Source organism: Sphingobacterium sp. PCS056, assembly GCF_023273895.1.
Taxonomy (GTDB): Bacteria; Bacteroidota; Bacteroidia; order Sphingobacteriales; family Sphingobacteriaceae; genus Sphingobacterium.
Window position 1 is genome coordinate 980,413 of sequence record NZ_CP096883.1, and the last position, 57,671, is coordinate 1,038,083.

The following is a 57,671-nucleotide window of genomic DNA, read 5'->3' on the forward strand; positions in this document are numbered from 1 at the left end:
GTTTTTGTCACCCCCTCTCTCTATTAAAGAAGCTATTTTCTCATTTGTATTTAGATTGTATGCTGAAATTAAAAGTGAATCACTAAGGTTAGATGCAATTAAAATACTGTCATAGAGCAGCAGTTCCAAAGGATCAGACAATTTAATTCCATGTTGCTCTAATTTTGTTGTATTAATAACATTGAATTCGTTATTCTTTAAAATCGTATAATGCTCTTTGACAGGGCGATCACATGATAAATTAAAGCTCAGGAAAATCGATAGTAAATATAATGTCTTATTTTTCATATTATAAAAGGTTGCCAAAATAGACTTGGCAACCTCGTTAATTTATCATTTTTTATGGTTGTGGTGTATCGCCAGGCTCATCCACATCAACAGATTTTAGTGCTCTTCCTACATAAATATTACCAGTAGCTGAGGAGTGACAGTCTTTGTTTGGTTCTTTTACACACATATCTACTGATTCTGCAAGAGCATTAACAGTAAGGTCATCAATTGATAACGAATTACTAAGGCCTGTCATCGCATACGCACCTGCAGATATGCCTAATATGGCAAATGCTAGTTGAAATTGCTTTTTCATAATTTAAAAAAGCTAGATTATATAATAAAATTAATAAGTAATTTACAAATTTCCGTCTGGCCATGGTTGTGGTTCATCTACATCTGAGGTTTTTTTACTGTGCCCTATGTAAATTGTACCATTTGTAGATGCACAATCCTTGTTCTGTTGCTTTTCACAATCCTTAACAGTTTCATTAGTGTTTGCAGAAACAGTTAATTCATCAATAGATAATGAATTAAAAGAAAAATAACTTAACATAAAGCTGGAAGCTCCCACAATTAGGCAAATTTTAGTTAATTTTTTCATATATTAAAATTATTCTGTTAAATTGGCTGGCATATTTATACCATATCTCTAAATTAGAAAATAAAATGACTTTATTCAATAAAAAATTTATATTTTTTTCATTTATCTTATTATTGATTAATTTACATGCAAAATCACAAGAAAATAACAAAATTTTAATCAATAATATTATAAATGCGATGCATAGTTACAAAACCGTGTCTTATGATTATTCAAGAGTGGTTAGACAGCCTTCAGTTGGAATATCGAATGATTTTCAGGGGAATATTTTCTTCTCATTTACCAAGAATTTATTAGGCAGTAAATTTATCTTTGAAAATGATCTTACAAAAGATATATATGACGGTAATACAGCCTGTTTTCTTGACAAAACTACTAAGGAACTAAGCATAAGGGAGAACGATATTAAAGCTCTAATGCAATACGCTTTCCTAAAAAACTCCTATTACACTTTGAGAAATTTTTTTCCAAGAATTATCGAGAGAAAAGATATTAAAATAGTTACTAGAGATACTTCTATTCTATCCAAGGACTGTTTTGTACTTGAATTTAACATACCCAATACTGTGATCAATAATCTTGGCGAACTACAGTCTGTACCTGAGGAAAACCATTTATATACGATTCTCATCGACAAAAAATTATTTCTGCCGATCGATGTGTTCAGAAAAAATCTAGTAAATGATGATTATGTACATTGCAAGTTCAATAATATAATCTTAAACCAAGTAAGAGATAATGCTGAGTTTCGTTATGAATCTTATCTGGGAGAATATCATGAAGTTAAAACTTTTCAGTTTTAGAATTATTCATTATGTCGAAATATACACTCCGTTTCCTAAGCGTTATAACTATTTTATTCTTATTGTTGACTAAAAGTGTATGGGCACAAGGCAGACATCATACATTTATCGCTATAGATTCGGTATCTCTTAAAAAGATAGATTCAGTAGAGATACGATATATAAAAAACAGCAACCTGATATCCTATTCGAAAGGGGCTTTTTCAATACGCCATGATGACAGGTTTTTAGGCAGTCTTTTATTTGACGCAAGCGGCTACTCATCGCTGCTTATGTCAGAAGAGAAAATAAATAACTTGTTGTCTCATAATCTCGACACCTTAGAAATTAAGCTATCTACTAATGGAAAAAGAATTGGAGAAGTTATTGTAAATGCTGTCCAAAATCCGATATCAATGGAATTCGGCAAAATTATTTATGACCTTTCAAAAGATAGATCAAAAAATCTCGCAGAAGCTATATCCAGAATGCCTTTTATTACAGTTGATATAAATAGGAAAGTACTCCTAAACGGTAGCTCAAATTTCTTGGTGCTTGTTGACGATAGACCTTCATTTATTAAAGGCACAAACATATCAGAAATTATCCGCTCCTATCCCAAAGAAAATCTCAAGAGTGTTGAAATCATTACGGATATACCGCCGAAATACAATGACCAAAACTATAGCGGAATTATTAATTTTATTACGAACAAAAATATTGTTGATGGGCATAACACTTCTTTTGAATTAACTTACGGCAGAATACTCTCTTCCTTTTCTGGGGCTTCCACATTAAAATCAGGAAATATTATATTAACTGCTACACTCAATGCTGATAACGACAAATCCCCAAGAGCAGAAGAAAAAAACATCTATGAAAGCAGTATAACAAGTTTTATACAAAAAAGCTTCGAAAACAGAAAAATAAATACTTTTGCTCCCGACATAGATCTTACATACAAGATAGATTCCGCTACTTTATTAACAGCACGTGCCGGCTTTTCACTTTCTAAAGGAAAAAGAGAATCCTTTATTGAAATTAACGAAAAAGAAGAATATTACAGCAAAAGAGAGGAAACAAATCATACACAAAATTATTCTCTTTCCTATTTTAAGAACAAAAGTAAAAATAAACCAACTTTTGACGCCTCTTACCAACATCGTTATTACAAGACAGAACTTGCATTAAATAATGATTTTGACACAAAGGGAATGTCCCGGAATAATTTAATTTTGAATGAAAATACATTTCAATTTGATATCATCCAACCCTTACGTAAAATTAAAATTGATTATGGTGTAAAAGCTAACTTTAGAAAGAATAGAGAAGAGATAATGGATATTCAATCAATGAACTTTGTCCAGAATATTTTCGGTATCTATAATTCTTATGTATATATCAAGGGGAAATTCGGAGCTAGAGCCGGCGGAAGATTAGAACAAACTGTTTCCAAATTTGAAAGGATGAACAATATGGGAAAACAGAATTATTTTAGTTTGCTCCCATTTATATCACTTCAACAGATTTTAAAAAACAAGCAATCACTGACAGCGACTTATTCCCAAAGAATTCAACGTCCTGCTATTTGGCAACTTACAGCCTTTAACGATAATTACAATCCAAACACTATTTATGTGGGGAACCAGAATTTGGCGCCTGTTAAAATGAATACAATTTCAACGAGATATACCAACCTTTTAAAGGGTAGTTTTATTTCGACGTTTGAGTATACCTTTGCGAATAATACAATCCAAAGGACCGTGACCTTTGTAAATGATACTGTCACTATGTATGGATTTGAAAACCTTGGAAAAACAAGTGAAATTAAAACTCTACTAAATATAAACAGGCCAATATATAAATCATTGTCGGTCAATTTTAACGGAACGATGGCTTATAAAACGCTTGATGGCTATGTTGATGAGTTTATAAAAAATAGTGGATTTCAAGGATTTGTCTCTTCCTATCTAATCTACAGAATCTCTGATAAAGCAAGCACATCAATGAATTTTGGTTATTATAGTCCCGAAATATATTTACAGGGAAAAAGTAACTCTATGAACTATTACGGTTTTGCATATAACAGATCATTATTTAATGATTTGGTCAATATAAATGCGTCTATCTTAAATCCTTTCAGAAAGTATTCAATCAGAAAATCGAATTATATAAATGGAAATTCTTCTCGGATAGTCGAAAGGCAGATAAACTTCCGATCCTTTCAGATAGGAGCTTCTTTAAATATAAACAGACTCAAAGAGAGGGTTAAAACGGCTTCCAATTCTATTAAGAATGATGACATAAATACCTCTGATAGTAAGCGTCAATAAAATGAGCAAGCAGAACTAGGGCTCTGCCCAACTTCTGCTTGCTCCATTCGCCTCAAATGGAATTTTGAGTATCCTCAGGAAATACTCTTTTAGCTTAAAGATAGTATTTTCGGTACACTGAAGAGTATACCTACATCCATTTTATACAGTAGGTCAGCACACCCGTAAGCTATATATCTAATAGTCTACAGTATAGATAAGTATATTGTTGGCAGTCTGAATAATATGCTGCCATTAAAATTTTTATGAGATGGGATTAAATTTAGCTATAACTGATATAGCTTTTTCCATTCATCTCCTCGAACATGAAAACTTTGAACTCAATTCTTGACAGTAATTCCATCACCTGCTTGGTTGAATTACCAAGTTCCAATCCCAAATACAACAAGATCTCTTTTGAGTTCCATTGGAATGGATTGTACTTATCCTACTGACAGGGGGTGTCGAGGTAGCTATTCAGGATTTTCACAGGCTCAGTCGTACTCTTTGCACGGTTGGCTTTGAAATTCTATTTTAAAATTGTGCTACCTATCTGTGTATACTTCTTTTGGTATCCTGTTCACACTCATCGTCATGTAGATTGGCTAGGAGTATACTGCAAAATTTTTTGGTTTCTTCAAATAGAAAATTAAGCAATAATTTGCAATCATGACATCTTCATTTAAGTAAAGTAAAAAGTAGTCCTACAACAAAGACGAATAAAATCACCCAATCCTTTAAAACCATGACTTTAAACCATTAAATATAAACAGGTGATTAAAAAAGAAGATAGAAAATGAAACTTAATTACCCCCTTTTATTGGAAATCATTATTTATTCTGTAAAATCCTAAAACAAATTGCATAAAAAAAGCGACTCTTTTGGAGTCGCTTTTTAGTAGCCCGTAGGGGAATCGAACCCATGTTTCTAGAATGAAAACCTAGCGTCCAAACACCTAAACTAACGTGCTTTTTTATGTTTCGGTGTACATATTTAAAAATGTTATTCTAAAGAGTCAAGAAACATATTATTCAATCAATCTGGTATGACTTATTGCCTTTCTTACCAATTCTGTATTAAACAACGAAGGTGTATTAACCATATCCCCATCAATTAATTTAGCTCCTAAAAACCATATTGGTTTGATGAAGTCTTCTTTTATGATAGGGGCATTCATATAGTCAAAAACGTGAGCCTTTACTTTGTCAAGATCAGTTATAGAAAGTAAATTATGGATAAGATTTGTGAATATTGCAACATATAGAGGTTTGGTCTTTTTTAATTTGGGTTGACCGCCAGCATGACTTTCGCATTAATCTTTCTCCGATTTCTTTCCCTAATCTTTCTCTTAGAATGAACTTAATAATTCCCAAGAGGAGTGTTTACGAGTTCCTTTGTTGATAATTTTATTAAATTTTCTAAGCTCCGTTAATAAGTTTTCTATTTTCTTCTTCCTCTGTATCTCTGTCATCCAATCCGGTAATTTATTCCATAGCAACTCATCAATATCTTTTCGGGACATAGTACTATGCTGTGATAAAGCTTTTAAAATAAGGTCAAGATAATACTGATTATCAAACGCTTTATTTTTTGTATAGCCTGCTTTGTCTCCCGCTTTCTGAGCGACATGCAATGAAATAAAATAATTAGGTTTTCGGCCTTCAATTAACTTCTTGCGCCTTAATTCCTTCTCATCTTGATTACTTAAGGGCTTTCTCTTCTGCACTTTATCCAACGCCATAATATCTTCTAGGGCGAGAGCTTTATTCTGTGCTAATAAGCGAGAATAGTCCAAATTCAATACTTTACCAGAGATAGTAACCTTAACTTTGCCATCTGATAGATCATAGCCTGGTATTGTAAAAAATCGAGCTTGCTGATAATTAAAGATCTTCTTAATCCCTCCTCCCGCAGTGTCAAGCATGCTGTATTGATTCATACTTAGTACTAAGGGATTACTCAATATGAATCAATGATCAAATTGGAACTTTTTTCTGATGAACGATTTGTAAAAATAGTGAGTTTATATCAACAGATTTAAGAAAAATCACGTTAATCAAATGAAGCATGGTCAATTTCGCGGTATGGCGGAAGGAATCTCTGGAGAAACTTGACCATTTCGCCATGTGACTAAATCATACAGACACCATTCAGTTGCATTTTCCCGAGCATCCATATTAATTCGTCACCTCGGTGAATCACTTAGTCCTTCCCCCTCCCTCTTTCATGAAGCCCAAAAACTCTTAGACATATTGCGAAGCCACACGGTCAATAGTGTTTCGCATTTCCCCTGGTGATCAAAACATTTCCCCTCCCCTCTAAATCACATCGACCTAGGTATAAACGCTTTTCGCCATCGTCGAAACCGCTACGCCATAGCACGAAAACATGCTCCTTTGAACACTAATAATAAAACTGGAGACTTCCCAGCTTTCCTAGAATGCGTCAATTCTTCATTATTTGACACTTAACCAAGACTCCTTATTATCGCAGTTTACTTACTGGAAATCTCGTTACCAAGTCATCATTAGTTTATTCTTCACCTGTGGCCTCCTTGATATAATAGCCCCGTTCGCTGGGCTCATCGATAGGCATAATCAAACGGATATTTGTCCAGCTAAGATTCTCTACGCGTTGCGTAGAGAATTGGTCAAATTCAGGGAACACTTGGTAGAACTCCCTCATGTGCCACAAATTGGCTTCTGATAAGATTTTTAAGAGTTATTCCAATGGCCGATAAATGCCCCATGAGAAAGATAAAACAAATATATGTTCACTATTTCACCCATGTTCATGGAACGTGAACATGCGTGAAATAGTGAACAAAAAATAATTAACATAAGGCTTCACTAAAGTATTACAGATATTACAATTATCGACTTTCCGCTTATTTCTATCTTAAAACCCAGTTAATATCGAGTATGAAATCAAGTTGCAACAAAAAAGAACAGCTAAAGGAATTGCCTTTAGCTGTTCTTTAATGAAAGATTAGAAATCTTATCGTTAGATCAATTTAAACAAAAAGTATAATCTACTTACTAACTTTTGCTATATAAAGTAATTTTGGCGCATCCTTAATAAATACATCCAAGACTCCGTCTGCAATTTTAACTGGCCCCTCAAAGCGAGTTGCGCCCGGAGTTGATGGAATAACAGCTGCCTTTTTAGCGAGCTCTTGAGCTTGTTCAAAATAACCGATACTATTGCTTTTACCCATCTCTAGCTCCTGCAAACCTGTGACAGCAGCTTCTAAAGCCTCTCCCCATATTGCCATCGCATCTAACCAAGGCCCAGCCTCACGGACAAAACCCTTATCAATGGTTCCTGAACGAATAATATTTGGAGCATTTCTAAATTCTTGAGCATGATTTATGAGACTTTTAATAGCCTGCGCACGGTCATCTTTATTACCATACGAAAGGGCATCTCTAAACTGATCTAGAATTAACTTTAATGATGGTGCTTGCACTTGCCAAGGGTGAGTTCCAAATGTTGGGGCTAAGTGCTGGGTATCGAAAAACAGCAATAATGCTTGAGTAGTTTTTGAATTATTTCCAGCTAATTGACGAGCAGCAAATGTCCAAGTACGAGAAGCATCGTAATCTTGATCATTCCAGGCAAAAGCAGCCACTCCCGTTATGGCCACTCTACTAGCAGCTTCCTGATTCATGGGATTGGACAAAATGCCGGCAAGCTGTTTTGATAATCCTGCTTCCCTTCTATCGTATGGCGCTAAAAGAAGTCTTCCTTTAGATTCTGCATAGTCATTTACAGGATAATTATCCCAGAGCAATGTTGGTTTTCCAAAAACCTTAGTAGCTGCTTTTGCATCATTTATAGAAATTGATGGCGGAACGACATCAGTACCTGTCCATTGAACAACGATATCTTGATTTAAATTTTTACGCAATGCGGCTTTATATGGGGTTTCTTTAGCATCATAATACTCGGTAGGAACCATAATTAAATTTGGCGCCTCAGGATCTACTCCCTTGATATAGTCCTGCAATTTATTTAATAAGGAAGATTGTGCTACAGCGGCAGCTTCGGGGCCCGATTTCCCAAAAGTGATCGAGTCTTGATTACAGTTCCATTTTTGATATTCAATATCATCTAATGCCAAATAAAAACTACGCACACCCACACTTCTTAAGGCATTTACCTTGTCTTTTAACAGATCAAAATCTGTTTTACATGAAAAACAAATCGTTGGACCAGGTGATATTGCATAAACAAAGTTGATATGATTATCGGTTGCAATCTTTGCTATACGACCAAGTTCTGATAAGGTGTCTGCTGGATAAGGCTCTCTCCATCTATCTCTAGCATAAGGATCATCTTTTGGCGTATATACGTAGGTATTGGCTTTAACAGAGGATAAAAAGAATAAATGTTGCTCGCGCTCTAGCATAGTCCAGGGTTTCCCGTAGAACCCTTCCACCGAACCGCGGATAGGCTGAGCTGGGTAATCTTGAATCAATAGTGATGGAAAGAAAGCGCTTGTGATTAACTGTGCGAAGCTTTGTGTGGCATGAAATAGACCATGCGCATCATGCCCCATTAGTGAAATTAAAAATCCTTGATCTTTTTTTCCACTAGAAATTACATAACCTTCTTTGTGATTATCTAAAATTCCTTTGTGGTTGCTAATAAGAGATTTTCCGTCTCCAATTTTACTCTCCCCTAAAATCACTACTGTACCTCGAATTGACTTTGGAATCTTTTGGGTTGTATTCACATTCTTCACTCCTGCCTTGTTCAGCATCTTCACTACTGTGGTTTTAGTATACTCACTAACCTCTGGTAATGCGACTAAAGTAACGGCCTGTCCAATAGGAAAGCTCTCGCCTTGAAGCTCCATAAACACAGGTGAGGGAAATATAGAGGGAAGGCTTGCTACGGTAGTGGTTTCAAAATTCTTTTGCTGAGCATACCCCAATTTTAAACTTCCGCTGAAAATAACTACCCCTAATAAACCATATATAATTCTTTTATTCATCATTAAATTAAGTTTAATTTGTATGCTAATTAATAGCATAAATTCCAAAAATAATATAATTCACCCATATAAATTCCATGTATGTGATTTATTACATAATCAAACTCACCGTAAGCACATGTTAAATTAAAATTGATTAGTATGACAACGATACCATAGATAGAGAATGAAAAGATAATTCATGCGCTTCTTTTGAGAAAGATTAATTGACGGAAAAAATGGAATTAAAAAGGGTTTTAATTTATATAAATCACACAAAAATACTTTAGCATAGAAAAGGACATATCCCAAACACAGCGCATAAAAAAAGCGACTCTTTTGGAGTCGCTTTTTAGTAGCCCGTAGGGGAATCGAACCCCTGTTTCTAGAATGAAAATCTAACGTCCTAACCCCTAGACGAACGGGCCTTTTTGTGTTTCGGTGTGCAAATATAGAAAGTATATTTAATTTACCAAAATAAATATGATAAAATTATTTATTTCTCTAAAAATTGTATCTTTAGATACACAACAAACCAAACAACTTATTCATTGATGAACATTCAACCATATAAAAAGTCCATTTGGCTGTCCACCACAATGGCTTTGCTGACTGCAAATCTATTTGCACAGTCACCATCAAATATTGAAAATAAAATTTCAGTGCGCTGGGAAGTTCCGACAGGAAAAAGCCTAAAAAAGAATCCAACCTCTAAATTGATCATACAAAATAATGACAGCCAGCAACTGGCGCTCAAAGATTGGTCGCTATGGTTTAATTTTATCCGTGGAATAGATGCCAAATCTGTTGACTCCCGATTTAAATTATCTCATCGTAATGGAGATCTTTTCCAGATCGAGTTTGCGAAAAGCAACCTCACCTTAAAACCGAAAGATACCATCGAAATCAATTTTGCGACACTAGGTGGCTTGATCAATTATACGGATGGTCCTATTGGTCTTTACATTAGCTATGACGACAAAGGGACTTATGCGGACATCAAAAAATATGATGCACAAAAAAACACATTTACACAGGAACAACAAAGAACTTACTTAGAACAGAAGTTTGCCAGTAATGCACTCCTTGCAAACGGTAAACAACAAGATATCTTACCCTTACCCGCAAAAATTACTGTTGACAGAACAAAATCTTTAAAACTGACCAATACGATTTCCATCAGTAATGATCCCGAATTTAATAATGAAACCGCATTATTCATTCAATTCCTGCAAGAACAAACGGCTGTAAAAGGTCAAAAGTCTCCAAACAGAGAAGCACAAATTAAAATCGTCAAGGAAACAGGATTTGCTGATGAAGCTTATGCTTTAAACATTGATAGCAAAGGAATCGAGATTAAAGCAAGTACTGCAACAGGAGTTTTCTATGGCTTGCAATCCTTAAAATCTTTGCTTCCTGCTGTAGATTGGAACAGCAAGAACAAAACATTAAATTTCCCGTATGCCCAGGTAAAAGATCAACCTCGTTTCCCATACCGTGGTTTTATGCTGGACGTCGCCCGTAATTTCCATAGCAAAGCGGAGGTACTCCGTATCCTGGATGCGATGGCCCAATACAAACTCAATAAATTTCACTTTCATTTTATCGATGATGAAGGCTGGCGTTTAGAAATACCGGGACTACCTGAATTGACTGAGATAGGGAGTGTACGATCTGCCAACTATAAAGACGGAAATGCGATACAACCTGCCTATGGATCGGGCGCTGCAACTAAAGAGAAACAATACCTCAGCACGCAAGACTATATGGATATTTTGAAATATGCGGCCGCTAGACATATTGATGTGATCCCTGAAATTGAAACTCCAGGGCATGCACGTGCTGCGATAAAATCAATGGAAGCGCGATACCATAAACTAAAGAAAGCTGGAGATTTAAAAGCTGCTGAAGAATATGTGTTACATGACCCAGAAGACAAGTCGATTTATAACTCAGCACAGAACTGGAATGACAATGTATTAAATCCGGCCTTACCTTCGTCATACCATTTTTTAAGTAAAGTCATCGATGAGATAAAAAAAATGCATGATCAAGCAGGTGTACCTTTAAAAGTGATCGATCTAGGTGGTGATGAAACTCCTGCTGGTGCATGGGAAAAGTCTCATAAAATCGAAGCTTTTATGAGAGAAAATAATATCTCTTCTGTACATGATGTGTGGCCATATTACATCAACCGTATTAATGAATTGTGCCACTCCAAGGGTTTGATTATGTCGGGTTGGGAAGAAATGGGGATGAAAAATTTCGGAAAAGGAATGGATGTAAATCCTGCACTTGCAGATCATAGTATCAACTTAAATGTTTGGAACAACCTGATTGGTGGTGGACAGGAAGATTTGGCTTATCGCTTGGCAAATGCGGGCTACAAAGTTGTCTTTACTTCTGCTTATAACAACTATATGGATATGACCTGGGATCATAACTTTGCTGAACCTGGACACAGCTGGGTAGGCTTGGTTGACATCAATAAAACATACTCTTTTGCTCCGGAAAATTACTACATCAACCTTGTTAAAGACAATTCAGGAAATGATTTACCGAAAGATTTTGCAAAAAACAAAGTGCATCTGACTGAAAAAGGTAAAGCAAATTTCTTAGGTGTCAAAGCTGCTCTTTGGTCTGAAAAAATCAATAATGATATCCGTCTTGAGGAAATGATCTTTCCACGTTTATTGGCTGTTGCCGATCGTGGATGGGCTCCTGAACAAAGCTGGGAGAATGGCGAAAATTTTGACAGTCAGACTTATCAAAAAGGTTATGCTGCCTTTATGCAGAAGTTAGGAAACGATGAATTGAAGAAATTGGACAAATTAAATAAGGGCTATCATTACCGAATTCCTGCTGTTGGAGTTAAACTGGAAAATGGAAAATTGGTAGCAAATACCGATTACCCCGGTTTCAAAATTTATTATACAGAAGATAATACTGAGCCGACTTTAAAATCAAAAGAATACAAAGGCGCGATTCCTCTTAACAATAAATCAACCTACAAGTTCAGAACAATCACACAAAACGGTGGTCTGGGTATTGTATCCACCTATTAAGAGTAGAGTTGATCTGATGCAAAAACAGGCATTAAGATGGTGGTCATTTACGTAGGATAATGCCAAACACAACTCTGAATTGCTAAATGTAAAACAAAGAGACCAGAAAGTTAAAAAATTCTGGTCTCTTTATTTTGAAAGGAATAACTTCAAAATGCCTATCCAATTTTATTCCGTTTTCATAATGCGGCATTTGTTATGTTCATCGCTATTAACAGCTTATAGAGCGATATTTTTATTTTTTATCGACAGAGTATTTACCTGGACCGATAAATAAGAGTCCTAAAAACACACAGCATAATTCAATCGCATGGGATGCCCCTTTAATTCCATCTCCTTTACCAAGATGAAAAAGCGCGGCAACAATCATGGTAAATGCGAGAAAAAGTAAAGTCGGTCTCGTCCAAAGTCCTATCAATAGAAATAGTCCACCGACTCCTTCAGTGATGGCCGCCATAAATCCCCAGAAAACAGGTAAAAAATGGATGCCTAAAACTCCCATAGAACCGCCCAACTTCGTCCATGTCTCCACTCCCCCCATCATCTTTGGAAATCCATGAACAATCATCATCACGCCCAGTCCAACACGCATGATCAATAAACCGAAATCTTTGTATTTTCCTAAAGTTTGAAATATGGCCATAGTATTTAATCGATATATGTTAATGAAACCTTGTTTTTTGTTGTCTTTAATTTGACCTTCTTCCCAAAAACTAATGCATGATTGTCATCAATATGACCTGCAGGATAAGCAAATGCAATAGGAAAATCTGCTTCCCTTACTTTATCCATCACAATTTCAGATACAGATTGTCCAAATGAAGGATCAGCATCTTTCATCCCGGAAAAACCACCTACGATCAAACCCTTCAATTTTTTAAATTTACCAGCACGCTTCAGCGCCCATAACATCCGATCTACACTATAGAAAGTCTCACCTACATCTTCAATGAATAAGATCTTATCATCGTAATTGACATCTGACTCAGATGCTAACACAGATAGAAGAATAGCTAAATTTCCTCCAATAAGGATACCTTCAGCCTCTCCTGCTCGATTAGGGAATTCTTCTTGCTGATATGAATAGTCGACCGCATCTCCAAAAAGTGCAGCTTTCAGTGTTTCCAAAGAAGCGGCAGTACCAGCTTCAAAGGATTTGGGCATCTGTCCATGAATGGTCGGAATAGAAAATTGACCTTGGATATGACTGTGAAGTACCGTGATATCACTAAACCCAACAATCCATTTGGGCTGTTTTTTAAACCTCGAAAAGTCAAGCCGATCGATAATGCGCACACTGCCATATCCACCGCGTGCTGCAAAAACAGCTTTGATCGATTGATCATCTAAAGCCCATTGCAGATCTTCAGCCCTTTGACGGTCATCTCCAGCAAATTGATGGTACGCCGCGGTGACAGTCTTGCCCACAAGCACCTCCAGACCCCAAGATTCTAATATTTTAACAGCTACATCTATATTTCCTCGAATAAAACTTGCAGGACAGACAATTGCGACTTTATCGCCTGCTTTAAGAAATTCAGGTATTTTCGTCATAATCTTTATTTTAATACCGCAAATTGAATTATCTTTGTCAAAGAAACAAACATTTGCTTTGTTTTTTTATTTCGCTAACAATTAATTTACTGTATAGCATTGAGTAATATATCCAAAAAACGTTACACCATTACATCTGCATTGCCTTATGCTAATGGTCCTTTGCATATTGGCCATTTGGCCGGCGCATATATCCCTGGCGACATTTTCGTGCGTTATTTGCGCCTAAACGATAAAGACGTCGTCTATGTCTGTGGTTCTGATGAACATGGAGCTGCCATTACCATACGTGCAAAAAAAGAAGGTATCACACCACAAGAAATCATTGATAAATACAATACTCAGATCAAAGAAAGCTTTGAAGAATTTGGTATTTCGTTCGATATCTATCACCGCACTTCCGAGCCTATCCACCATGCGTTGTCTCAAGAGTTCTTTTTGAATTTATATGAAAAAGGGGAATTCATCGAGAAGTTCTCAGAGCAATATTATGATGAAGATTTTAATCAATTTTTAGCAGATCGCTATATCGTAGGGACATGTCCAAACTGTAAGTCCGAAGGAGCATATGGGGATCAGTGCGAGAAGTGTGGTACTTCATTAAGTCCGACAGATTTGATAAACCCAATATCGACTTTGAGTGGAAAAACTCCAGTATTAAGAAAAACGAAGCACTGGTACTTACCATTGGATAAATACCAACCTTGGTTAGAGAAATGGTTGATCGAAGGTAAAAAAGATGTTTTAAAATCAAATGTTTTTGGACAGTGTCAATCTTGGTTGAAATCAGGATTACAACCCCGTTCTATGACACGTGACTTGGACTGGGGAGTAGATGTTCCACTGAAAGAAGCGGCGGGCAAAAAACTATATGTATGGTTAGATGCTCCTATTGGCTACATCTCAGCGACAAAACAATGGGCTATAGACAACGGTAAAAACTGGGAAAACTATTGGAAAAAACAAGAAAATCCAGAAGATGACTCTTGCTTGATCCATTTTATTGGAAAAGACAATATCGTATTCCACTGTATTATCTTTCCTGCGATCTTACATGCTCATGGGGAGTATATTCTCCCAGACAATGTACCAGCAAACGAATTCTTAAATCTGGAAGGTGATAAATTATCGACTTCTCGTAATCACGCGGTATGGCTGCACGAGTATTTAGAAGAATTTCCTGGAAAACAAGATGAATTACGCTATGTATTGACTTCTATTCTTCCAGAGACATCTGATAGTGAATTTACATGGAAAGATTTCCAAGCGCGGGTGAACAATGAACTGGTTGCCATCTTTGGTAACTTTGTCAACCGTGTCATGGTGCTATCGCATAAATATTTTGACGGAAAAGTATTAAGTGGATCTCCTTTAAATGAAGTAGATCAAAATGTTTTTGCTGAATTGGCAAAGTTCCCAGATGCGATCACAGGTTCAATCCAACAATATCGTTTCCGTGAAGCATTAGCACAATTTATGAATGTGGCTCGACTAGGAAATAAATATCTGGCAGATGAGGAACCGTGGAAAGTCATCAAAACTGATGAAGAGCGTGTAAAAACAGTTTTAAATGTAGCGACTCAGATCGTTGCCAATTTAGCTGTTTTAGCGCAACCGTTTCTTCCTAAAACAGCGACTAAGCTGTTCGAGATGCTTGATTTTTCTCAGGTGAATTGGGCTGATGCAGGTAGGGCTGATTTGATTGCAGATGGGCATCAACTGAGTGAAGTACAATTATTGTTTGAAAAAATAACTGACGAGCAAGTCGAGTTTCAATTAAACAAATTGGCTGAAGCGAAAATCGCAAATGCAGCTGCAAATGTCAAAACAGAACCCGCTAAAGCAAATATTGCTTTTGAGGACTTTACAAAACTTGATATCCGTGTGGGTACGATCTTGGAAGCAGAGAAAGTAGCCAAAACGAAAAAGTTATTGAAAATAAAAATAGATACAGGTATAGATCAACGTACAGTAGTCTCTGGAATTGCAGAATTCTTCGCTCCAGAAGATATCATCGGTAAACAGGTATCGATACTGGTTAATCTTGAACCTCGAGACATCAAAGGAATCACTTCACAAGGGATGATCTTAATGGCAGAGGATGCGGATGGACGTTTGGATTTTGTCAATCCAACAACAGCCATTAAACCAGGCAGTACCATTAGATAATACTTTTTAAACAAGAAAAGGGAACTTAGCGTTCCCTTTTCTTGTTTAAAATAAAATGGCATTCAGCTTTTTATTAAACTCTTTTTCACCAAGCCAATCGTAAACGGAAGTTTTTAATTTGGCAATCACTGCTGCTTTCGGCTCTGCTACCACTTTCTTTTTCTTGGTCAGCACCTTGGATACTGGAGTATTGTTGAGCTCTACCTTGGTGGCAAACATATTGATATTCATACTAGGTATAGAAACTCCTAATATCATACCTGGTAGACCATGGATAAGTTCTGGTCCTGTAGGAACAGGGATCTGATTAGCGAAGAATGCAACGACATAGATGGAATCTTGAATAATTCCGTTTGCCCGGCGACAATCATATCCTGCAATATTACGATACTCATCCGTATATTTCCACTTCACTGTGGGCAATGAATCTTTCATTAATAACTCTTCATCACCGAAAGGCAACAACTTGAGGAAACTGTTTTCCTTAACGTTGATGTAGGTTTTCGAGTCACTAATAAATGGACTATACCAAGACACATTGCGATAATTGGCAGGATACTCTTCTTGTATCGTTTCAAAAAGAGTTTCTTCATCGAAGAACTTCAAGCTATGGTGCGTAATCATCTCTACAGGTCCCGATTTGACCGCCTGCTCTATACTGATCTTATCCCAGGTACCCAAATCTGGCTTATTTAAAAAATTGCGCTTCAGGTAGTTTTGTAAGTGAAATTTCCGCTCATATGTAATCGTTCCACTGCTCGGGAAAAAGGCATACTGTGCAGAGGCACTTGCCATAAAACAGACTAATAACAGCAATACTACAATATATTTTCTCATCTTATTTTCCTCCTTTCATAGTTGTAAAATTATAAATCACTTTCAACATGCCATAGCGATGCAACACTTCATTGCTGGACTGAATAAAGGATGTCCCACTTTGATACCGATTGATACCACTATTCTTATTTAAGATATCGTTGACAAAAAGTTGTGCTTCTAATGATTTATCTTTAAAGAACTTTTTAGATATATAACCATTCATATTGACAATATTGATCGATTCCAAGGTTTGGGTTGCGCTCTTATAATTTTGACGCCCCTCCAATGATATTTTAAAATCCTTTGGTAGATAATATGTTGCTCTACCAAACGTATTCATTTTGAAAGATGTTCTACTTAATTCCGGCTGTAAAGAAGAGCTTAGATTTTCAACCCCTGGACTAATTGATATATAAAAATCCATTTTATTAGCTTTAGAACGATTAAGCCCTATGCTAGGAGAGAGATTCAAACTTTCATTTTGATTTAGCTGAGGCTCTGTTCTACCGATTGATAAATAGCTGTACTGACTATAATAATCAATGTTAGCCCCAAGATTCAAATTTAATCCCCATTTTTTATGCAGGACAAATCGATATCCTGTACCCCCGTATATATTCCAGCTCGCCTTATCAACATTAACATATTTGATATCCTGCCTACCATCTGCATAATAGGTCACCCGACTCGATATATTGTCGATCCCTTGTGAACCATTTAAATACACATAGATACTTTGATCTTTAAGCTGCTTATAAGAATTAAATTCTAAAGAGTAATTATTATTAAAGCCGGCTTTTAAATCAAAATTATCTAAATACTGTACCAATTGCTGTGAGTTTTGTTTTAATGGCTCAATCTGCGTAAGTGAGGGTTGTACCGTTCTACCCGAATACCTAAAATAAATGCTTTTGCTTTTGGTTATTTTATAATTTCCAGAAAAACTTGGTCGAATAGACGTTTGATTACGTTGAAGTGTGGTCCCCAAATTATTATATGCTCGCTTCACATCCTCATAATCCAATTGATTACTCAAATTAACGGTCAGCTTACTATCCTTATAATTAAGAGAAGTATTCAATCCATTTTTTATACTCGTAAAATCAAAATCATTAAGGATGCGATCATCTAATACCGTATATTCACCAGTGACGGGGTCTTGATCAAAAGATTGATTTAAGGTTTCTGATGTATTGTTAAGGAATGAATATCCGAGAGAAGCAGTTAACCTTTTAGACAAAGGTTCGGTAAACGTCATCGATGCCCCAAAGTTGGTATTTTTATTTTTATCACGCTTAAATTGATCAATTGTAGCCGTACTATCTTTCACCTTAAAATAGGTTCCTGAAAAATAATTTGTTTTACCATCGCTTTGATTAGTATTTGTATTTAGAGCTACAGTCAACGATCTTCTTTCTTTTTTAAAACGACGGGTGAGCAAAAGATCTATATTGAATCTCTCTTGATCGCTTTTTACTCTATTTCGAGCGTTCGTTTGAGTGATTGTATCCCCCTCTATCGTCTGCTGTCCACCAAATGTCTCAGAAAAATTATCGCGTTGTGATTTATTAAACCCCATCTTCACAGTCATGTCGGTCAAGGAATCTAATTTATAATCATAGCGCAGATTAGCAGCATTTACCCGGCTCTCATTATCAGAATTTGTTTTGGAATTGTCAATACGTGCTTGATCAGGAAGATTATTCTGTGCAAGGTAAGTACTCGTATTCGTGACATTAAGTTGATTGCGTTTGTAGTTAACATTGATCTTATGCTTATCATTGGCTGTTTTATCGGAATAACTAGCTCCAAAATTAAGTGCTTTTGGTACTCCACCTCCGTAATAATTACCATCAAATCCACCATCTGAACCATCGCCTCCCGATATCATAATACCTCCGCCATCCATCATCTCGACATTACCAGATCCACCTACACCATATTTCTGACCATCTTCAAAGCCCAACCCCACCATACCGTCATTGGCTGAAATACCAAATACAGCAATCTTTTGATTACCACTAAATCTATTGGCCATCACTTTTCCACCATAATAATTATCGGTACCACCCCCTGCGGTAGCCTGTCCAAACATTCCCTTTTTGCTATCAGCCTTTAGTTTGATATCAATAGTCTGTGTCCGTTCACCATCATCGACACCTGTACGGTCTGCTAAATCTGATTTCTTTTCGTATACCTGCACTTTACTGACCATATCCGACCGGATATTTTTGGTGATGAGTGTTGGATCATCACCAAAAAACTCTTCGCCATCCAATAAAACTTTTTTCACTTCTTTTCCATTGGCCGTGATTTTTCCATTCGCGTCAATGGTCATACCTGGCAGAACCTTTAAAAGATCTTCCACTTTTGCATCCTTCTCTACTTTGAAGCTACCGGCATCATATTCTACTGTATCTCCTTTAATAACAACAGGAATTCGACCAGTTACTTGTGCTTCTTCTAACAGTAAAGCTGCTTTTGACAATTTAATAGGTCCAAAATCAATAGTCTCTTGACCTACCTTAATGTCCTTTACAAAATCAACATATTGAGGAAAAGATACAATAAATCGATACGATCCAGTATCTATTTTTGGAAAGCTAAAATCTCCGTTTTCTTTTGTTCTCACAAACTTTACTAGTACAGAGTCCTTAGCATTTAATAACACAACAGCAGCTTTTCCGAGTTTTCCCCCATCCTTCGAATCAACAATCTCTCCCGATATTTTTGTTTGTGCTTGCGCTGAATTGGTCATCATAAATGAGCACAGCAGTACTATGCTCCAATAGAGTTTGGCCATTAGGTTTGGTTTATAATTATTAAAAACTAAAGATATAGTTTAAATACGATTTAATCGTATGATTTTTGTTAAATTTTCGTTAAAAATAAAAAAGGTCGAATTAGTTGACTAATTCGACCTTTTTTATCATATGTTTAATTTAACTAGTGCTCTTCTGTTATGTCTAAGTTTAATTGTTTTTCTTTATTAATTAAACTCGCAACACTCGTATCGTTTAGTATTTGTAGCATCGCATTACGGACTTCGACAAAAGTATCCCGTATACCACAAGCATGTTCTGTAGTACATTCATCACACGAACGGTAAAAATTAAGACTCACACAAGGTAATAAAGCAATAGGGCCATCAATCAACCGCATCACCTGTGATAGATAAACATCTTCAGGTGCTTTATTCAGACTGTATCCACCGCCTGCGCCTTTCTTGCTATATAAAATTCCTGCATTACGCATTTCTAACAATATCTGTTCTAAAAATTTCTTCGGAATATTTTCTTCCTCCGCAATTTTTACGATCTGCATCGGATCTTTTCCGTAGTTCCTACCTAAAACCATTAAGGCTTTAATTGCATATTTTGTCTTTTTAGAAAGCATACTCTTAAATCAAATTTATCTACAAACTTAGATAAATTTGTTCTATTTGCAATTTTAATTGCAAATAGAACAAATTTATTCGTTTGAGTGTTTTTTATCGGTGTCTGATGATTGTTTTTCAATTATCAGACACGGTTTGCTATTAATAAATATCGTGTAGCAGAACTTTAATAAATGCTATTTACCATATAGCACTAGAAGCAGTACTACTGCCCTAGCACTTCTACAATAGGTGTACCAATACTACCATTAGGCTCCATGACATGCAATAATGCCGCGAGTGTAGGTGCAATATCAGTTACGTTAACTGCTTTATTAGACACCCCATGCTTGATCCCCCATCCCATAAATACCAGTGGTATATGAGAATCAAAACTCGACCAAGTACCATGTGTTGTACCTGTAGAACGAGGTGTACCGTCATACCATTGCGGTTCTACCACAATCTGAATAACACCACTACGTTTTATATTGTATCCATTTATAGCTTTTTCACGAATAGCCATTGGTGCCTGCAACGCATCTCCTTTTGACATATCAAATACAAATGCAACACCATCTTGTTTTTTCAAATACTTGATGATATCCGTTTTGATCGCTTCTTCATCAAGTTTTAAAGTTTCAATTTTTTCATTGTCCAAATGAACTTGGTAATTCATTAAACTTTTAACCAATTTTTCTTGACCAAATTTAGCTTTCAGATTTTCATTCAATGCCGTAATAATCTGTCTGCTTGGGAAATATCCACCATTTCCCTTCATATCCATAAAATAACGCGAATTATAAGATGCAGCATGATCCGCCGTTAGAAAGAATGTATAATTGCCGGCACCCACTGTCTTATCCAAATAATTGAAAAGATCAGCCAACTCATCATCCAGTTTTAAATAAATATCCTCAATCTCGACAGAAGAAAGCGAATAGCGGTGTCCCACGTAATCAGTTGCAGATAAACTGACACACAAAAAATCTGTGTTCTTGGTAGGATTATTACCCAGTTTTTCATGTTCAATCGCTGCTTTGGCTAAATCTAAAGTCAATGTATTGCCCATAGGTGTTGTTTTGATCAATTCATAACCTTCAGTCTCCATCAACTTGGATGTCGCCCGTGGTAATGTTGGACTCGCTTCACCAGCAAATTTTCCTTCATAAATATTATCATCGGAAATACTTGACGTATAGGTTGATAACGGATAAGAAGGTTTCCAATCCTGTTTTAAATATTTTTCAGCCAATTTTTTCTTATTAAAATCTGCTACCCAATTTGGCAATTTGTCCATGTAAAAATTACTGGTAATCCAATTACCAGATTTGGACTCAAACCAATAAGCAGCGTCAGCAAAATGACCTGCGGGCAAGATACCTCCACGATCTTTGATCGCAATACCAATCACTTTAGATTGAAAATTGGTTGCTAATTTCAGTTGATCTGTGATGGTAGAAGCAAGAAGATTACGAGGCGATTGTTTTCCTTCGGATTCCGTAGTCCCCACACCGATGACATTGTCATCTTGCGTACAATACATTGGTTTGCCCGTCTGCTCCATAATCCAATCATTACCAGCAATACCGTGAATCGCGGGTACCGATCCCGTGTAGACCGAGCTATGCCCAATTGCGGTATAAGTAGGGATATAGTTAATCAATGTGTTCTCACAAGAAAATCCTTCATTCAACAGTCTTTTGAAACCACCTTCACCATAACGTTCAGCAAATCGGTACAAATAATCCCAACGCATTTGGTCAACCATAAGACCAACGACTAATTTTGGACGTTCTGGCGACTGTGCAAAGGTTGTCAAACTACTCAACCCTACGCACATCATTATTAACATTTTTTTAATCATGTCTTTTATTTTGTTTAGGCTATAAATGTAAAATTAATTCGTTAAATGCGTTTGCAAATATTGCCCTGTATAAGAATCTTTACATTTGACCAAGTCTTCTGGTAGTCCTGCAAAAACTAATTTTCCTCCTTTATCACCACCTTCTGGACCGATATCAATAACCCAATCTGCGGATTTAATCATATCCATATTATGTTCGATAACCAAAATACTATTCCCCAAATTAATCAATGCCTCAAACGATTTCAATAGTTTTTTGATATCATGAAAATGAAGACCTGTTGTCGGTTCATCAAATATGAAGAGTGTTTTCTTGCTGTTGTTTCCTTTAATCAAAAACGACGCTAATTTGATCCGCTGTGCCTCACCTCCAGATAACGTACTGGAAGATTGTCCCAATTTTACATAGCCAAGACCAACATCTTGTAGAGGTTGTAGTTTGGATAAGATCTTAGGTTGATCGGAGAAGAATACAATAGCCTCATCGACACTTAATGCTAAAATGTCCGAGACAGATTTACTTTTATATTGAACATCAAGTACATGCTGTTTAAAACGTTTTCCATCACAAGCCTCACATGGCAATACAATGTCTGCCATAAACTGCATCTCGATCTTCACCTCGCCTTCACCTTGACATACATCACAACGACCACCTTCTACGTTAAATGAAAATGCAGCAGGTTTCAGACCTTCGGCTTTGGCAGCTGGTAAATTTGAATATAGGGCTCTGACCTCATCCCATGCCTTCACGTACGTAACCGGGTTGGATCTAGAGGAACGACCGATCGGATTTTGATCGACCATTTCTATTTGTTCTACCTGCTCGATATCACCTTCAATACCATCATAGACACCTGTTTGCTCACCAGAATAGTTTCCGATCGCTTTCTGTAAAGCCGGATATAAGATTCTTTTTACTAAAGATGTTTTTCCAGAACCTGAAACACCAGTAACAACAGTAAAATTGTTCAAAGGAAAAGTAACATCGATGCCTTGTAGATTATTTTCATGTGCACCTTTAACGGTAATGGAATTATTCCAAGACCGTCTTTTGGTAGGAATAGTGATGTTTTCCTGACCACTGAGATACTTTCCGGTTAAACTTCTTTTATCTTTAAGGATCTCATTATAGTGCCCCGCAAAAACCAATTCTCCACCATTCACTCCCGCTTCCGGACCGATATCAATCAAATAATCGGCTGCTTCCATCATTTCTTGCTCATGCTCCACTACAATAACGGTATTTCCAATATCACGTAGTGATTTCAATACCCCGATAAGCCTTTGTGTGTCGCGTGGATGTAAACCAATACTTGGCTCATCCAATACGTAGATCGAGCCGACTAATGAACTCCCTAATGAAGTGGCTAAGTTGATCCGTTGAGATTCACCTCCGGAAAGCGAATTAGAAAGACGGTTGAGCGTCAGATAACTTAAACCAACATCACATAAAAACTGCAACCTACTTTCAATTTCTGACAACAAGCGTTTCGCAATCAAAAGGTCATTTCCTTTAAGTTCTAATTTTTGAAAGAATTCCAAAGCTTTATCCAAAGGCATCAAAACGATATCCGTGATGGACTGATCGCCAACTTTAACATAAGTAGCATCATGACGGAGACGTGAACCATGGCACTCGGGACAATCTGTTTTACCACGATACCGTGATAACATGACGCGATATTGAATCTTATAAGTCTGCTCTTCGAGTTCCTTGAAAAATTGATTTAAACCCGCAAAATATTTATTTCCTGTCCAAAGAATTTTCTTTTGTGCTGCTGTTAGATCGGAATAGGAACGATGTATTGGGAAGTCAAATTTTAAAGAAACTTTGATCAATGCTTGCAGCCATTCTCCCATCTTCTCACCTCTCCAAGGTGCGATTGCACCATCGTATACGGATCGGCTTTTATCAGGGATAACGAGATCTGGATCAATACCAATAACCTTACCGTAACCTTCACAACGACGACAGGCCCCATATGGGTTATTGAAACTAAAGAAATTGGCGGTTGGTTCTTCAAATAAAATACCATCCAATTCAAAGCGATCGGAGAAATGATGCAATTCACCTTCGACATCAATTGAACAATTTCCTTTTCCTTCAAATAAAGCCGTCTGAATGGAATCTGAAAGGCGGTTTAACGTATCATCATCCGATTCGATGCGAACACGGTCTGTAACAATCTCGATCTCTCCTTCTTTAATACTTTTATTTTCGACCTTCTTATTGTCGATAATACTCTCTATTTTCTGCAATTCACCTTGATACTTGATCCTCACAAAACCCTTTTGCAATAATAAAGAGAGCTCTTCTTTCAATTTCCGATCATTGGTCGGTATTAAAGGTGCATAAATCGTAATGGAAGTTCCTTCTTCTAAAGAAGTAGCAAAATCAACAATACTCGAAACCGTATCTTTTGTCACGAGTTGTCCGGATACGGGAGAATAGGTCTTCCCGATACGTGCATATAATAGTTTCAGATAATCGTAGATTTCTGTCGAGGTACCGACGGTAGAACGTGGATTGCTGGTAATCACCCGTTGTTCGATTGCAATCGCTGGAGCAATACCTTTGATGTAGTCTACTTCAGGTTTGTTCATCCTTCCCATAAACTGGCGGGCATAAGACGATAGACTCTCGACATAACGACGCTGTCCCTCTGCATACAAAGTATCAAAAGCTAAAGAAGATTTTCCCGAGCCTGACATACCTGTTATAACAACCAGCTTATTTTTGGGGATATCGACATCAATATTCTTTAAATTATTGACTTTTGCCCCTTTTATTTGAATATAATTTTTCGGACTATTATCCTGTGTCTTCGCCATTTATAAATTCCAATCTAATTTGTTTCAATCTGACATACAGATAAAAACAAAAATAAGGATTTAAAAATCCTTATTAATAATATGGACTAAGAAAAGCCCAATATTTTACAAATTCTTAATAAAAAAGTTATTTGATAATTCCTTTTTTCATTTGTTCAACCGCATAATTGACTGCTCTTGCAGTTAATGCCATGTAAGTCAATGATGGATTTTGGGTACCTGTCGACACCATAGAGGCTCCGTCGGTCACAAAAACATTAGGACATTGATGCATTTGGTTCCATTTATTTAAAATGGAGGTTTTAGGATTCAAACCCATCCTCGCTCCTCCCATTTCATGGATATCCAGCCCAGGGTTCTGGCCACTGTCATGAGTCAAGATATCTTTTGCTCCGCAAGCCTCTAACATTTCTGCTCCCTGTTGAAAGAAATCATCCCGGGATTTAAAATCATTTTCAGCATATGCTATTGCCGTAATAACCTGTGGGATGCCATATTTATCTTTTTTATCAAGACTTAATCGGATATGGTTTTTTTCTTGTGGAATAGTCTCGCCCTGCATCATCATACCAATTTTCCATCCTCCCAAAGTGCATAACTCATCTTTAAAAGCTCCTCCCACTTGATCTTCTAATTCAACGGCAGAGGATCGACCTCGATGCGCACCGAAAAATGAAGCATATCCTCGTAAAAAATCCATCTCCTGTCTTGCAACATTTCTAAAATTAGGTATGATCGGTTGTGTTGGTCTTCTTCCATAATAATAGCTGTCCTCAAAACCTTCAAAAGTAGCACTAAGTGATCCTAAATAGTTGTGGAAAGCAATATATTTACCCAAAATACCACTATCATTACCAATTCCCTGAGGAAATCTTTTCGAAGTAGAGTTCAACAAAATTTGGTTTGTTGCTATCGTAGAAGCATTTACAAAGATTACTTTAGCATAAAATTCTAGACTTTTATTGGTTTCGGAATCGATGACGCGAACTCCCACTGCTTTCCCTAACTGATCATCATAAATTACAGAATCAACAACAGAATGGGGTCTTAGAGTAAGATTACCTGTTTTCTGAGCCCAAGGTAAGGTTGATGCATTAGAACTAAAATATCCACCAAAAGGACAACCTCGCTGACAGAGATTTCGAGCTTGACATGATGTTCGACCTTGATCGATATGTATCTGTTTTGGTTTGGTGAGATGGGCACATCTTCCGGCAATGACGTAACGGTCAGAATATTTATTTTGGATGTTTCGCTGAATCTCTAATTCCACTTGATTCATCTCCCATGCTGGCAAAAAATCACCGTCTGGCATCGCATCAATTCCATCTAAATTACCTGAAATTCCGACAAATTTCTCCACATAACTATACCAAGGTGCTATATCGGCATAGCGAATAGGCCAATCGACAGCAAAACCATCCCTCGCTGGACCTTCAAAATCATATGCCGACCATCTTTGTGTTTGCTTGGCCCAAGTTAACGATTTACCACCTACTTGATAACCTCTTATCCAATCAAAAGGCTTCTCCTGAATGTAAGGCTGTTCATCATCAGAAGTGAAAAAATGCTTCGCATCTTCTTTGTAAGCATAACATTTTGAAGCGATTGGATTTTTTTCTCTTTCTTTTAACGGCAATTGATTGGTATGCTCTAATTGCCAAGGATCCATATAAGCGGTAGGGTAATCTTTAATATGTTTGACGTCTCTCCCCCGTTCCAACACTAATGTTTTTAACCCTTTTTCACAGAATTCCTTTGCAGCCCATCCTCCAGAAATTCCAGAGCCAATTACAATAGCATCAAAATAATTATTTTTTTTCATTTATAAATTTAGGTTGTGGTTGATTTTAAAGGTATATAATCTCTACACTATATCCTAAACAAATCCAAATCTAATGAATAAATATAAATCTGTAAATCAGTATAATCTATAAAAAATTCTGTCGCAATAAAAACTTGTAAGTAATGCGCCGTTTATATTTCAAGAGAAGATCGTATGATCATGCTCTGTAATGTAATATTATAAAAACTTTAAATCAGAGGTTTTAATTTTTTTTTATTTAATATGGTCCAAATATTTCGCATTACCTAATACCCAACTCCAGTTCTCCTTGGTTGCCTAATAGGCGGCCATACACCCGGTTTGCCGTCACGTCCTACAGGAAGCACACGTTGTTCACGATTGACTAATTGAGGCTCTTCTGAAGCTTTATAAGTCATCACAGCAGTCAGAATAACATTATACTTCAGATCATCAAATACTAATTTATCATAGGTATCCAAATTGGTATGCCAAGTATTACTGAAATAACCCCAAGATAAAGAGCTCAACATAAATGCAGGAACTCCTGCAGCGACAAATGAAGAGTGATCAGATCCGCCTCCGCCTGGAGATCCAGGAAATTCAGTTTTAATATCTTTGGTAACCGCGTTTGGTACAGCTGCCATCCAACGCGACATAAAGTCATAGGCGTGCACAAAACCAGAGCCGTTGATTCGCTCTACACGACCGGTACCATTATCCAGATTGAAAACTGCCTGCGTATTTTCTACGATTTCAGGATTGTCCAATACAAATGAACGAGAACCATTCAATCCTTGTTCTTCACTTCCCCATAAACCAATTAAAATAGTTCGCTTGGGATTAGGTAAGATTTTTTTTAAAATACGCGCCACTTCCATCATAGCAATAGTTCCAGTTCCATTATCTGTAGCACCAGAGCCACCCTCCCAAGAATCAAGATGCGCAGAAAGGATTACATATTCATTTGGAAACTCAGTTCCTTTAATTTCAGCAATGGTATTAAAGGAGGGCACATTGCCCAAATCTTTTGAAGCTGTTTCAACACTGATCTTGGGTTTAATTCCCTTTTCAGCAAGACGGTATAACATGCCATAATCTTCTAATGAGATATCCAAAGAAGGAACTTTATAGGATCTGGCACCAAATATTTTGTTAGCACCAAATTCTTTTGACCAATTGCTGGTCAGTATTCCTGCTGCCCCTGCCTCTTCTAATAGGGAAGGAATAGTATTAGATGATACACCAGAAGCTTGAATACGATTGTTCCACACTACAGTTAAAGAATCTCGAGATCTGTTCATCTTTTCAATAGATTCCTTTGTGCCAAACTCAGCCCAATTATGATCTGGACGACCAGTAGGTTGGGGCATTGAAATCATCACAAACTTTCCCTTAACAGCAGGCAACCAATTTCGAAATGAGATAGAATCCTTGACATCTGGTATAGCAATTACTTCCCCTTGTACCGTTTTACCCTTTGTACTAGGGCTCCACGCTAACTGTGTCCCTGCTAGTGACTTCACTCTTGGAGTTACCATATCAATGTGCGAAATACCTCGTTCCCATCCCCTCCATTCTCCAAACTTTTGATTCTTAGCGGAGATACCCCAGCTTTCAAATTTTGCCAATGCCCATTCATTAGCACGGGTCATACCAGGTGTACCCACTAATCGCGGCCCCACCACATCCAACAGTTCAAAAGCAAGTGATTCTAATTGCGAATGATCATTGGCTTCGGTAACAATTTTTTGTACAATAGGCTCTAACACCTGCTTATCTTGTTGAAAACGGCCTTGGGAAAATCCATTTTCCACCAGTACAAAGCTTAAAACTAAGGCACAACCTAAGACTCTTTTTGATAAAATATATGTGAAATTACTTCTTTTCATAAAAATTTATTGTGTAGGTTTTATTTAATACGGTTTAATAAAAATCGAAATTTATATTGACAATAGCTAGTTTGCATTCATATTATTACAAAAGCATTAACCATACCCAATACATCAATTTTCCAAGATGTTGAAACAACGATGAAACGGATTTAGCATGATCTCCATATTTTATGGATAAAAAAAGATGATCATAAAAGATCATCTTTGCACTATAATTGGTGAAAATAGGCTAATTAATTTATTGCTAAAAAACTACCATTATACTTGCCCCCATCATGATAAATGCATAAGCAGACTGAGGAATTGCAAAAAAAATGCACAAAAAAAGCCTCCGATAAATCGGAGGCTTCCTAATATTTAGATTCTAATATGTTATTAGAATTTTTTGTTCACTTTACGTTCACCTTCAGTTAAGTAAATCTTACGTAAACGGATAGATTGAGGAGTAACCTCGATATACTCGTCACCTTGGATATACTCCATTGATTCTTCTAAAGAGAATTTGATCGCTGGTGCAATACGAGTGTTATCATCTGTACCAGATGCACGCATGTTAGTCAATTGTTTCGCTTTAACGATATTGATTGTTAAATCGTTATCACGGATATGCTCTCCTAAGATTTGTCCTTCATAGATATCCACTCCTGGATCAACGAAGAATTTACCACGATCTTGCAATTTATCGATCGAGTAAGCAGTTGTAGTACCTTTATCTAAAGAGATCAATACACCATGTTGACGTCCAGGGATTGTGCCTTTCCAAGGCTCGTAACCTTTCAAACGGTGCGCCATAACAGCTTCACCAGCAGTAGCAGTCAATACGTTGTTACGTAAACCGATGATACCACGAGAAGGGATCTCGAACTCTAAGTGTTGCATTTCACCTTTAGTCTCCATAATCAATAACTCACCTTTACGTTGTGTTACCAATTCAATTACTTTACCAGAAACTTCAGCAGGAACATCAACGACCAATACTTCAATTGGCTCACATTTCTTACCGTCAATTTCTTTCAAGATAACTTGAGGTTGACCTACTTGCAATTCATAACCTTCGCGACGCATTGTTTCGATCAATACAGATAAATGGAGAATACCACGTCCATATACTAACCAAGCATCAGGAGAATCAGTAGGAACTACGCGTAACGCTAAGTTTTTCTCTAATTCTTTTTGTAAACGATCATGGATGTGACGAGAAGTAACTAATTTACCTTCTTTACCAAAGAAAGGAGAGTTATTAATCGTGAACAACATGTTCATCGTAGGCTCATCGATATGGATAACCTCTAATTGCTCTGGGTTTTCAAAATCAGCAATTGTATCACCGATATCAAAACCTTCGATACCAACTACAGCACAGATATCACCACAAGCAACTTCAGTAACACGACGACGACCTAATCCTTCAAATGTATGTAACTCTTTCACACGAGATTTTACGATTTTACCATCGCGTTTCATCAGTGAAATAGGTTGATTTTCTTTGATTGTTCCACGTGCAACACGACCAATAGCAATACGACCTACGAAAGTAGAGTAATCTAACGATGTGATTTGCATTTGTAACGTTCCTTCATAAAAAGGAGATGGTGGGAAGTGAGAGATGATTGCATCTAATAATTCAGATACATCTTCTTTTGGCTCTTTCCAATCTGTTGACATCCAACCATTTTTAGAAGAACCGTATAATACTGGAAATGCCAATTGCTCTTCAGTAGCATCTAAGCTAAAGAATAAATCAAATACATTCTCATATACTTCTTCAGGACGACAGTTTTCTTTATCAACTTTATTGACAACAACTAAAGGCTTCAAACCCAATGCTAAAGCTTTTTGTGTAACGAAACGTGTTTGAGGCATAGGACCTTCAAAAGCATCTACTAATAACACAACACCATCAGCCATTTTCAAGACACGCTCAACCTCACCACCGAAATCGGCGTGACCAGGAGTGTCAATAACGTTGATTTTTACACCTTTGTATTGAACAGAAACGTTTTTAGCAACGATTGTAATACCGCGTTCACGCTCTAGATCATTGTTATCTAGAATTAAATCACCTGTACCATCATTATCTCTAAAAAGATTTGTGAAGTGTAAGATTTTGTCTACCAACGTAGTTTTACCGTGATCGACGTGAGCGATAATCGCTATATTTCTAATATTTTGCATCCAGCAAGTAAATTTGTTTTAAATTCAGGGTGCAAAGATAAGTATTTTGCACCATAAATTCATATAACTATGTGTATTTTATTTGATTACACCTAAATCTTTTCCAACTTTCGTGAATGCAGCTATTGCTTTATCCAAATGACTAAGCTCATGACCTGCTGAAATTTGGACACGAATGCGCGCTTTTCCTTGTGGAACCACTGGATAATAGAAACCAATTACATAAATTCCTTCAGCCAGCATTCTTGTTGCAAATTCTTGAGCCAATTTCGCATCATACAACATTACAGGGACAATAGGATGGAATCCAGGCTTAATATCAAAACCTGCTGCTGTCATTTTTTCACGGAAATATACCGTATTTGATTCTAATTTATCACGTAAGTCTGTCGTCTCGCTCAACATATCCAATACCGCTACAGAAGCTCCCGCGATCGCTGGTGCTAATGTATTAGAAAATAAATAGGGACGAGAACGCTGACGCAACATATCAATGATTTCTTTACGACCAGAAGTAAAACCACCAGATGCTCCACCCAATGCTTTACCCAATGTTCCAGTAATGATATCAACGCGATCAATTACATGGTATAATTCATGAGTTCCACGGCCTGTTTTGCCAACAAAACCAGTACAATGTGATTCATCGATCATCACCAATGCTTCGTACTTATCTGCGAGATCACAGATTTGATCTAAGGGCGCTACTGATCCATCCATAGAAAAGGCACCATCAGTCACAATAATACGATGACGTGCTCCAGAAGCAGCTTGTAATTGCGCTTCCAAATCTGCCATATCTGCATTTTTATAACGGAAACGCTGTGCTTTACATAAACGAACACCATCAATGATTGAAGCATGATTCAATTCATCAGAAATAATCGCATCTTCAGCTCCAAATAATGGCTCAAAAACACCGCCATTAGCATCAAATGCCGCTGCATATAAAATGGTATCTTCTGTTCCTAAAAATTGAGAAATTTTTGCCTCCAACTCTTTGTGAATATCCTGTGTTCCACAAATGAAACGTACTGAAGACATACCATAGCCATGTGAATCAATTGCTCTTTTTGCAGCTTCTGTCACTTTGGGATGTGATGATAATCCTAAATAGTTATTTGCACAAAAATTGATGACATCTTCACCAGTGCTCACTTTAATATCAGCACCTTGGGGCGTAGTAATTACGCGTTCTTCTTTATACAAACCAGCTTCTTTGATAGCTGCTAATTCTTTCTGCAACGCAGGTTGAAGAGTTTTATACATAATAATTCAAAATTTTATACAATAATAAGATTTTAAAAGAGTATTTACTCCACGTATAAATGAAGTTTATGTTATTAATGCCTCAATAGCATGTGAAACCGTTTGCACAAATTTCACTATTCATAACGCAAAGCTTCCACAGGATCTAATTTTGATGCTTTAGAAGCGGGATAATAACCTGAGAGCATTCCAACAAGGATACAGACAGTAAAACCTAATATAATCCAGTTCCATGGAACAATAAAAGAAGCCCCTAATTGTAATGCCAAGACATTCCCTATGACGATACCCAACAGAATCCCTGCTGCTCCACCGATCAGGCAGATGACGACCGCTTCGATTAAAAATTGTTTTCGTATCACAGAGGGTGTAGCTCCAATTGCTTTACGGATACCGATCTCACGTGTGCGCTCAGTAACAGATACCAACATAATATTCATCAAACCAATGGAGGCACCTATTAATGTAATCAATGCAATAACTACCGCTCCCATCGTTACAATCACCATATTTTGCAATAAAATCTGGGCAACTGCGTCTGATTTCGTGATCTCAAAATCGGATGCCTGTTTGGCTGTCAATCCTCTAATATTTCGAAAAGCAATGGTCGCCTCTCCGACAGCAGCTTCCAACCGAATAGGATCATTGGCCGATACCGTAATGGTATAAGAAGGGTTCTGCCCACCCATTACTGTCCTTGCTTTTAGCAAAGGAATAAGACAGGCTTTATCGGCACCCATGCCTGCACTAGACCCCTTACTTTTCAATACCCCGATCACCTGGTAGCGAACGCCACCGATCGTCATAAATTCTCCGATGGGGTTGATTGTTCCTTTAAATAATTTTTGATAGATCTCGTCACCAATCATGACGACGGAGCTACCATTATAAACCTCACGATTAGTGAAATTACGACCTAATGCGACACTATATCCAGATGTTTTTAGGTAGGATTCATCTGAACCGATCACACCAATATTAGGATTTGTTTTTTCTGATTTATATTTTGCTGTTGCAGCCCAAGAAACATTGACACTAATCGAAGTAACCGCATCAAATTTAAATGCCTCTTTAAAACTGGCAGCTTCACGATAGGTAATGGAAGAGTATACCTTTGACTGCTCCCCACTATTACCGATCCGTACATTTAAACCACGGTTTCGGATATTGAAGGAGTTAGAGCCCATTGAAGAAAAAGAATCTGTCAACGAGGACTTAATGGCGTCTATGGATGTAAGCACGCCAATCAGAGCAGTGATACCGATCGCAATAATGAGTGCTGTTAAAAATGTCCGCAGCTTATTGCTCACAATAGATTGCAAAGCAAGCTTTATATTCTCTGAATAGGACATCTTAACAGCCATAGCAATTGTATTGTTAGTATTTAGATTGCTGAAATTACTGCTATTAAATTAATTATACAATGTTTTTAAAAAATTAAGACCTCAAAAAAGAAAAGCGCCCTTAAAAAGTGACGCTTTTCTTTTTTACCTAAAGTATTAATTAATCTTTTTCCAAGTTTCTGTCCGCCCAAATAAGCTCACCCCAACATAACCACGTATATCGAGCTTATCTGCTCCTTGTAGTGTCATCTTACAGCTATATGTTTTTCCAGATTTTGGATCATAGATTTTACCATCCACAAAAGAATTTCCGTCTTTCGAAAAATTAGTTAAGATTTCCAATCCTTGAATCTGTCTACTTTGTAAGCTTTTTTCAGGATTTTTCACATCCTTTTTGAGATTTCCATGAGCATCATTAGGTTCCTTCAACCAATATAGTTTACCATAATACTTATCACCTTTTTTATAGATTTCGATTCTTCCTTCCCCACTAGGGTTTTGCCATTTACCAATAATAGGATCAGATTGGGCAAAAATTGCTACTGATGTAAAGACCATCATGAGCATCATAATTATTTTTTTCATACTGTCTATATTATAATTGTTTATGTGAATTTACGAAAAATATATTATGCCTGCATAACATAATGAAATTAAATATGATCAGCCTAATATTAGGAAAACATTTTTATAAACTACAATCAATAATCATGATATCCTATTATTTCTTATTTGGCACCGCATTTGTTATAAATTTGTCAGGAATTAACTAAAATTATAACTATCATGAAATTCATTATTAGCCTACTTATTACAGGTGTAGTGATTGCAATAGCAGCCTACGTTTCACCGGGAGTACATGTTGCTAGCTTTCTTTGGGCTATCATTACAGGTCTTGTTATTGGATTTGTTAATGCAACAGTTGGTTCTATTTTAAGATTGTTCACCTTTCCATTAAATTGGTTGACTTTGGGTCTGGTTTCTTTTATCATTACTGTTCTTATGATTTTATTAACCGATTCCCTATTAGGTTCCAAATTTGATGTGTCAGGTTTTTGGACAGCAGCACTCTTTGCTATTGTTGTAGCTGTACTTGAAATGATCATTGGAAATATTTTCCCAAGTAAAGCTGATTAGAAATTAAATGTTTTCAACATACAAAAAGCCAATCGTAATCGATTGGCTTTTTGTATTCATATAGGAAGTATTTCATTTTTTATTTAATCTCCCCCATCTGGAAGGTAACATCACCCGATCACAATCTCTCCGGCTATTCATTAGGAAAGTATTTTTTAATCAGAAATACTTAATTCGCGTCCCACCATACCCTATTGGTCAAAACTCCATTGTCTCCCTGGCTCACTACATTTTGGTTATTCGTATTGATCTCTGTTTCAGGATACATAAAACGCAATGGATACCCATTAGGTACTGGAGAAGACACGGAGTTAGGAAAGTTAGGATATCCCAGTCTTCTAAAATCATTCCATGATTGAATGTTATTAATATTATTTAAGGATAACCATTTCTGTGTGATAATACGCTCGATCTTGTTCGTCGCAGACGCATAATTCACATTAGTCTGATTGATATAAGATTGTATATTATAATGAGTAACATTGAATAAATAATTAAACGATGCTTGTATACCACTTTGATACAACTGACTTGCTATACCTGTTATCCAATCTCTTTCAACCGCTTCTGCACGTAAGAAATTAGATTCTGCCAAAGAGATTAAAACAATAGACTGATTGAAAGATTTAATGATTCCAGCGGGTTGATTTCCATTTTCATTTAGTCCTTTTAAAGCTGAAGTATTAACTGCTGCATATTCATCTTTTATCATATTTTCACCGAAAATAACCCCTTTAAAATCTCCATTTATGCTCACATAATTTTGCCCCAATCGCGGATCATTGAACTCTTTATATTTTCCAATAAGATATTGACTAGGACGTATATTCGCATAATTAGCTACAGCCACTCCAGAATTATTACGATAGTAGGTTTCGTAAAATGGATTTATCTTCGAAGCTGTATTCAAGAAACCTGGATTTACACTAGCATCTTCTTCTAAAAAACCAGAACCTTCCTGTACAATTTTAGCGATTTCCTCAGTAATATAGGATGCTTGACTAGCAACTTCAGACTGTCTTAACAACGCTCTTAATTTCAGCGTATTTCCAAATTTTGCCCATTTCGTTTTATTCCCTTTGAATAATACATCATCATTTGCCGGAAGCAAAGACGCAACTTTAATGGATTCTATACCTTGAGTAATCAGATCTATAGATTTTTTGTACACATCTTTTCCAGATTCATAGCTTGGGTGCAAAATCGCAGATCCTTTTAAGGCATCCTCATAAGGCACATTATTATAGAAATCAACAAGGATAAAGAAGTGATAGCCCATCATAATCTTGGCTATTCCTGAATAAAATTGAGCATCTTCTATTTCCGCCTGTTCTAATATTTCTTTATAATAAAACAGATTATTATATGTCGATTCCCAAACGGCTAATCCATCACGAGTATCTCTAATGGCTGGACCATTATACATTTTAAGAGATCCGAAAGAACTAATTCCTTCATTTGAAGTACCCCAATATCCTCCCCAAAGACCACCGATCAGGTTTAATTGAGTAGCTTCATAGGCAGCTGATGTCACCAATGCCGCAGGAAGTTTGGCATTCAAACTTAAGTTTTCCTTAATTGGTGAATTCGGATTAACATTTACATCTAAAAAATCTTTGCAAGAGGTCGATGCGAATAATAAAAAACTCATCAACCCTATCTTTATCATGTTGTATTTCATTATCGTATTTTTAAAAAGTCATATTAATATTGAATCCCATTGATCGCGAAGTTGGGATTTGTCTAAAACTAGAATAACCGTCCGTTTGATTATACAGTGCTTCGGGATCACCAATTTTATTGGAAGAATGTCTAATGATGAACAAGTTGTTACCAACAAAACCTATACTTGCTTTTTTAAACAATTTTTGTCCTGCTAAAAACTTTGCTGGCAAATCATATCCAACATAAAGCTCTCTTAATTTCAAATAGTCAGCTTTCGCAGCAGTAGTTGTCTGGATATTGCCATAAGCAGTCCACCAAGCTTTGTCACCTTTTGAATATACATCGGTATTGTCCACAACACTTCCATCAGCAAGGCGAATCATCGAATTAGGCATGATAAACGGTTGTCTATCATATTTCACCGTCTCTATATGTGTTCCAGCCGCATACATTCTTGGAAATACTTCTGAGTACATCCAACTTCCTAATCTTGAATCTATTTGAAAACCTAGAGTAAATGACTGATAAGACAGTTTTGTGGAAAAACCAAAAAGATATGGAGGAACCATCGTACCCAATACAACCTCTTCATCTGAAGGAATAACGTTTCCATCCTTATCTAGCACTATTTTACCATCTTCTTTCAAAAAGTCGGTCATGCGAAGTGTTGGATACTGATGATCCTTTAGAGCATATGCTTGTCTAAAGATGTTAAATTCATCCCCTGCAAATAGATTTTTGGCTTTAGTATCTGTGTAACTAAAATTAAAGCCTAAATCTAACTTCAATTTATCATTTTTAATTACAGTTCCATTGATCATAACTTCGAGAGTTTTATTGATCATTTGTCCTGCATTGACTATGGTAGAATTAAAACCTGTTGCACTTGATATGCCCGCATTAAAAATCTGTCCATCAGAATCGGAATGTGCATAAGCAATATCAGTACTTAATCTATTATTAAAGAATCCAAGTTGAAGTCCGACTTCATAAGACTTTACAAACTCGGGTTTAATTAACAAATTAGGTTCTGAAAGAGAAGGCGTAAATCCAACCAAACTTCCATAGGGAAATCCTGCAGTCTGACTATAGGTTAGATTTAATCTATAAGGATCCAATGTAACGTTGCCTGTCTTATTGTAAGATGAATAAACTCGTCCATAATTTAATACCCTGTTATTCTTCAGACTTTCGATTGCATCTGTAAACACAAAAGAAGAACTTATCCCTGGTGAGAAGTAACTATTATTATTGGGATCGAGAACAGAAACTTTATCATTTCTTCCTGTCAAAGTCAAAAACAAATAATTTTTATAACCCGCGGTAAACTCTCCATATGTTGCCAATGAACGGTATTTTGTTATTGTAGAACCTCCAGTTAACTCTCCAGTTCTAGACCCCTGATTATAGATATCTTCAAACAATAAGTTGGATGCACTTACATTTATCTGTTTTCTGTCGTCCATTCTGACATTTTGACCAACCAATAATTTAGTAGAGAAGTCACCAAAATCCTTATGGAAATTCAATATCAAATCATTATTGAATCTTGTAAATCCAGAATGGGTATCATTCACAGATCCATTGATATTCCTTGTTGCTACGCTTGATGTTAATTTCCGATTTGTCACACGTCCTGGCTCAGACTGGAAATAGAGACCTGTTCTGTAAGTTGCATCAAACCAATCTGCAAATTCATAATTAAATTCTAATTTTGAGTTTAAAGTATGTTGATCCGATGTATTTCTATTATTATCAGCCATGAAAATTGGGTTTCTCGTACTTGCAACTGGGTTGTACCAATTTAAGGGGTGATTTGGAGAACTTGGATCTTCCCAATTTCTAGCGTCTTTATAATCGATGTTTGCAGGCTGAGTATAAGCAGAAAGCCAAGGACCGTCACTTGTTGTATTGTTCTTGAAAAATACATAATTTACATTAAACGATGTATTCAGTCTATTAAAACGACGAGAACCATTAAATCGAGCTCCGGTACGACTGGATTTATCCCCAGGAATAATTCCCTTTATACGAACATCCTGTAAGGACATAAAATATGAACTTTCAGTATCACCACCGGAAAACGATAGATCATTTTGGATTGTAATACCGGTATCAAAAAATCCTAAACGATTATCTTTACTAGGCACTTCATATCGCTTAGTCGGTTGTACACCATTAATCGGAAGACCAAAATCCCGCACTTCACCATTAAATTTATCACCCCAAGATTCATTAGCAACAGGACTATAAATTCCATTCTGTCCTTGACCAAATGTCACTTGAGCTGGTGGCAATAAGAACACGTTGGAGAAAGTTGTGCTATTGCTAAAATTAATTTGACCTCTATCAGATTTTCCCGATTTTGTTGTGATCATAATAGCGCCATTAACACCTTCAGATCCATAAAGTGCAGCAGCATTTGCTCCTTTAAGGACAGTGATATCCTGTATATCATTAGGATTTATGCGAGTTATATCCGGTAGTGGAACACCATCAACCACATATAAAGGGTCATTTTTTGACCGGTTTAAAGAACGTGTACCTCTTAGTCTGATCTGAATTCCCGGATCAGTTTTGCCCGTTGTAAGATCTGTAGCGTTTATACGCAATCCAGCAACCTTACTTGACAATGCTAACAATGGATTCACAACCTTTCCTAAATTAAGATCTTCATTATTGACAGTCTGTGCAGATGTACCCAACTCTCTTGATTGCCTTTTAATCCCAAGTGCTCCTGTAACAACCACTTCCGAGAGCAATGTATTATCCTTCATCAGGTAAATAACTCGATTTGACCAATCTTTATCAATAAAAATTTCTGTTGGCAAATATCCTACATGCGATACAATCAATTTTTGTCCTTGATGTGCAAGAATCCGAAAAGTACCTTGAGAACCAGTAATCACAGCTCCTGATCGATCATTTCCTTTAACCGAAACAGATACACCTCTTATCGGCTCGTCAGTTTGCTGCTCCAAAACACGTCCGACCAATGTAACATGAGTCTGCGCACACAATTCCGACGAATAAGTTATTAGGAGCAGTAAAATTGAAAAGTAATATTTTATCATCCTTGACTTTTTTAGTTAATACATGTAAAAATTTATATCTTTGACTTTAGAACGAGTCTAAATAAACGATTGTAAAATTAGATTAATTATAAATAGTGGAGTTACGATATCCGAAAAAGAAGCTTAACAATCCGAAATTAACTGATCATAATTTTAATAAACGCACCATAAATCAAGTGAACGGAATAATCTTCTTATACAGTCATATAAATTATGAAGTGAATTTTTTAGCTTTAAGCGATAATTTTTCACGAATCAAAACGGAGAAGAACAGTTCTATTCTTATCATTTCAATTGCTAAAAATAGTACTGTTATCCTGGATCAACAGGAGGTCGAACTTAAAGAACAACATTCTTGTTTTTATTATTCGCAGGGTGCAGATCTCTATCTGATCGCGCAAGAAAAAGACGCTAAGGTTTTTATATTGACTTTTAAAACTGGATTTCTGCAGCACAGTGAGATTGAGCTCGATCATCAACAAAAGATAGAACAAAGCTTTCGATCTTCATCTATATTAAGAACGTTTAATGCCCCATCGCTATATAGCACCGCGATGGACCTGATCAACTCGCAATTTCCAGATGCTCTTATACCGACATTTTACAAAGCCAAATCCCTGAACATATTCTGTAAACTAGTTGCATATTTAGAGTTATTATCTGAACCCGGAAATATTCGATTGAGAGTGATCGATATGGAAAAAATAAAAGTCGCCAAAGAATTGATTGAGTCCAATTTGAATCAGAACTTCACGATTCCTCAATTGGCCAGAACTGTCGGCACCAATGAACAATATCTCAAAAAGCATTTTAAGCAATTTTATGGTAAGACTGTATTCAATTTTATTGTCGAATGCAAAATGCATAAGGCTAAACAAATGATTAAAGAAAGAGATCTTAAGATTAGTGCGATCAGTCAGCAGCTGGGTTACAAGCATGCCACCCATTTTACAACAGCTTTTAAAAAATTCTTTGGCTACACACCCAATGCATTAAGATATTTATTTTTAGTTTTCATAGAAAATTATGCGGCAACTAAAGATATTGCCAGCATCTTAATTTAGCACAAAATCGTCCTATTAATAAATTAAGATATTTTAATTCTATTGCTTAATAGCACCAAAAAAAACAGTCGATCCTTAAAATTGAGTTTTTAAGGATCGACTGCTTATAGATATAAATCTAATTAGAATTCCCATCTTACGAAAGCCTCGATTGCTTCGTAGTTTGCAAGTCCCAATTGATCATATAATTCTGCCGTTTCACTTGTACGGTCTTCTGCACGTACCCAAAATTCGCGAGGATCATCTCCAGGGAAAACTGGAAGATCTTTTTGAGACTGATGTTTAAAAATCGCTAAACGTTTACGGTACACCTCTTGTGGAGATAAAGGTACAGCCATTTCGATTTCATGGATAGGATATTCATGCCAAGCTCCGCGGTATAACCATAACCAACAATCTTTTGTCCACTCATCAGTAGCTTTTAAGCGTCTCAATGCTTCATAAAGAATGTTAAAACAAACTTTATGTGTACCATGTGGGTCTGCAAAGTCACCAGCAGCAAATACTTGATGTGGTTTTACTTGACGTAGCAACTCCATGGTTTGTTGGATATCATCTTCAAAAGAAACATCCTTAGAAAACTTCTGTCTATCGTAGAATGGCAAATCTTGGAAATGAATATTGGCATCTGGTAGACCTACAAAACGAGCTCCAGCAATAGCCTCACCTTTACGAATTAAAGCTTTTATTTTGCGAACAATCTCTGTATCAATTTGATTAGGCTTCTTAGTAGCAAAAATATCGCGGCTTTCTTTATACAAAGCAGCAATTTTAGATGCATCAATACCCATCTCTTTTGCAAAATCTTCTGCAAACTCCAAATAACGAATCACATCATCATCCCAAACAGCAGTATTACCACATGTTTGATACGCAACGTGTACATCATGACCTTGATCCGCTAGACGGATAAAGGTACCACCCATAGAGATCACATCGTCATCTGGATGGGGTGAAAAAACAATTGATGTTTTCTTTGCAGGATTAGCACGTTCAGGTCTTTGCGAATCATCAACATTAGGTTTTCCTCCTGGCCAGCCCGTGATGGTATGCTGTAATTCATTGAAAATGCGAATATTGATATTATAAGCAGGACCTGTTTGAGTCACTAACTTAGCCATACCATGATTGTTATAATCCTCTTCTGTTAATTTCAGGATCGGTTTTTTCACTTCTAAAGATAACCAAACGACTGCTTTTTTTACTAAAACAGGAGTCCACTCAATATCTTCTGCTAACCAAGGCAAATCAAATCTTGTTAACAAAGAAGCCGAATCTGTATCTAAAATGAATTCAACATGATCGGATAATTGCAAGTAAGTTGCCGGAATTTCTGATGAAATTTCACCTTCCACAGCTTTCTTGATGATTTCAGCCTTGTTGCCACTCCAAGCCATCAAAATAATTTCTCTAGCTTTGAAAATAGTACCAACACCCATCGTAATTGCCTTACGTGGTACATTCTCTTTACCTCCAAAATCACGTGAAGCATCACGACGTGTTAAATCATCTAAAGTAACAACACGTGTACCCGAGTTAGGAGCAGATCCCGGTTCATTGAAACCAATGTGACCTGTTCGTCCAATTCCTAAAATTTGAATATCTAAACCACCTAAATCAGTAATCTTTTGCTCATATGCCTCGCATGCTGCATTAATGAGGTCGGTTGCTAATGTTCCATCAGGAATATTGATATTTGATCGTTCAATGTCAACGTGATCAAATAAATTTTTATTCATGAAGGTGACATAGCTTTGTGCTGCATCCGGTTGCATAGGGTAGTACTCATCTAAGTTAAATGTGATCACATTTTTAAAACTTAGACCTTCCTCTTGATGTAAACGGATTAATTCAGCATAAACTTTAACGGGTGTTGCACCAGTAGCAAGACCTAAAATTGCATTTTCGCCATTTTTTTGCTTATTACGGATAATATCCGCAATTCGCTTTGCAACAACTTTGGAAGCTGTGCTTGGGTCAGGATACACACTTACAGGAACTTTTTCAAAGCGTGTTGCTTCCAATAAATTTAATCTAGCCATTATTAGAATATAGTATTGATAGGGTGAATTACAAATTTATAAAATATTGTAGCTTATCCACCATTTTTTGTAAGATTTTAAAACGTTTATAGCAAAAATGCAAATGCACACGATTGCTAAAACGTTTATATCTTCATTCCTCTAGATATTATTAAGTAAGTCAATTGCTTGTGTGAGTGTTTCTGTTCTTTTAGCAAAACAAATTCTCAAAATATATTGATCCAAATTCGATGTATAAAAAGCAGAAATAGGGATCAGTGCAACTTTGTTTTCAACCACCAATCTTTCGGCATAACTTAAGTCATGCTCAGATGAAATAGCACCATAGTCAACATTTATAAAATAGGTTCCTTCACTCGGTAAAACAGTAAATTTTGAATTTGCTATACCCTTTACCAAGTAATTCCTCTTCTCTTCAAAAAAATGACCCAAATTTAAATAGCGATTCGTTTCTTCCAGATACTTAGCAAGTGCCATTTGCACTGCCCCATTGACACTGAATACATTATATTGATGAATTTTTCTGAATTCTCGTGTTAACTCGACAGGCGCAATGCAGTAACCTACTTTCCAGCCCGTAACATGAAATAATTTCCCAAATGACGCGATCACAAAACTTCTTTCCCGCAATACTGGATAAGCCACTAAAGAAATTGGCGCTCTACCGTCAAATACAAGATGTTCATATACCTCATCACTTAAAATAAATGCATTAGATGAAGTAACAATAGCTGTCAAAGCATCAATATCAGCTCGTTTTAGCTGCCTACCAGTCGGATTATTCGGATTATTAATAATGATCAATTTCGTTTTGCCATTGACTAAAATCTTCACATAATCCCAGTCGATCGCAAAATCTGGCGCCAACAGGGTTATGGGAATTACCTTCCCTCCAAATAATTTAACCGTTGGAGCATAGCAGTCGTAGGCAGGTTCAAAAATCAGTACTTCATCACCTATGTTCACAACCGTAGCAATAGCCGTAAAAATAGCTTGTGTCCCCCCTGATGTAACTGTTATCTCATCATTAACATCGACATGCACCTGATGTGTATTCCAAACTTTTTCTGCTATTTTTTCACGTAACGGTAAAACGCCAGGCATTAGCGCATATTGATTAAATCCTGTATGCATATACGTGTGTACCAAATCAATCAAATCAGGGTCAGTATCGTAATCAGGAAATCCTTGTGCCAAATTTAATGCCCCATATTGTTGTGCTAATGCAGACATTTTACTAAATATGGTCGTACCCACCTCAGGAAGCTTAGATTGAAATTTTGAATTCATAGCTAGTTAGAATAAAATGCTAAAATAATATTTTGCAACAGTTAATAGACAATTGTAAAATAAATGTATAAAAATATAATATAATCTACCTAATTAATAGATTATATTATATTTGTAATCTAAATTCGTAAATAACAATGAAAAAAATATTTTTATATTTCCTTTTCTGCTTACCATTATTGGCTGTAGCTCAAAAAAAGGAACTCACGAAAGCGGATTACATTGCCCGCGTCAAAGCAAATCCTGATTCCGTTTCCTCATTAATTGATTTGAGAAGAGTTGGTGGTTATACTCCCGAGTATGCAGAATTACAGAATCTGTATAATACACTAGGTAAAAAGGTAAAAAACTCCAAGGATGGCAAAGAGTTTAAAGCATATCTAAAAGCGCTGTCTACGGTAGAAATAGGCAAACAAGCACCAGCATTCACGCAAAATGATACCACAGGCAATCCCGTGAGCTTATCTGACTTTAAAGGTCAATATGTGCTGTTGGACTTTTGGGCATCTTGGTGTCCAGATTGTCGAGTAGAAAGTCCTGATCTAGTTAAAACGTATGCGGCCTTTAAAGACAAAAATTTTGAGATTTTAGGAATATCCTTTGATAGAGATCGAAACTCGTGGATCAAAGCTATCCATACCGATCAATTACATTGGAAGCATGTCTCCGACTTACAACGTTGGCAAAATAATGTAGGGACATTGTATGGGGTCAAATCTATTCCACAAAATGTTTTAATAGACCCTACAGGAAAAATTATTGCACGAAATCTCCATGGAGAAGACTTAAACAACAAATTGAAAGAAGTACTAAAGTAATTTTGATCTATAACATACAAAGGAGCGCTTATGAAGCGCTCCTTTGTATGTTATAACCATATCTCCTGTTCTTATCCAAACAAGGCTCTAAATACATCTTCTAATGTTGCCACAGGTCGAATCGCGATATTATACTTTTTAGGATCCAATCCTTTGGTATTAAACTTCGATATAAAAACACCTTCAAATCCCAGTTTCTCAGCCTCAGCAATGCGTTGCTCGATGCGATTTACGGCACGAATTTCTCCTGAAAGCCCCACTTCTCCCGCAAATGTGATATTCGTTTTTACAGCAATATCCTGTTGTGATGAAATAATAGCAACGATCACAGCCAAATCTATGGCAGGGTCTTCCACACGCAATCCGCCAGCAATATTTAAGAAAACGTCTTGCGCGCTCAACCTAAAGCCAAAGCGCTTTTCCAGTACAGCAAGCAACATACTTAATCTTTTGGTATCAAATCCAGTAGAGGTACGCTGTGGGTTTCCAAATGCAGAATTACTGACCAATGCTTGTACTTCGATCATCATAGGACGTGCCCCCTCTAACATGGCCGCAATAGAAACCCCACTAACCGGAGCATCTCGTTGCGAAATCATGATTTCAGAAGGATTAGAAACCTCTCGCAGTCCCGATCCTTGCATTTCATATATCCCTAGTTCGGAGGCAGAACCAAAACGATTTTTCACGGCTCGCAAAATCCGGTATACATGATGTCGATCACCTTCAAATTGCAATACCGTATCGACCATATGTTCCAATACTTTGGGACCTGCGATAGAACCATCTTTAGTAATATGACCAACAATCAAAACAGGCGTACTTGTTTCTTTTGCAAAACGCAGCAACTCAGCAGTACATTCTCGCACTTGAGATACCGACCCGGGGGCAGATTCAATTTGAGAAGAATGTAGCGTCTGAATGGAGTCGATCACAATCACATCGGGCTGTACTACCTCGATCTGTTTAAAGATATTCTGAGTAGAAGTTTCCGTTAAGATATAGCAATTTGCATTTGATGATTGTGACAACCGTTCCGCCCGCATTTTGATCTGTTGCTCACTTTCCTCTCCAGAAATATATAAGGTCTTCACCTGTGGAATAGATAACGCGAGTTGCAACATTAAAGTCGATTTACCGATACCGGGCTCCCCTCCGATCAAGACCAAAGACCCCGGAACAATCCCTCCTCCAAGCACACGGTTAAATTCCTGATCAGGTGTTAAGATACGGGATTCATCTTGATACACGATCTCGTGGATAACGGCAGCTTTATTTGCGCGTTTAGGTGAGGATGTCACCGAAGTACTCCGCCATTCTGGAACTTTTGAACCTGATTTCTCGACAACTTCCTCCACTAAAGAATTCCATTGTTTACATGAAGGACATTGTCCCAGCCATTTTGCAGATTCAAATCCACAACTTTGACAGAAATATGCTGATTTTGTTTTAGCCATTGTACGAATTTACCATTTTTTAAACTTCTACATTTAGGTTATTAAAAATTCTTACCATATTTTGTAACAAGCACCGCGAATTATCGACTCATTAAGTATGAATTTGGAACAAGAGTTTGTTATCCTTTTAGAAAAAAATCAAAATATTATACATAAAATCTGTAAAATATACACAGATCAAGAAGATGTACATAAAGATCTTTTCCAAGAAATAACGATACAGCTATGGCACTCTTATCCCAAATTCAGAGGAGAAGCCAAATTTAGCACATGGGCCTATAGAATTGGATTGAATACAGCCATCTCCCTATTTAGAAACAAGAAAAAAGCGATCAGTATCATACCTTGGGATCAAGCATTAGAAAAGATATCCTATGAAGAATACGACCCCCAAAAAGACGATCAGCTTCGCTATTTATATGAAGCCATACATCATTTAAATGATATTGAAAAAGCACTCGTATACCTCTATCTAGAAGATAAAGATTATACTGAAATTGCTGAGACCTTAGGAATTAGTGAAGTAAATGCACGTGTAAAAATGAATAGGACAAAAACAAAGTTAAAAGAGATTTTAAAAAAGAAAGGAGCTTTATAATGGATGAGTTGGATCAATTTAAAAAACAATGGCAAGAGGATGAAAACTTCATTAAAGTAGATCAGACTGATATTAAAACCATGCTTCACAAAAGCTCTACATCGATCGTCAAATGGATCTTTATGATCAGTCTCATAGAACTGAGCTTAGGCATTATTTTATCTTTGCTATTACCCAGTTCAAATAGAGATGAGTTACCGTTTTTTCATTTTGTAGATTATGCTTCGGAAGTAGTTTTTTATTGCGCAATAGCATATTTTATCTATAACTTCTTTAAATCATATACCAGTATCTCGAGCACCAGTAGCACAAAAAATCTATTAAGTAGGATATTAGAAACACGAAAACATGTTGAAAATTACATTAAATTCAACATCTATTTCATTATGTATTCCTTTTTCATATCATTTGTAGAATTGGCCATACGCAAGATCAATCTAGCTAATCAATGGGGAGCAAATTTTTTAAAGGTTATTGCTATTGCTGTATTGATCACCTTAGTAGCATGTTTGTTTATTTCTATTTTTAAATTTTATTACAAAATCGTTTATCGAAGATTACTTAAAAAACTGAATAATAATTATGAAGAACTGACACGTTTAGAACAGGAGTAAAATATAAGATTTTATATTTCCTACCTTTACAGACCATGGAAAAGATTGCAGTCTATTATTTTTTATTTATTAATTTCATCAGCTTTTTAAGCTTTTATATAGACAAGCAAAAAGCTAAAAATAAAAGCAACAGAATCTCAGAAAAAACATTTCTCACCTATTGCATCATTGGCGGAAGCTTAGGTGGATTTGCAGCCATGCAATTATTCAGGCATAAAACAAAAAAGAGAAGCTTTTTGCTTCCCTTTTATTTTATCGCTGTGCTACATATTGGATTAATCTACGGTTATGCCCGCTACCATGGCTCAGTTTAATTTTCATTCTCTTTTAATATTCTTAAAAAGTTTAATCCCATGATCTTTGCAATATCAGATGAGTCATACCCCCTCTTCAAAAGAGCGTGAGTTAAATTCGGAAATTTGCTGACATCTTCCAAACCCTGCGGAGTCGATTCAATACCATCGTAATCGGAACCAATAGCTACGTGATCAATGCCTATCTTTTTTACTAGATAGTCAATATGGTCCAATAATAAGGACATGGATACATTAGCTACATGCTTATGCTCACTTGTTAATTGCTCATACTGACTTGAAGCAGAAAGACTATAATTACCTTGCTTTCCAAATTGTTTTTTATATAATTTCTTCACTCGCTTTTCGTAATTTTTATCCAGAAAACCAGAATAGAAATTAACGCCAACGACTCCCCTATTTTTCTTCAAAGCCTCTAATTGGGCATCCTTCAAATTTCGAAAATGCGGGGTCAATGAATAAGAATTACTATGCGAGACTAAGACCGGTTTTGTGGAGATTTCCAATACATCATAAAACGTTTGCTCTCCAGCGTGGGATAAATCCACCATCATCCCCAGTTTATTCATTCTCCTGATAATCTCTTTGCCCAATGCAGACAATCCTTTTCCTTCCCTTGACTTTGTTTTAGATTCTTGAGCAGCAGCAGTTGCCCAAGACAAATCGTAGTTCCAAGTCAATGTCATATATCGTGCGCCTCGTTTATACAAAGCTTCTAGATTTTGCAGATCAGCCTCGATCATATTACCTCCTTCAATACCAATGAGCGCAGCAATCTTTCCAGATTTTATAATGCGTTCGATTTCATCGCTATTTTTAGCCATTTCGATCTGATCTGGGTTTTGATCTAATACCTTCTCCAGAGCATCAATTTGATCATTGGCATGCTTAAAAGCTCCCGATTTCCATTTTTTATCATCAGACCAAACCGCAAAAACTTGAACATCCACTCCGCCCACAATCAACCTGGGAATATCTGTATGATTTACCATCAATTGCTGACTGATATCATGCCCTTTTAAAATCGAGGTAATGATCACATCATTATGGCCATCAACCACAATCATCTGCTGATGAATCGATCCGTAATCTTGCGCTTTCGCAGTTCCAATTACTGATAATATCAAAGCCAATCGTAAAACGTAATTTTTCATAAATATTATTTCTTCCCTTCTAGAATCGCTTCATAAATCGCATCTTGAATGCGACTTCTAATATTGAGATTCAATAATTTTGTAGAAACTTGTGGATGAACGCGATTGGACAGAAATATATAGATCAGCTGATTTGCTGGATCAATCCAAATGCAAGTACCCGTGTATCCCGTATGTCCATAGACACTTGAATTTGATAATTTTGAAGGGTATTCATTTTTGATATTGGGATCCCAACGATCAAAACCCAATCCTCGGCGGCTAGATTCAGACTGCTTTGACGTAAACAATTCGACTGTCTCTGATTTAAAATATCGCTCTCCACCATATTCCCCTTCATTTAGTAAAAGTTGTCCATAAATTGCCAAGTCATTAGCTGTTGCAAATAATCCAGCATGACCAGCTACACCCCCTGCCATAGCAGCTCCCTGATCATGAACATAACCTTGTAATAGTACCTTTCTAAAAGATGTATCCTGTTCAGTAGGTATAATTTGAGACTTTGAAAAACGCTCTCTAGGATTATATCCAGCAGTCTGCATCCCTAATGGTCGATAGAAATTATCCTGTACATAATCTTGCATCGGTATAGCAGTTTGATGTTCTGCCACTTCTTTCATGACATACATACTGATATCGCTATAGACATAACTGCCTACTGGCTTCACTTCAGAGTTGAGCATTTCAGGCCACATCACATCTCGATAATAATTGTTGAGCAAGTAACAACTATCAGCAACCTTGACGTTATGTGTAAATGAATAATTGCGTTGTACGTCGCCAGGCTTTAAATTTCTATAAAAGGGAATAAAAGGTGTAAATCCAGCCTCATGGAGCATCACACTTTTTAAAAGAATATCTTTTTTATTCGTTGATTTAGCCTGCCAAAGATAATCTCCTATAGGTTTGTTTAAATCAATAATTCCTTGCTCCGTCAAGCGCATAATGACCGGTGTAGTCCCTGCAATTTTACTCACAGATGCCAAATCGAAGATGTTATGTATCGTTGTTGGTACTTCTTTACTATAAGTATGGTAGCCATAACCTTTTTCAAAAATAACCTGTCCATTCTTGACCACCATAACAACAGCCCCAGGAGTAGCTTTTTGAGCAATTGCCTCTTCAGCGATAGCATCTATTTTCTTACTTAACCTCTCGATATTAAGCACATCATTCTTGGCCAAACTGTACTGGATACGCGTCTGACTTGTCGCTTCCCCCATACCCTTTAAAAAAATAGCAGAATATGTTTTCTGAAGTTTATTAGTAGCTGACAAGCCTCCAAAAATGGTCATAGCTGCATTTCTTTGCGTTTCATCAGAAAAATGTGCATTCCACAAAATTGGACTTTTAAAATCATCAAGCATAGCTAATACGTCACCCTTTCCAAAAACAGCGAGAATGATTTTTTTATTATTTCGTTCCGCCTGCATGAGCTGATCGACAAAAGAAGTCGTTAACTCTTCCGATTTAATTGCGACGATCACCACATTGCTATATTTCACATGCTCATCAAAATTTTTATAACCGACATAATTAACTCCTGCATAACGAGATAATTGCTCCTGAAACTGATTAAACAAGCTCGAATCAGGTGCACAAATAGTCATGTTATATTGATCCAATTTACCTAAAGGAAGTACCGCATCCATATTATTAAAAAGGACGGTTTCATTTTTAATAGAAGATCTGTATTGGGCTTTTAAGTGATTAGTATGGAGACAGCCAATAGCAAAAAGTCCAGTAATTAGGAGTTTTATTCTATTTATCATCATGTGTTTAATAAGGGTTTATATGTAAATGTACAAATAAAAGCTATACAATCATGCACAAAAACGCACAAGTAACCATAATATTCAATTATGACCGATTTTGATCCACTGCAATCATTAAAGATAGAAAAGAGCTTTACAAGCAGCATAGTATATTTTAAAGCTATTAAAATGGTCGGAAAATGAAATCTATGATATTTCACACGATTATAATTGGATACAAATGCAAATTTATCTAAGTTTGATTTATGCCAGAGGTCGTAGAAAACAGAACCATTTTTTCCTTATTGGAAGTAACTCGAAGCATTCAAAAAACTATTGCTGAACGCTATAAGAGTTTGTATTGGATCAAAGCGGAGATGAACAAATTGAATCATTACTCCCATTCTGGGCACTGTTATCCCGAATTAGTCGAAAAAACCGAAGGAAAGATCGTAGCTGAGATTCGTTCCATCCTATGGAAAGCAGATTATCAAAGAATCAACAACCATTTCCTTAAGATAGCTCAAGAACCTTTGCGTGAAGGAATTACCATGTTATTCCAAGCGAGTATCTCCTACGATCCTATGTACGGTTTGAGTCTTAGGATTGTAGATATTGATCCGACCTTTACTTTAGGAGAGCTGGAAAAAGAAAAATTAAACAGTATCAATAAACTGAAGCAAGAAGGTATTTTTGATGCAAATAAAAACCTTCCTTTTCCTACACTACCCAAGCGATTAGCTATTATTTCGGTAGAAACCAGCAAAGGATTATCCGATTTTTACAAAATTATTAATCAAAATCCTTGGGGATATAAAATTGAGCAAACACTTTATCCGGCATTATTGCAAGGAGATAAATCAGTTCCTTCAATCATCCGGCAGCTGTCCATCATTGCAGAACGCTCAGAAGCTTACGATGCAGTAGCAATTATCCGCGGTGGTGGCGGAGAAGTAGGCTTATCAAGTTACAACAACTACCTATTGGCAAAAGCTATTGCCATTTTCCCACTACCTATATTAACTGGTATTGGACACTCCACCAACCTTACAGTAAGTGAAATGGTCGCCTATAAAAATGCGATCACACCAAGTGAACTCGCAGATTTCCTAATCCAAAAATTTCATAATTTCGCCATTCCCTTAGATCAATTGACAGCACGAATATTGCAAAATACAACTGCGATATTTAAAGATGAAAATGAAAAATTAAAAGCCTTTGCCTCAACCATTAAATGGTCTGTCCAGCAATCTATAAGACAATCAAAAATTGATTTGACTGCCTTTGAAAAAGATATTAAAACAAATTTAACCTACATCTTCCGTCAGAAATATACGACGCTCGATCATCTTGAAAAAATTATCCAGCTCGCAGATCCTATTCGACTGCTCCAAAAAGGATTTTCAATCACCAAAGTCAATGGAGAACTGTTGGTATCTGTAGATCAAATCAATGAGAATGATGTACTCACAACTCAAGTCTGGGATGGTGAGGTGAGCAGCATCACACAAAAAATCAATAAAAATGGAAAATAATTATACCTATACCGACGCATTTTCGGAGTTAGAACAAATCGTACAGGAAATTGAAACTGGGAATACCAATATTGATGTCCTATCTGAAAAAATAAAAAGAGCATCTCTATTAATTCAAGTTTGCAGAGCACAGCTCACCTCCACAGAGGAGGAGGTCAATCTTTTATTAAAAAACTTGACCCCCAATGAAGATGAAGATGAATAGTTAATGCTTCAATAAACGGTAATAATGATTATCCAAATGTTTACGCATGCCTTCTTTAAAGGAAGTTACATCACCATTTTTTAATAATTTTATCAGATCTTTATGAGAAATAAACTCTTTTGAAGCATTATCGCTATTTAATAAACCGCTGTCATGGACATATTGGAAAATAGGTAACAAGAGTTCTTGAAAATCCATTAACATTTTATTACCGGAGATCTTATACAATTTACCATGAAAAGCAACCTCTTCTTCAATCTTAAAAGATCGCGTATCGCTATTAATTGATTCAACTCGCACGATTGCTTCCAATTCAGCTATATCTTCTTCCGATGTGCGATCGAAAATCAATTCTGCCATCCCCACTTCAAGAGCAAGTCGCATTTCAAATATATCTTTGAGCGTATCATCATCTAACATCGCTGGGTGGAAAATCTTCTTTAAAGGCGATAGCAGCTTTGGATTTGTTAAAACAGCTCCCCTGTGCTTGCGAGATTCTATTAAACCAACCATACGCAACCGTAATAAAGCCTCTCTAATAACAGTTCTGGAAACCCCAAAACTTTCAGAAAGCTCCAGTTCCTTTGGAAGAGATTCTCCAATTTGGATATTACGAGCCCTAATCAAATCAATAATATGATTTTCTACTTTGTCTACTAAACTTGATGTATCAACATTTTCAAATTTCTCTAACATGGGATTTTTTATTATGATTTTTCACTTGAATCAAAGTCATTACAAATGTTACACTTTTTTTTCTCATTTACTTGCTATAATAGAGATAAAAGAATAATTTTAATGTTTTAAATGTATGACATAATGCTTTTGACGAATAATAATAAAAAGTATGCATGTAAACAATTTTGTAGAGACATTGCTTGTATTCAAAACAGAGGCAAGAATATGTATGATATATCGTCGGTATATGACAATGTAATCATTTACCATGTAAGCACACTGCTCTGCTATAAAAAAATAAGGATACTATTTTTATACTGCTAACTAAAAAAATCTAAAGATATAATATTTACATCCATGAATAATCTCAAATTACAAGGCTTAATTGCAGCACCTTTTACTCCATTATTGTCCAATGGCGATATTAACATTGGCGCTATTCCAGCTTATTATGAATTATTGAAACAGAATCATGTTGCGGGCGCCTTTATATGTGGATCTACAGGCGAAGGGGTGTCATTAACTTTTGATGAGCGGGTCGCTATTATGCAAACTTGGGCAGAGACAACATTGCAGGATAAAGATTTTAAGGTGATCACGCTTGTTGGGGGTACAAATATTAAAGAATGCTGTTTGCTTGCTGCTAAAGCCGAAGAATTTGGACTATATGGTATATCCTTCACTTCGCCATTTTATTTCAAACCGGCAAATATAGATCAGTTAGCAAAGTGTTGCGCAGAAATCGCTTCAGCGGCACCGCATACAGCCTTTTATTATTATCATATACCCGTATTGACTGGAGGAAATTTTGCGATGATCGATTTATTAAAAGCAATTGACGGCAAAATCCCCAATTTTGCAGGTATAAAATATACCCATGAAGACTTTATGGATTACTTATCATGTCTTAATTTTGCTGACCGCAAATATGATATGCTTTGGGGCCGAGATGAAAACATGCTATCTGCCCTTGTCCTTGGAGCTAAAGGAGCAGTTGGAAGTACTTACAATTATGCCGCACCACTATATTTAGCATTAATTGCTGCTTATGATCAAGGTGATTTTGAGAAAGCAAACACATTACAACAAAAATCAATCGATATGATCACATTATTAGGAAAGTATGGTGGTATATCAGTCGGTAAATCTTACATGAAACTAATTGGTTTGGATTGCGGCGAATTTAGACTTCCTGTACGCAATATGACGACAACTGATTTTGAAAAATTTAAAGCTGATGTGGCAGCATTAGATTTTCAAAGTTTCCAATCAACGTTATAACATGATGAAAATTATTCCTCTTATCCTAAGCACTTTCTTATTTATGCAATGCAATACAACAAACAAAGTTGCCGAGATCAATTGGTCTATGGCAGACTCTTTACCCAAAACTATTAACGATCAAGTTCAAATAGGTGTGGCTGGCCCCATTGTTGGAATTCACCAAAATCATTTATTGATTGCGGGTGGTGCTAATTTTCCAGAAAAAATGCCTTGGGAAGGAGGAGTAAAAAAATACCAGCATTCTGCATACATCTTTTCTCTTCACGATCACAAGCTACAATTGATAGACACCGTTTCATTTCATACATCAACGGCTTATGCCGCAAACAGTAGTCAAGAGGAGGGAATTTATACAGCAGGAGGCGAAAATGAAGAGGGAGCCTCTTCCCAATTTCATCGCTACACCTGGAGTAAGATAAAAAATAATTTTGTCGCTCAACCATTAGCCGATCTACCCCTTCCCTTGAGCAATGCAAGCCTCGTTTCAGATGAGCACAATTGCTATCTGATAGGAGGAGAAAATGCAAACCTGGTATCAGATAAAATATATCGCTATGACCAGCAATGGGAAGAATACATGAATCTGCCTTATCCGCTAACGCATACAGTAGCACTTACAAAAGATCACTTTCTTTACCTGTTTGGGGGACGAACGAAACAGGTAAATGCTGTCAGTACACTATACAAGACATGCTACAAAATAAATTTAAGAACAAAAGAATGTATTCAAATTGCTGATTTACCAGAAGCTCTTTCAGCAGGCACAGGATTCAAAGATGATAAAGGTCGCCTATTTTTAATTGGCGGAGATAATGGGATTACTTTTCACAAAGTCGAAAACCTCCTATTGGAGATTGCAAAAGAAACAGATCCGGTAAAAAAAGAAAAATTAATACACGATAAAGCAATAGTACAGTCCAATCATCCAGGATTCAGCAAAAAGATATTGCAGTATGATGAACAATCAAACACATGGCAAGAAGTTGGCAATTTGCCAGTAGGTTCGCCGGTCACCACTACAGCTGTCTTTCACCAAAAACAAGTTTATATTCCATCGGGGGAAATTAAAGCAGGTATTAGATCTGCAGGAATACTAACAGGTACATTACAATAACTATTATATAAACCAAATCATGATAAAAAATAAAAAATATTACCCGTGGGTCGTCGTAGGCCTGCTATGGGTAGTCGCTCTATTAAACTATATGGATCGGCAAATCCTGTCAACCATGCGTCCGACTATGCAGGTTGATATCGTCGAATTACAATCTGCAACCGTATTCGGGCAATTAATGGCAATATTCCTTTGGATATACGGCCTCATGAGTCCTGTTTCAGGAATATTAGCGGACAGACTTAATCGAAAATGGCTTATTGTTGGTTCTCTATTCGTTTGGTCACTGGTCACTTCGTTGATGGGCTTTGCCACTACGTATCCCGAATTGATGATCTTACGCGGCATCATGGGTATTTCAGAAGCCATCTACATTCCAGCAGGCCTGTCTCTCATTTCGGATTTTCACAGTGATAAGTCCCGTTCATTAGCGATCGGTATCCATATGACCGGTTTATATACAGGTCAGGCATTGGGAGGATTTGGAGCCACCTTAGCAAGCTCATACTCTTGGCATAGTACGTTCAAACTCTTTGGTTTGATAGGCATATTATATGCTCTAGTACTCATGTTCTTTCTCTCCGAAGCTCCTGTTAGAACAAAAAGTTCAAATGAAAAAGAAAAACCGGTCAATAGTTTCAAAGCCATCGGTATGCTATTAAGCAATATCTCCTTTTGGGTTATATTATTCTATTTTGCCATACCAAGTTTACCCGGTTGGGCAACAAAAAACTGGTTACCAACATTATTCTCCGATAACCTCCATATACCGATGTCCCAAGCAGGACCGCTATCTACTGTTACTATCGCTATTTCATCCTTCTTGGGAGTTATTTTTGGCGGTCTATTATCCGATCGCTGGATTCAAAAAAATGTAAAAGGCCGTATTTATACCTCTGCAATAGGTCTATTACTGACCATACCAGCTATGTTCTTAATCGGTTATGGACAAAATATAGTTCATGTCGTTGGAGCTGGATTGATGTTCGGTTTTGGCTTTGGGATGTTTGATGCCAATAATATGCCGATTCTCTGTCAATTTGTACCTAGTAAATTCCGAGCAACCGCATACGGCATCATGAATATGTTAGGTGTTATGGCCGGTGCATTCATCACAAAAGTGCTAGGAAGCTCTGCCGACGAAGGGAAATTAGGAAAAGACTTTGCCCTCCTAGCCATAATTGTTTTCATAGTCGTCATCGTTCAACTGGTAGTATTAAAACCCAAATCAAATGCATCTTTGGATTAGAAAAATAATACTACTAACCACCATGGTCACATGGTGTACAGTCATGGTGTATCCGCAAAAAAAAGTTGCCTGCATCGGCGATTCTATTACCAAAGGATTAGGTATAAAAAATGGTGATAAAACCTATCCTGAGCAACTTCAAGAATTATTAGGGTCAAACTATGATGTTCAAAATTTTGGTTTTAGCGGTGCCACTTTATTACGTAAAGGGCATAAACCTTATGTCGAAACACCGGAATACAAGCAAGCACTTGCATTTCAACCAGACATCGCAGTTATAGCACTCGGAATAAATGATACCGATCCGCGTAACTGGCCTAACTATGGTGATGAATTTGAACACGATTACAGTTTACTAATCAGCGATTTGATAAAAACGAATCCACATATTTCGATATATATCTGTACACTCACTCCTATTTTTAGCGGGCACCCACGTTTCTTATCAGGAACAAGAGACTGGTATCAACAAATCAGTCTTCTGATTCCAAAAATTGCTAAAAATAATCAAGTAAAACTGATCGATATCAATGGTCGGTTGAAAAGTAGAATAGATTTATTCGAAGATAATATACATCCAAATGCCGCAGGTGCCACCCTGATTGCTAAGCAAGTGAATCGTGCATTGACAGGTGTCGTGCGGCCACTTTCAATCGATCTTAATTTTGGGGATCATATGGTTTTACAGCGAAACCGTGAAAATCAAATTGCTGGAAAAGCTTCTTCACATGAAAGCATAACTCTCCATTTCAACAACAAAGTATACCAAGGAGAAGCGAATGAAAATGGTCATTGGTCAATTTTTTTACCATCCATGCCTGCAGGAGGTCCCTATGAAATTGTAATAGAATCCCAAAAACAAGAAGTTAAAATCAAAGACGTTCTATTTGGCGATGTATACTTGGCTTCCGGACAATCAAACATGGCATTTGAATTGAAACATGCGCTGTCAGCAGACAGCCTCATGCTGATCAATGCTCCTCAGGTCAGGCTGTTTAAAAACACCAATTTAGTTCAGACAAACGCAACAAGTTGGGATGCAACTACTTTAGAAAAGATCAATAATTTAGATTTTTTCTCAGGCAGATGGAGCTTACCGACAAAAGAAAACAAAGCAGATTTTTCAGCCATAGCGTATGCTTTTGCCTTTGAAATCTCGAGTAAGACGAATATTCCAATTGGCATCGTCGAGTTAGATGTACCAGGATCCAATACAGAGTCTTGGATAGACAGAAGAACACTCGAACAAGACAATCTATTGGCGACATACATACACAATTGGAGGAAATCAGATTTTATTCAAGACTTCTGCCGCACTCGATCCGATCAAAATCTGGCTCTTGCAACCCAAAAATACCAAAGACACCCGTATGATCCGTCTTTCAACTTTGAAGCAGGAGTAGTCCATTGGTTAAAAACCCAATTCACCGCTATTCTATGGTATCAAGGAGAAAGCAATGCCCACAATATTGAGCTCCATGAACTATTATTTAAAACCTTGGTTAGCT

General features: G+C 36.6%; 43 protein-coding genes and 1 tRNA gene (2 of these 44 only partly in view). 16 read left to right on the plus strand and 28 right to left on the minus strand.

The window, feature by feature from the left end; all coding sequences use genetic code 11:
• The 3 genes in view from MUB18_RS04125 to MUB18_RS04135 are tightly spaced (at most 52 nt apart) and all read right to left on the minus strand, a layout consistent with a single transcriptional unit that may run on beyond the window.
• Nucleotides 1-288 carry the start of a BF3164 family lipoprotein gene (locus tag MUB18_RS04125; RefSeq protein WP_248755056.1) on the minus strand. The gene continues 765 nt to the left of window position 1, outside the view, so the window shows 288 of its 1,053 coding nt (coding positions 1-288); its start codon is at nucleotides 286-288; the stop codon falls past the left edge of the window.
• A gap of 52 nt (nucleotides 289-340) precedes the next feature.
• Nucleotides 341-586: a hypothetical protein gene (locus MUB18_RS04130; protein WP_248755057.1), complete on the minus strand. Its 246-nt coding sequence runs from the start codon at nucleotides 584-586 to the stop codon at nucleotides 341-343.
• Between the two features lie 42 nt (nucleotides 587-628).
• Nucleotides 629-874, minus strand: a complete 246-nt coding sequence (locus MUB18_RS04135) for a hypothetical protein (protein WP_248755058.1) — start codon at nucleotides 872-874, stop codon at nucleotides 629-631.
• 65 nt (nucleotides 875-939) lie between these two features.
• Between MUB18_RS04135 and MUB18_RS04140 the strand changes: the two genes are divergently transcribed.
• Nucleotides 940-1,677, plus strand: a complete 738-nt coding sequence (locus tag MUB18_RS04140; protein WP_248755059.1) for a hypothetical protein — start codon at nucleotides 940-942, stop codon at nucleotides 1,675-1,677.
• A gap of 11 nt (nucleotides 1,678-1,688) precedes the next feature.
• Complete coding sequence (locus MUB18_RS04145; RefSeq protein WP_248755060.1) at nucleotides 1,689-3,989, plus strand: outer membrane beta-barrel family protein; 2,301 nt, start codon at nucleotides 1,689-1,691, stop codon at nucleotides 3,987-3,989.
• 1,327 nt (nucleotides 3,990-5,316) lie between these two features.
• Here MUB18_RS04145 and MUB18_RS04150 read toward each other — a convergent pair.
• The 4 genes from MUB18_RS04150 to MUB18_RS04165 form a co-directional block, all read right to left on the minus strand.
• Nucleotides 5,317-5,907, minus strand: coding sequence for a hypothetical protein (locus tag MUB18_RS04150; protein ID WP_248755061.1), 591 nt, complete (start codon nucleotides 5,905-5,907; stop codon nucleotides 5,317-5,319).
• A 593-nt stretch (nucleotides 5,908-6,500) separates the two neighbouring features.
• A complete protein-coding gene (locus MUB18_RS04155) occupies nucleotides 6,501-6,680 on the minus strand; it encodes a DUF1016 N-terminal domain-containing protein (RefSeq protein WP_262917521.1) in 180 nt (59 codons plus the stop codon).
• A 319-nt stretch (nucleotides 6,681-6,999) separates the two neighbouring features.
• The gene (locus MUB18_RS04160) at nucleotides 7,000-8,970 is read right to left on the minus strand and encodes a beta-N-acetylhexosaminidase family protein (protein WP_248755063.1); all 1,971 of its coding nucleotides are present in this window, start codon (nucleotides 8,968-8,970) and stop codon (nucleotides 7,000-7,002) included.
• A gap of 332 nt (nucleotides 8,971-9,302) precedes the next feature.
• Nucleotides 9,303-9,374: transfer RNA gene (locus MUB18_RS04165), tRNA-Glu, on the minus strand.
• Between the two features lie 126 nt (nucleotides 9,375-9,500).
• Between MUB18_RS04165 and MUB18_RS04170 the strand changes: the two genes are divergently transcribed.
• On the plus strand, nucleotides 9,501-12,011 hold the full coding sequence (locus MUB18_RS04170) for a family 20 glycosylhydrolase (protein WP_248755064.1): 2,511 nt from the start codon (nucleotides 9,501-9,503) through the stop codon (nucleotides 12,009-12,011).
• Nucleotides 12,012-12,246: 235 nt separating this feature from the next.
• On the opposite strand, the gene MUB18_RS04175 is transcribed toward MUB18_RS04170, so the two are convergent.
• Both MUB18_RS04175 and MUB18_RS04180 read right to left on the minus strand, forming a co-directional pair.
• The gene (locus MUB18_RS04175) at nucleotides 12,247-12,654 is read right to left on the minus strand and encodes a DoxX family protein (protein WP_248755065.1); all 408 of its coding nucleotides are present in this window, start codon (nucleotides 12,652-12,654) and stop codon (nucleotides 12,247-12,249) included.
• A 5-nt stretch (nucleotides 12,655-12,659) separates the two neighbouring features.
• Entirely contained in the window at nucleotides 12,660-13,565 is a 906-nt protein-coding gene (locus MUB18_RS04180) for an LD-carboxypeptidase (RefSeq protein ID WP_248755066.1), read from the minus strand.
• A 99-nt stretch (nucleotides 13,566-13,664) separates the two neighbouring features.
• On the opposite strand from MUB18_RS04180, the gene metG reads away from it, so the two are divergent.
• Nucleotides 13,665-15,734 carry a methionine--tRNA ligase gene (metG, locus tag MUB18_RS04185; RefSeq protein ID WP_248755067.1) on the plus strand — a complete coding sequence of 690 codons (2,070 nt, stop codon included), beginning with the start codon at nucleotides 13,665-13,667 and terminating at the stop codon, nucleotides 15,732-15,734.
• 45 nt (nucleotides 15,735-15,779) lie between these two features.
• Here metG and MUB18_RS04190 read toward each other — a convergent pair whose 3' ends face one another.
• The 11 genes from MUB18_RS04190 to MUB18_RS04240 form a co-directional block, all read right to left on the minus strand.
• Nucleotides 15,780-16,571 carry a GLPGLI family protein gene (locus MUB18_RS04190; RefSeq protein ID WP_094771866.1) on the minus strand — a complete coding sequence of 264 codons (792 nt, stop codon included), beginning with the start codon at nucleotides 16,569-16,571 and terminating at the stop codon, nucleotides 15,780-15,782.
• Nucleotide 16,572: 1 nt separating this feature from the next.
• Nucleotides 16,573-19,356 (minus strand): TonB-dependent receptor, encoded by a 2,784-nt coding sequence (locus MUB18_RS04195; protein ID WP_248755068.1) that lies wholly within the window; start codon nucleotides 19,354-19,356, stop codon nucleotides 16,573-16,575.
• Nucleotides 19,357-19,499: 143 nt separating this feature from the next.
• Nucleotides 19,500-19,949, minus strand: coding sequence for an RrF2 family transcriptional regulator (locus MUB18_RS04200; RefSeq protein ID WP_248755069.1), 450 nt, complete (start codon nucleotides 19,947-19,949; stop codon nucleotides 19,500-19,502).
• 206 nt (nucleotides 19,950-20,155) lie between these two features.
• Nucleotides 20,156-21,775 (minus strand): alkaline phosphatase PafA, encoded by a 1,620-nt coding sequence (gene pafA / locus MUB18_RS04205; RefSeq protein ID WP_248755070.1) that lies wholly within the window; start codon nucleotides 21,773-21,775, stop codon nucleotides 20,156-20,158.
• A 54-nt stretch (nucleotides 21,776-21,829) separates the two neighbouring features.
• A complete protein-coding gene (uvrA, locus tag MUB18_RS04210; RefSeq protein ID WP_248755071.1) occupies nucleotides 21,830-24,631 on the minus strand; it encodes an excinuclease ABC subunit UvrA in 2,802 nt (933 codons plus the stop codon).
• Between the two features lie 127 nt (nucleotides 24,632-24,758).
• Nucleotides 24,759-26,456, minus strand: coding sequence for a GMC oxidoreductase (locus MUB18_RS04215; RefSeq protein ID WP_248755072.1), 1,698 nt, complete (start codon nucleotides 26,454-26,456; stop codon nucleotides 24,759-24,761).
• Between the two features lie 266 nt (nucleotides 26,457-26,722).
• Nucleotides 26,723-28,327 carry a M20/M25/M40 family metallo-hydrolase gene (locus tag MUB18_RS04220; protein ID WP_248755073.1) on the minus strand — a complete coding sequence of 535 codons (1,605 nt, stop codon included), beginning with the start codon at nucleotides 28,325-28,327 and terminating at the stop codon, nucleotides 26,723-26,725.
• A gap of 378 nt (nucleotides 28,328-28,705) precedes the next feature.
• Nucleotides 28,706-30,505, minus strand: coding sequence for a translational GTPase TypA (typA, locus tag MUB18_RS04225; protein WP_045754744.1), 1,800 nt, complete (start codon nucleotides 30,503-30,505; stop codon nucleotides 28,706-28,708).
• A gap of 78 nt (nucleotides 30,506-30,583) precedes the next feature.
• Nucleotides 30,584-31,774, minus strand: a complete 1,191-nt coding sequence (kbl, locus tag MUB18_RS04230; RefSeq protein WP_094771860.1) for a glycine C-acetyltransferase — start codon at nucleotides 31,772-31,774, stop codon at nucleotides 30,584-30,586.
• 116 nt (nucleotides 31,775-31,890) lie between these two features.
• A complete protein-coding gene (locus MUB18_RS04235) occupies nucleotides 31,891-33,138 on the minus strand; it encodes an ABC transporter permease (RefSeq protein WP_045754746.1) in 1,248 nt (415 codons plus the stop codon).
• Nucleotides 33,139-33,273: 135 nt separating this feature from the next.
• Nucleotides 33,274-33,702 carry a DUF2147 domain-containing protein gene (locus MUB18_RS04240; RefSeq protein WP_045754747.1) on the minus strand — a complete coding sequence of 143 codons (429 nt, stop codon included), beginning with the start codon at nucleotides 33,700-33,702 and terminating at the stop codon, nucleotides 33,274-33,276.
• A 201-nt stretch (nucleotides 33,703-33,903) separates the two neighbouring features.
• Here MUB18_RS04240 and MUB18_RS04245 point away from each other — a divergent pair, with 201 nt between their 5' ends.
• Nucleotides 33,904-34,254, plus strand: coding sequence for a phage holin family protein (locus MUB18_RS04245; RefSeq protein ID WP_248755074.1), 351 nt, complete (start codon nucleotides 33,904-33,906; stop codon nucleotides 34,252-34,254).
• 169 nt (nucleotides 34,255-34,423) lie between these two features.
• Here MUB18_RS04245 and MUB18_RS04250 read toward each other — a convergent pair whose 3' ends face one another.
• Both MUB18_RS04250 and MUB18_RS04255 read right to left on the minus strand, forming a co-directional pair.
• Nucleotides 34,424-35,905, minus strand: coding sequence for a SusD/RagB family nutrient-binding outer membrane lipoprotein (locus MUB18_RS04250; RefSeq protein ID WP_248755075.1), 1,482 nt, complete (start codon nucleotides 35,903-35,905; stop codon nucleotides 34,424-34,426).
• Nucleotides 35,906-35,945: 40 nt separating this feature from the next.
• Entirely contained in the window at nucleotides 35,946-38,993 is a 3,048-nt protein-coding gene (locus MUB18_RS04255) for a SusC/RagA family TonB-linked outer membrane protein (RefSeq protein ID WP_248755076.1), read from the minus strand.
• A 218-nt stretch (nucleotides 38,994-39,211) separates the two neighbouring features.
• Between MUB18_RS04255 and MUB18_RS04260 the strand changes: the two genes are divergently transcribed.
• A complete protein-coding gene (locus MUB18_RS04260) occupies nucleotides 39,212-40,057 on the plus strand; it encodes a helix-turn-helix domain-containing protein (RefSeq protein ID WP_248755077.1) in 846 nt (281 codons plus the stop codon).
• A 122-nt stretch (nucleotides 40,058-40,179) separates the two neighbouring features.
• On the opposite strand, the gene nagB is transcribed toward MUB18_RS04260, so the two are convergent.
• Entirely contained in the window at nucleotides 40,180-42,099 is a 1,920-nt protein-coding gene (gene nagB / locus MUB18_RS04265; protein ID WP_045754751.1) for a glucosamine-6-phosphate deaminase, read from the minus strand.
• A 141-nt stretch (nucleotides 42,100-42,240) separates the two neighbouring features.
• Nucleotides 42,241-43,389, minus strand: coding sequence for a methionine aminotransferase (locus tag MUB18_RS04270; protein WP_248755078.1), 1,149 nt, complete (start codon nucleotides 43,387-43,389; stop codon nucleotides 42,241-42,243).
• A 137-nt stretch (nucleotides 43,390-43,526) separates the two neighbouring features.
• Here MUB18_RS04270 and MUB18_RS04275 point away from each other — a divergent pair, with 137 nt between their 5' ends.
• Nucleotides 43,527-44,207 carry a peroxiredoxin family protein gene (locus tag MUB18_RS04275; RefSeq protein WP_045754753.1) on the plus strand — a complete coding sequence of 227 codons (681 nt, stop codon included), beginning with the start codon at nucleotides 43,527-43,529 and terminating at the stop codon, nucleotides 44,205-44,207.
• 71 nt (nucleotides 44,208-44,278) lie between these two features.
• On the opposite strand, the gene radA is transcribed toward MUB18_RS04275, so the two are convergent.
• Nucleotides 44,279-45,664 carry a DNA repair protein RadA gene (radA, locus tag MUB18_RS04280; RefSeq protein ID WP_248755079.1) on the minus strand — a complete coding sequence of 462 codons (1,386 nt, stop codon included), beginning with the start codon at nucleotides 45,662-45,664 and terminating at the stop codon, nucleotides 44,279-44,281.
• Between the two features lie 97 nt (nucleotides 45,665-45,761).
• Here radA and MUB18_RS04285 point away from each other — a divergent pair, with 97 nt between their 5' ends.
• The 3 genes from MUB18_RS04285 to MUB18_RS04295 are packed head-to-tail and all read left to right on the plus strand — an operon-like array spanning nucleotide 45,762 to nucleotide 47,190.
• Nucleotides 45,762-46,262 (plus strand): RNA polymerase sigma factor, encoded by a 501-nt coding sequence (locus MUB18_RS04285; RefSeq protein WP_045754755.1) that lies wholly within the window; start codon nucleotides 45,762-45,764, stop codon nucleotides 46,260-46,262.
• Nucleotides 46,262-46,876, plus strand: a complete 615-nt coding sequence (locus MUB18_RS04290) for a hypothetical protein (RefSeq protein WP_248755080.1) — start codon at nucleotides 46,262-46,264, stop codon at nucleotides 46,874-46,876. The genes MUB18_RS04285 and MUB18_RS04290 overlap by 1 nt, the downstream gene beginning before the upstream one ends.
• A 35-nt stretch (nucleotides 46,877-46,911) precedes the next feature.
• Nucleotides 46,912-47,190: a DUF1294 domain-containing protein gene (locus MUB18_RS04295; RefSeq protein ID WP_248755081.1), complete on the plus strand. Its 279-nt coding sequence runs from the start codon at nucleotides 46,912-46,914 to the stop codon at nucleotides 47,188-47,190.
• On the opposite strand, the gene MUB18_RS04300 is transcribed toward MUB18_RS04295, so the two are convergent.
• Together MUB18_RS04300 and MUB18_RS04305 are read right to left on the minus strand one after the other, a co-directional pair.
• Entirely contained in the window at nucleotides 47,187-48,344 is a 1,158-nt protein-coding gene (locus MUB18_RS04300; protein ID WP_248755082.1) for a dipeptidase, read from the minus strand. The two genes, MUB18_RS04295 and MUB18_RS04300, sit on opposite strands and share 4 nt — an antisense overlap.
• 5 nt (nucleotides 48,345-48,349) lie before the next feature.
• Complete coding sequence (locus MUB18_RS04305; RefSeq protein WP_248755083.1) at nucleotides 48,350-50,119, minus strand: serine hydrolase domain-containing protein; 1,770 nt, start codon at nucleotides 50,117-50,119, stop codon at nucleotides 48,350-48,352.
• Between the two features lie 245 nt (nucleotides 50,120-50,364).
• Between MUB18_RS04305 and xseA the strand changes: the two genes are divergently transcribed.
• Nucleotides 50,365-51,633 (plus strand): exodeoxyribonuclease VII large subunit, encoded by a 1,269-nt coding sequence (gene xseA / locus MUB18_RS04310; RefSeq protein WP_248755084.1) that lies wholly within the window; start codon nucleotides 50,365-50,367, stop codon nucleotides 51,631-51,633.
• The gene (gene xseB, locus MUB18_RS04315) at nucleotides 51,623-51,838 is read left to right on the plus strand and encodes an exodeoxyribonuclease VII small subunit (protein WP_045754761.1); all 216 of its coding nucleotides are present in this window, start codon (nucleotides 51,623-51,625) and stop codon (nucleotides 51,836-51,838) included. The genes xseA and xseB overlap by 11 nt, the downstream gene beginning before the upstream one ends.
• Here the strand turns inward: xseB and MUB18_RS04320 are convergent, their stop codons facing one another.
• Entirely contained in the window at nucleotides 51,839-52,534 is a 696-nt protein-coding gene (locus MUB18_RS04320; protein WP_094771848.1) for a FadR/GntR family transcriptional regulator, read from the minus strand.
• A gap of 339 nt (nucleotides 52,535-52,873) precedes the next feature.
• Here MUB18_RS04320 and MUB18_RS04325 point away from each other — a divergent pair, with 339 nt between their 5' ends.
• The 4 genes in view from MUB18_RS04325 to MUB18_RS04340 are tightly spaced (at most 22 nt apart) and all read left to right on the plus strand, a layout consistent with a single transcriptional unit that may run on beyond the window.
• Nucleotides 52,874-53,797, plus strand: coding sequence for a dihydrodipicolinate synthase family protein (locus MUB18_RS04325; RefSeq protein ID WP_045754763.1), 924 nt, complete (start codon nucleotides 52,874-52,876; stop codon nucleotides 53,795-53,797).
• 1 nt (nucleotide 53,798) lies between these two features.
• Nucleotides 53,799-54,914, plus strand: a complete 1,116-nt coding sequence (locus MUB18_RS04330) for a kelch repeat-containing protein (protein ID WP_248755085.1) — start codon at nucleotides 53,799-53,801, stop codon at nucleotides 54,912-54,914.
• Nucleotides 54,915-54,933: 19 nt separating this feature from the next.
• A complete protein-coding gene (locus MUB18_RS04335; RefSeq protein WP_045754765.1) occupies nucleotides 54,934-56,163 on the plus strand; it encodes an MFS transporter in 1,230 nt (409 codons plus the stop codon).
• Nucleotides 56,164-56,185: 22 nt separating this feature from the next.
• On the plus strand, nucleotides 56,186-57,671 hold the 5' portion of the coding sequence (locus tag MUB18_RS04340; RefSeq protein WP_248755086.1) for a GDSL-type esterase/lipase family protein. It continues 548 nt past the right edge of the window; the window shows 1,486 of its 2,034 coding nt (coding positions 1-1,486); its start codon is at nucleotides 56,186-56,188; its stop codon lies off the right edge, out of view.

Bases quoted from the DNA above. Each gene is read 5' to 3' on its own strand.
- MUB18_RS04235 (WP_045754746.1), bottom strand. From the start codon at position 33,138: ATGGCTGTTAAGATGTCCTATTCAGAGAATATAAAGCTTGCTTTGCAA.
- MUB18_RS04175 (WP_248755065.1), bottom strand. From the start codon at position 12,654: ATGGCCATATTTCAAACTTTAGGAAAATACAAAGATTTCGGTTTATTG.
- MUB18_RS04285 (WP_045754755.1), top strand. From the start codon at position 45,762: ATGAATTTGGAACAAGAGTTTGTTATCCTTTTAGAAAAAAATCAAAAT.
- MUB18_RS04190 (WP_094771866.1), bottom strand. From the start codon at position 16,571: ATGAGAAAATATATTGTAGTATTGCTGTTATTAGTCTGTTTTATGGCA.
- MUB18_RS04180 (WP_248755066.1), bottom strand. From the start codon at position 13,565: ATGACGAAAATACCTGAATTTCTTAAAGCAGGCGATAAAGTCGCAATT.
- MUB18_RS04250 (WP_248755075.1), bottom strand. From the start codon at position 35,905: ATGAGTTTTTTATTATTCGCATCGACCTCTTGCAAAGATTTTTTAGAT.
- MUB18_RS04325 (WP_045754763.1), top strand. From the start codon at position 52,874: ATGAATAATCTCAAATTACAAGGCTTAATTGCAGCACCTTTTACTCCA.
- MUB18_RS04170 (WP_248755064.1), top strand. From the start codon at position 9,501: ATGAACATTCAACCATATAAAAAGTCCATTTGGCTGTCCACCACAATG.
- MUB18_RS04270 (WP_248755078.1), bottom strand. From the start codon at position 43,389: ATGAATTCAAAATTTCAATCTAAGCTTCCTGAGGTGGGTACGACCATA.
- MUB18_RS04135 (WP_248755058.1), bottom strand. From the start codon at position 874: ATGAAAAAATTAACTAAAATTTGCCTAATTGTGGGAGCTTCCAGCTTT.
- nagB (WP_045754751.1), bottom strand. From the start codon at position 42,099: ATGGCTAGATTAAATTTATTGGAAGCAACACGCTTTGAAAAAGTTCCT.
- MUB18_RS04240 (WP_045754747.1), bottom strand. From the start codon at position 33,702: ATGAAAAAAATAATTATGATGCTCATGATGGTCTTTACATCAGTAGCA.
- MUB18_RS04140 (WP_248755059.1), top strand. From the start codon at position 940: ATGACTTTATTCAATAAAAAATTTATATTTTTTTCATTTATCTTATTA.
- MUB18_RS04300 (WP_248755082.1), bottom strand. From the start codon at position 48,344: ATGAAAAATTACGTTTTACGATTGGCTTTGATATTATCAGTAATTGGA.
- MUB18_RS04255 (WP_248755076.1), bottom strand. From the start codon at position 38,993: ATGATAAAATATTACTTTTCAATTTTACTGCTCCTAATAACTTATTCG.
- MUB18_RS04320 (WP_094771848.1), bottom strand. From the start codon at position 52,534: ATGTTAGAGAAATTTGAAAATGTTGATACATCAAGTTTAGTAGACAAA.
- radA (WP_248755079.1), bottom strand. From the start codon at position 45,664: ATGGCTAAAACAAAATCAGCATATTTCTGTCAAAGTTGTGGATTTGAA.
- MUB18_RS04130 (WP_248755057.1), bottom strand. From the start codon at position 586: ATGAAAAAGCAATTTCAACTAGCATTTGCCATATTAGGCATATCTGCA.
- MUB18_RS04290 (WP_248755080.1), top strand. From the start codon at position 46,262: ATGGATGAGTTGGATCAATTTAAAAAACAATGGCAAGAGGATGAAAAC.
- MUB18_RS04150 (WP_248755061.1), bottom strand. From the start codon at position 5,907: ATGAATCAATACAGCATGCTTGACACTGCGGGAGGAGGGATTAAGAAG.
- MUB18_RS04145 (WP_248755060.1), top strand. From the start codon at position 1,689: ATGTCGAAATATACACTCCGTTTCCTAAGCGTTATAACTATTTTATTC.
- MUB18_RS04305 (WP_248755083.1), bottom strand. From the start codon at position 50,119: ATGATGATAAATAGAATAAAACTCCTAATTACTGGACTTTTTGCTATT.
- xseA (WP_248755084.1), top strand. From the start codon at position 50,365: ATGCCAGAGGTCGTAGAAAACAGAACCATTTTTTCCTTATTGGAAGTA.
- pafA (WP_248755070.1), bottom strand. From the start codon at position 21,775: ATGATGTGCGTAGGGTTGAGTAGTTTGACAACCTTTGCACAGTCGCCA.
- kbl (WP_094771860.1), bottom strand. From the start codon at position 31,774: ATGTATAAAACTCTTCAACCTGCGTTGCAGAAAGAATTAGCAGCTATC.
- MUB18_RS04220 (WP_248755073.1), bottom strand. From the start codon at position 28,327: ATGAAAAGAAGTAATTTCACATATATTTTATCAAAAAGAGTCTTAGGT.
- MUB18_RS04275 (WP_045754753.1), top strand. From the start codon at position 43,527: ATGAAAAAAATATTTTTATATTTCCTTTTCTGCTTACCATTATTGGCT.
- MUB18_RS04330 (WP_248755085.1), top strand. From the start codon at position 53,799: ATGATGAAAATTATTCCTCTTATCCTAAGCACTTTCTTATTTATGCAA.
- MUB18_RS04335 (WP_045754765.1), top strand. From the start codon at position 54,934: ATGATAAAAAATAAAAAATATTACCCGTGGGTCGTCGTAGGCCTGCTA.
- MUB18_RS04295 (WP_248755081.1), top strand. From the start codon at position 46,912: ATGGAAAAGATTGCAGTCTATTATTTTTTATTTATTAATTTCATCAGC.
- uvrA (WP_248755071.1), bottom strand. From the start codon at position 24,631: ATGGCGAAGACACAGGATAATAGTCCGAAAAATTATATTCAAATAAAA.
- MUB18_RS04160 (WP_248755063.1), bottom strand. From the start codon at position 8,970: ATGATGAATAAAAGAATTATATATGGTTTATTAGGGGTAGTTATTTTC.
- typA (WP_045754744.1), bottom strand. From the start codon at position 30,505: ATGCAAAATATTAGAAATATAGCGATTATCGCTCACGTCGATCACGGT.
- MUB18_RS04215 (WP_248755072.1), bottom strand. From the start codon at position 26,456: ATGAAAAAAAATAATTATTTTGATGCTATTGTAATTGGCTCTGGAATT.
- xseB (WP_045754761.1), top strand. From the start codon at position 51,623: ATGGAAAATAATTATACCTATACCGACGCATTTTCGGAGTTAGAACAA.
- MUB18_RS04200 (WP_248755069.1), bottom strand. From the start codon at position 19,949: ATGCTTTCTAAAAAGACAAAATATGCAATTAAAGCCTTAATGGTTTTA.
- MUB18_RS04245 (WP_248755074.1), top strand. From the start codon at position 33,904: ATGAAATTCATTATTAGCCTACTTATTACAGGTGTAGTGATTGCAATA.
- MUB18_RS04195 (WP_248755068.1), bottom strand. From the start codon at position 19,356: ATGGCCAAACTCTATTGGAGCATAGTACTGCTGTGCTCATTTATGATG.